The organism is Streptomyces sp. NBC_01635 (assembly GCF_045209715.1).
GTDB classification, from domain to species: Bacteria; Actinomycetota; Actinomycetes; order Streptomycetales; family Streptomycetaceae; genus Streptomyces; species Streptomyces hirsutus.
In genome coordinates, this window is the sequence record NZ_CP109277.1 from 3246924 (window position 1) to 3304232 (window position 57309).

Annotated in this window: 46 protein-coding genes and 2 pseudogenes (2 of these 48 running past the window's edge); 27 read left to right on the forward strand and 21 right to left on the reverse strand. The window is 72.3% G+C overall.

Features of this window, described 5'->3' with window-relative positions:
- Positions 1-2185, forward strand: the 3' portion of a protein-coding gene (locus OHB56_RS15220; protein ID WP_406353810.1) for a S8 family serine peptidase. The gene continues 1121 nt to the left of window position 1, outside the view; the window shows 2185 of its 3306 coding nt (coding positions 1122-3306); its start codon lies beyond the left edge, outside the window; its stop codon occupies positions 2183-2185.
- Positions 2186-2293: 108 nt separating this feature from the next.
- Here the strand turns inward: OHB56_RS15220 and OHB56_RS15225 are convergent, their stop codons facing one another.
- On the reverse strand, positions 2294-3226 hold the full coding sequence (locus tag OHB56_RS15225) for a hypothetical protein (RefSeq protein WP_406353812.1): 933 nt from the start codon (positions 3224-3226) through the stop codon (positions 2294-2296).
- A 1-nt stretch (position 3227) separates the two neighbouring features.
- Entirely contained in the window at positions 3228-3764 is a 537-nt protein-coding gene (locus OHB56_RS15230) for an RNA polymerase sigma factor (protein ID WP_055592466.1), read from the reverse strand.
- A gap of 366 nt (positions 3765-4130) precedes the next feature.
- On the opposite strand from OHB56_RS15230, the gene OHB56_RS15235 reads away from it, so the two are divergent.
- Positions 4131-5147 (forward strand): aspartate-semialdehyde dehydrogenase, encoded by a 1017-nt coding sequence (locus OHB56_RS15235; RefSeq protein WP_406353814.1) that lies wholly within the window; start codon positions 4131-4133, stop codon positions 5145-5147.
- 67 nt (positions 5148-5214) lie between these two features.
- Here OHB56_RS15235 and OHB56_RS15240 read toward each other — a convergent pair whose 3' ends face one another.
- Together OHB56_RS15240 and OHB56_RS15245 are read right to left on the reverse strand one after the other, a co-directional pair.
- Entirely contained in the window at positions 5215-5562 is a 348-nt protein-coding gene (locus tag OHB56_RS15240) for a type II toxin-antitoxin system PemK/MazF family toxin (RefSeq protein WP_386398239.1), read from the reverse strand.
- Positions 5549-5779: a ribbon-helix-helix domain-containing protein gene (locus OHB56_RS15245; RefSeq protein ID WP_055630451.1), complete on the reverse strand. Its 231-nt coding sequence runs from the start codon at positions 5777-5779 to the stop codon at positions 5549-5551. The genes OHB56_RS15240 and OHB56_RS15245 overlap by 14 nt, the downstream gene beginning before the upstream one ends.
- 302 nt (positions 5780-6081) lie before the next feature.
- On the opposite strand from OHB56_RS15245, the gene pepN reads away from it, so the two are divergent.
- Positions 6082-8688, forward strand: coding sequence for an aminopeptidase N (gene pepN, locus OHB56_RS15250; RefSeq protein ID WP_406353817.1), 2607 nt, complete (start codon positions 6082-6084; stop codon positions 8686-8688).
- Positions 8689-8990: 302 nt separating this feature from the next.
- Here the strand turns inward: pepN and OHB56_RS15255 are convergent, their stop codons facing one another.
- Together OHB56_RS15255 and OHB56_RS15260 are read right to left on the reverse strand one after the other, a co-directional pair.
- Positions 8991-9395, reverse strand: coding sequence for a (2Fe-2S) ferredoxin domain-containing protein (locus tag OHB56_RS15255; RefSeq protein WP_326752768.1), 405 nt, complete (start codon positions 9393-9395; stop codon positions 8991-8993).
- Positions 9392-11377 carry a heavy metal translocating P-type ATPase gene (locus tag OHB56_RS15260; protein WP_406353819.1) on the reverse strand — a complete coding sequence of 662 codons (1986 nt, stop codon included), beginning with the start codon at positions 11375-11377 and terminating at the stop codon, positions 9392-9394. Before OHB56_RS15260 ends, OHB56_RS15255 begins: the two co-directional genes overlap by 4 nt.
- 93 nt (positions 11378-11470) lie before the next feature.
- On the opposite strand from OHB56_RS15260, the gene OHB56_RS15265 reads away from it, so the two are divergent.
- Positions 11471-11860, forward strand: coding sequence for a metalloregulator ArsR/SmtB family transcription factor (locus OHB56_RS15265; RefSeq protein ID WP_326752770.1), 390 nt, complete (start codon positions 11471-11473; stop codon positions 11858-11860).
- A 278-nt stretch (positions 11861-12138) separates the two neighbouring features.
- On the opposite strand, the gene OHB56_RS15270 is transcribed toward OHB56_RS15265, so the two are convergent.
- The gene (locus tag OHB56_RS15270; protein ID WP_326752771.1) at positions 12139-12333 is read right to left on the reverse strand and encodes a DUF397 domain-containing protein; all 195 of its coding nucleotides are present in this window, start codon (positions 12331-12333) and stop codon (positions 12139-12141) included.
- A gap of 73 nt (positions 12334-12406) precedes the next feature.
- Complete coding sequence (locus OHB56_RS15275; RefSeq protein ID WP_406353822.1) at positions 12407-13261, reverse strand: transposase family protein; 855 nt, start codon at positions 13259-13261, stop codon at positions 12407-12409.
- A gap of 86 nt (positions 13262-13347) precedes the next feature.
- Between OHB56_RS15275 and OHB56_RS15280 the strand changes: the two genes are divergently transcribed.
- Positions 13348-14007, forward strand: a complete 660-nt coding sequence (locus OHB56_RS15280) for an MSMEG_1061 family FMN-dependent PPOX-type flavoprotein (protein WP_326752773.1) — start codon at positions 13348-13350, stop codon at positions 14005-14007.
- Between the two features lie 432 nt (positions 14008-14439).
- On the opposite strand, the gene OHB56_RS15285 is transcribed toward OHB56_RS15280, so the two are convergent.
- From OHB56_RS15285 to OHB56_RS15295, 3 genes are all read right to left on the reverse strand, one after another.
- Positions 14440-16482 (reverse strand): TerD family protein, encoded by a 2043-nt coding sequence (locus OHB56_RS15285; protein ID WP_406353824.1) that lies wholly within the window; start codon positions 16480-16482, stop codon positions 14440-14442.
- Between the two features lie 294 nt (positions 16483-16776).
- Positions 16777-16977 carry a DUF397 domain-containing protein gene (locus OHB56_RS15290; protein ID WP_406353826.1) on the reverse strand — a complete coding sequence of 67 codons (201 nt, stop codon included), beginning with the start codon at positions 16975-16977 and terminating at the stop codon, positions 16777-16779.
- 8 nt (positions 16978-16985) lie between these two features.
- Positions 16986-17837, reverse strand: coding sequence for a helix-turn-helix transcriptional regulator (locus tag OHB56_RS15295; RefSeq protein WP_326752776.1), 852 nt, complete (start codon positions 17835-17837; stop codon positions 16986-16988).
- A 235-nt stretch (positions 17838-18072) separates the two neighbouring features.
- Between OHB56_RS15295 and OHB56_RS15300 the strand changes: the two are divergent.
- Positions 18073-18486, forward strand: a pseudogene (locus OHB56_RS15300) (ATP-binding protein); the annotation flags it as partial.
- 48 nt (positions 18487-18534) lie between these two features.
- Here OHB56_RS15300 and OHB56_RS15305 read toward each other — a convergent pair.
- A complete protein-coding gene (locus OHB56_RS15305) occupies positions 18535-20097 on the reverse strand; it encodes a PQQ-dependent sugar dehydrogenase (RefSeq protein WP_406353828.1) in 1563 nt (520 codons plus the stop codon).
- 302 nt (positions 20098-20399) lie between these two features.
- Positions 20400-21377 carry an EamA family transporter gene (locus tag OHB56_RS15310; RefSeq protein WP_406353830.1) on the reverse strand — a complete coding sequence of 326 codons (978 nt, stop codon included), beginning with the start codon at positions 21375-21377 and terminating at the stop codon, positions 20400-20402.
- A gap of 123 nt (positions 21378-21500) precedes the next feature.
- Between OHB56_RS15310 and OHB56_RS15315 the strand changes: the two genes are divergently transcribed.
- Complete coding sequence (locus tag OHB56_RS15315) at positions 21501-22010, forward strand: MarR family winged helix-turn-helix transcriptional regulator (protein WP_406353831.1); 510 nt, start codon at positions 21501-21503, stop codon at positions 22008-22010.
- A gap of 169 nt (positions 22011-22179) precedes the next feature.
- On the opposite strand, the gene OHB56_RS15320 is transcribed toward OHB56_RS15315, so the two are convergent.
- The 5 genes from OHB56_RS15320 to OHB56_RS15340 form a co-directional block, all read right to left on the reverse strand.
- Positions 22180-22917 carry a nitroreductase family protein gene (locus OHB56_RS15320; RefSeq protein WP_406353833.1) on the reverse strand — a complete coding sequence of 246 codons (738 nt, stop codon included), beginning with the start codon at positions 22915-22917 and terminating at the stop codon, positions 22180-22182.
- A gap of 213 nt (positions 22918-23130) precedes the next feature.
- A complete protein-coding gene (locus tag OHB56_RS15325; protein WP_326752781.1) occupies positions 23131-23325 on the reverse strand; it encodes a hypothetical protein in 195 nt (64 codons plus the stop codon).
- A 366-nt stretch (positions 23326-23691) separates the two neighbouring features.
- Positions 23692-23979, reverse strand: coding sequence for a hypothetical protein (locus OHB56_RS15330; protein WP_326752782.1), 288 nt, complete (start codon positions 23977-23979; stop codon positions 23692-23694).
- A 98-nt stretch (positions 23980-24077) separates the two neighbouring features.
- On the reverse strand, positions 24078-26474 hold the full coding sequence (gene malQ, locus OHB56_RS15335) for a 4-alpha-glucanotransferase (RefSeq protein ID WP_406353836.1): 2397 nt from the start codon (positions 26472-26474) through the stop codon (positions 24078-24080).
- On the reverse strand, positions 26475-26774 hold the full coding sequence (locus tag OHB56_RS15340) for a hypothetical protein (RefSeq protein WP_350856526.1): 300 nt from the start codon (positions 26772-26774) through the stop codon (positions 26475-26477).
- 323 nt (positions 26775-27097) lie between these two features.
- Here OHB56_RS15340 and OHB56_RS15345 point away from each other — a divergent pair, with 323 nt between their 5' ends.
- From OHB56_RS15345 to OHB56_RS15380, 8 genes and pseudogenes are all read left to right on the forward strand, one after another.
- Positions 27098-29989: a beta-N-acetylglucosaminidase domain-containing protein gene (locus OHB56_RS15345; protein ID WP_406353838.1), complete on the forward strand. Its 2892-nt coding sequence runs from the start codon at positions 27098-27100 to the stop codon at positions 29987-29989.
- Positions 29990-30065: 76 nt separating this feature from the next.
- Positions 30066-30634 (forward strand): annotated as a pseudogene (locus tag OHB56_RS15350) (transposase); the annotation flags it as partial.
- Positions 30635-31290: 656 nt separating this feature from the next.
- A complete protein-coding gene (locus OHB56_RS15355; RefSeq protein WP_406353840.1) occupies positions 31291-32037 on the forward strand; it encodes an ABC transporter ATP-binding protein in 747 nt (248 codons plus the stop codon).
- Positions 32034-33278, forward strand: coding sequence for a hypothetical protein (locus tag OHB56_RS15360; protein ID WP_406353842.1), 1245 nt, complete (start codon positions 32034-32036; stop codon positions 33276-33278). Before OHB56_RS15355 ends, OHB56_RS15360 begins: the two co-directional genes overlap by 4 nt.
- Entirely contained in the window at positions 33275-33838 is a 564-nt protein-coding gene (locus OHB56_RS15365) for a hypothetical protein (protein WP_406353844.1), read from the forward strand. Before OHB56_RS15360 ends, OHB56_RS15365 begins: the two co-directional genes overlap by 4 nt.
- A gap of 496 nt (positions 33839-34334) precedes the next feature.
- Positions 34335-34868, forward strand: coding sequence for a PadR family transcriptional regulator (locus OHB56_RS15370; protein ID WP_326752786.1), 534 nt, complete (start codon positions 34335-34337; stop codon positions 34866-34868).
- Complete coding sequence (locus OHB56_RS15375) at positions 34865-35629, forward strand: ABC transporter ATP-binding protein (RefSeq protein ID WP_326752787.1); 765 nt, start codon at positions 34865-34867, stop codon at positions 35627-35629. The genes OHB56_RS15370 and OHB56_RS15375 overlap by 4 nt, the downstream gene beginning before the upstream one ends.
- On the forward strand, positions 35626-37026 hold the full coding sequence (locus OHB56_RS15380; protein WP_406353846.1) for an FtsX-like permease family protein: 1401 nt from the start codon (positions 35626-35628) through the stop codon (positions 37024-37026). The genes OHB56_RS15375 and OHB56_RS15380 overlap by 4 nt, the downstream gene beginning before the upstream one ends.
- A 141-nt stretch (positions 37027-37167) precedes the next feature.
- Here the strand turns inward: OHB56_RS15380 and OHB56_RS15385 are convergent, their stop codons facing one another.
- Positions 37168-37722, reverse strand: coding sequence for an HNH endonuclease (locus OHB56_RS15385; RefSeq protein ID WP_055594740.1), 555 nt, complete (start codon positions 37720-37722; stop codon positions 37168-37170).
- A gap of 386 nt (positions 37723-38108) precedes the next feature.
- Here OHB56_RS15385 and OHB56_RS15390 point away from each other — a divergent pair, with 386 nt between their 5' ends.
- The 11 genes from OHB56_RS15390 (at position 38109) to OHB56_RS15440 (ending at position 55183) form a co-directional block, all read left to right on the forward strand.
- A complete protein-coding gene (locus OHB56_RS15390; protein ID WP_406353848.1) occupies positions 38109-39197 on the forward strand; it encodes a mechanosensitive ion channel family protein in 1089 nt (362 codons plus the stop codon).
- A 282-nt stretch (positions 39198-39479) separates the two neighbouring features.
- Positions 39480-40697 carry an ROK family protein gene (locus OHB56_RS15395; protein ID WP_406353849.1) on the forward strand — a complete coding sequence of 406 codons (1218 nt, stop codon included), beginning with the start codon at positions 39480-39482 and terminating at the stop codon, positions 40695-40697.
- A 67-nt stretch (positions 40698-40764) separates the two neighbouring features.
- The gene (locus tag OHB56_RS15400) at positions 40765-42030 is read left to right on the forward strand and encodes a 6-phospho-beta-glucosidase (RefSeq protein ID WP_326752791.1); all 1266 of its coding nucleotides are present in this window, start codon (positions 40765-40767) and stop codon (positions 42028-42030) included.
- Complete coding sequence (locus OHB56_RS15405) at positions 42021-42995, forward strand: N-acetylglucosamine kinase (protein WP_406353851.1); 975 nt, start codon at positions 42021-42023, stop codon at positions 42993-42995. Before OHB56_RS15400 ends, OHB56_RS15405 begins: the two co-directional genes overlap by 10 nt.
- A 569-nt stretch (positions 42996-43564) precedes the next feature.
- Positions 43565-44980, forward strand: a complete 1416-nt coding sequence (locus OHB56_RS15410; protein WP_406359074.1) for a hypothetical protein — start codon at positions 43565-43567, stop codon at positions 44978-44980.
- A 38-nt stretch (positions 44981-45018) separates the two neighbouring features.
- Positions 45019-46071, forward strand: a complete 1053-nt coding sequence (locus OHB56_RS15415; RefSeq protein WP_326752794.1) for a glutamate ABC transporter substrate-binding protein — start codon at positions 45019-45021, stop codon at positions 46069-46071.
- A gap of 129 nt (positions 46072-46200) precedes the next feature.
- Positions 46201-47592, forward strand: coding sequence for a hypothetical protein (locus OHB56_RS15420; protein WP_406353853.1), 1392 nt, complete (start codon positions 46201-46203; stop codon positions 47590-47592).
- Between the two features lie 18 nt (positions 47593-47610).
- Entirely contained in the window at positions 47611-50526 is a 2916-nt protein-coding gene (locus OHB56_RS15425) for a tetratricopeptide repeat protein (protein ID WP_406353855.1), read from the forward strand.
- 3 nt (positions 50527-50529) lie between these two features.
- Positions 50530-52140, forward strand: a complete 1611-nt coding sequence (locus tag OHB56_RS15430; protein WP_406353857.1) for a PP2C family serine/threonine-protein phosphatase — start codon at positions 50530-50532, stop codon at positions 52138-52140.
- 154 nt (positions 52141-52294) lie between these two features.
- A complete protein-coding gene (locus OHB56_RS15435) occupies positions 52295-53665 on the forward strand; it encodes a vWA domain-containing protein (RefSeq protein ID WP_406353859.1) in 1371 nt (456 codons plus the stop codon).
- 81 nt (positions 53666-53746) lie between these two features.
- Complete coding sequence (locus OHB56_RS15440; RefSeq protein ID WP_406353861.1) at positions 53747-55183, forward strand: FHA domain-containing protein; 1437 nt, start codon at positions 53747-53749, stop codon at positions 55181-55183.
- 84 nt (positions 55184-55267) lie between these two features.
- Here the strand turns inward: OHB56_RS15440 and OHB56_RS15445 are convergent, their stop codons facing one another.
- Entirely contained in the window at positions 55268-56263 is a 996-nt protein-coding gene (locus tag OHB56_RS15445; RefSeq protein ID WP_406353863.1) for a methyltransferase domain-containing protein, read from the reverse strand.
- Positions 56264-56420: 157 nt separating this feature from the next.
- Here OHB56_RS15445 and OHB56_RS15450 point away from each other — a divergent pair, with 157 nt between their 5' ends.
- Complete coding sequence (locus OHB56_RS15450; RefSeq protein WP_326752801.1) at positions 56421-56825, forward strand: globin; 405 nt, start codon at positions 56421-56423, stop codon at positions 56823-56825.
- A 30-nt stretch (positions 56826-56855) separates the two neighbouring features.
- Here the strand turns inward: OHB56_RS15450 and OHB56_RS15455 are convergent, their stop codons facing one another.
- On the reverse strand, positions 56856-57309 hold the 3' portion of the coding sequence (locus OHB56_RS15455) for a hypothetical protein (protein WP_326752802.1). Its footprint extends 248 nt past the window's final position; only the last 454 of its 702 coding nucleotides appear in the window; its start codon lies off the right edge, out of view — the gene reads right to left on this strand; the stop codon is at positions 56856-56858.

Here is a 57309-nt window from a genome sequence, read left to right on the forward strand (position 1 = left end):
CGACAAGGCCGACTTCGTCAACATCGGTGTCATCGAGGGCTCGCACGGCTCGCACGTCGCCGGCATCACCGCCGCCCACGGCCTGTTCGGCGGGAAGATGAACGGCGCCGCGCCCGGCGCGAAGATCGTCTCCTCCCGTGCCTGCACCTGGTCCGGCGGCTGCACCAGCGTGGCGCTCACCGAGGGCATGATCGACCTCGTCACCGAGCGCGGTGTCGACATCGTCAACATGTCCATCGGCGGTCTGCCCGCGCTCAACGACGGCAACAACGCCCGCGCCGAGCTGTACACCCGCCTCATCGACACCTACGGTGTCCAGCTGGTGATCTCCGCGGGCAACTCCGGCCCCGGCGCCAACACCATCGGCGACCCGTCGCTGGCCGACAAGGTCATCTCGGTCGGCGCGTCCGTCTCCAAGGAGACCTGGGCCGCCAACTACGGCTCCGTCGTGAAGACGAAGTACGCCATGATGCCGTTCTCCTCGCGCGGTCCGCGTGAGGACGGCGGCTTCACACCGACGCTGATCGCGCCCGGCGCGTCGATCAACACCATCCAGACCTGGGCGGCGGGCCAGCCGGTCGCCGAGGCGGGCTACGGCCTCCCGGCCGGTTACGGCATGCTCCAGGGCACCTCGATGGCGTCCCCGCAGGCCACCGGCTCCGCCGCGCTGCTGCTGTCGGCCGCGAAGCAGAAGCGGATCGACCTGACGCCCGCGAAGCTGCGCACCGCCCTGACCTCCACCGCCCAGCACATCAAGGGCCTGCAGGCCTACGAGGAGGGCGCCGGTCTCATCGACCTCGAGGAGGCCTGGGACTCGATCCGGGACGGGGCCACCGCGCACGAGTACAACGTGAAGGCGCCGGTCGACACCGCGATCGAGCAGTTCCTGAAGACCCCCGGCTTCGGCACCGGCGTCTACGACCGCGAGGGCGGCCTGAAGGCCGGCCAGAAGAAGACGTACGACGTCACCATCACCCGTACGTCCGGTCCCGACCGCGCGATCCGGCACGAGCTCGACCTCGCGAACAACACCGACGGCGCCTTCCGCATCGTCGGCGAGGGCAAGGTCCAGCTGTCGCTGAACAAGCCGGCGACCGTCAAGATCCAGGCCGCGCCCCGGTCCGCGGGCCTCAAGAGCGCCATCCTGGAGGTCGACGACCCGCGCACCGAGGGCGTCGACCGGCAGATCCTGAGCACGGTGGTCGTCTCGGCTCCGCTGAAGCACACCTTCTCCGCCTCCGGCACGGCCCAGCGCAACGCCACCACCTCCTACTTCGTCACCGTGCCCGAGGGCGCGAAGACGCTGGAGGTCGCGCTGAGCGGTCTGAAGGCCACGAGCCAGACCCGGTTCATCGCCCTCCACCCCTACGGCGTCCCGGCCGACCCGACCTCGACGGTCAACTGCTACCCGAACTACAGCAACCCGGCCAACACCTGCCGCCCCGACCTGCGTTCGTACGTGAACCCGCAGCCGGGCGTCTGGGAGATCGAGGTCGAGTCGCGCCGCACCTCGCCGCTGCTCGACAACCCGTACAAGCTGGACGTCGCCGTGCTCGGCGCGGTCTTCGAGCCGGAGACCGTGACCGTGCCGGAGGCCGAGGTCGGTACTCCGGCCGACGTCTCCTGGAAGGTGACCAACCAGGCCGCCGCCCTGGACGGCAAGCTGGTCGGCGGCCCGCTGGGCTCCGCCAAGTCGGCCCGGCCCGCCATCTCCACGGGTGTCACGCACACCACCACCGTCACGGTGCCCGAGGGCGCCACGTCGCTCGACGTCGCCATCGGCAACGTCTCCGACACCGCCGCCGACCTGGACCTGGCGGTCCACAACGCGGCGGGCACCCTCGTCGCCCAGTCCGCCGACGGCGACTCGGAGGAGTCGGTGTCCATCGCCCGCCCGGCGGCCGGCACCTACACCGTCAAGGTCGTGGGCTACTCCGTCCCGGCCGGTTCCACCGACTACGCCTACCGGGACGTGTTCTTCTCCACCACGCTCGGCGAGGTCGCGGTCGACGGCGCCGCACCGGTGAGGATCGGCACGGGCGAGTCGGCCACCGTCTCCGGCACCGTCACGGCCGCCGCGGCGGCTCCCGAGGGACGTGAGTTCTTCGGCCGGGTGCAGCTGGTCAACGCGCGCGGCACGGTCGCGGGCACGGGCAGCGTGACGATTGAGAAGGTCGTGCCGTAGCCGACGGCGGCTGCCGGTACCGACTGTCTCCGACGACCGGGGGCGGGTGCCCGTACGGAGATCCGTACGGGCACCCGCCCCCTTCGTCGTCCGTGCGCCCGCCGACCGTCACTCGCAGGTCAGGGTGCGGGAGGCGGGCAGGGCGGCGGTGATCCGCGCCCGCTCGGGGGCGATGTCCTCCTCGCCGACGATCACCGCGTCCGGGACGGAGCCCTCGCGGGGCAGGCCGACCATGACCCGGTCTCCGGTGTGGAGCGGGGGCCGGTCGGTGGGCCCGGTCGGCTCGGTCGGCTCGGTCGGCTCGGTCGGCTCGGTCGGCTCGGTCGGCTCGGTCGGCTCGGTCGGCTCGGTCGGCTCGGTCAGGAAGGTGACCTCTCCGGCCTCGTCCTGTTCCCCCGCGGAGGCGTTCTCGTCCGGGCCGGTCCCCGGCGCCGGCTTGTAGCGGCGGGTCACCTCCAGCGTGACGCGCTCCTGTCCGGTGCCCGGCACCGGCTCCACCGCCGACACCGTGCCTTCGGCGACGAGCCGGGCACAGGCGAGGTAGTGAGGGGTGCCGAAGCCGGTACCGGCCGACCCCTTGGCGCCCGACGCCTCGTCGGCACCCGGCGCCTCGTCGGCGCCCACCGCCTTCCGGTCGGCCTCGGCCGACGACGACATGCCGTCGCCCTGCCCGGCCTGCGTCACGAGCCATCCCATGCCGAGGACCACCGAGGCGGCCGCCGCCGCGGCGAGCGCGCCGAAGGCGACCCTCAGCGGCCGGCGGGCACGGCGGGGCGGCCGGGCGACGGCGGGCAGGGGCCGCACCGGCACGGGGCCGGGCTCCGCTTCCCGGGCCAGCGTGTCCCCGATGAGCCCCAGCTGCTCCCGCAGCACGGCGACATCGGCGGCCGCCGCGTCCCGCGCGGCCGTGAACGCCGGGTCCTGCCGGGCCGCCGCGGGCAGCGGCTCGTCGAGGATCGCGGCCATGAGGGCGTCGACGCCGTCGTACTCGGTGCCGCGCTCGTCTCCGGTGTTGTTCCGGTCTTCGTCGTGGAGGCTCACGTCACACCACCTCGTCCTCGTGCAGGCGGGCGCGCAGGGCCCGGACCGCCGTGTGCAGCCTGCTCTTGACCGTGCCCTCCGGGACGCCGAGCTGCTCGGCGATCGAGCGCACCGGGAGGTCGGCGTAGAACCGCAGCACGACGACCTGGCGCTGGGCGTCGGGCAGCCCGTCCAGGCCGCGGGCGACGGCGAGGGAGAGCAGGCGGGTCTCCTCGTCGGCGGGGGGCTCGGCGGGGCGCAGCGCGGCGAGGCGTTCGCCGAGCCGCTCCTGGCGGCGTTTGGCCCGGTGCCAGTCCATGGCGAGGTTGGAGGCGACCACCGCCGCCCACGCCGAGACGTCCCGGGGCGCGTCCTGCCCGCTCGCGGCGCGTTCCAGCAGCCGCAGCCGGACTTGTTGCACCCCGTCCGGCAGGTCGGTCTGCGGCACCCCGCCGAGCGCGAGCACCGCCCGGACCCGGCGCTCCTGCGCCGCGTCCAGCGGGTCGTCCTCCGCGGCGCCGTACGCCTGCCGGCCACGCCGGATCCTTCCGCGCAGCACTGCCCACCCCCCCTCACGCCGTTTCTCCTACGACGCCGGTCGGGGCCGGAACGTTCGCCCCTCGCCCGGACCGGACAGAGGCGTACGTCACACCTTCGTGTGGAGGGAGTGGGCCGGGGCAGGGAACCTTGCGGCCGCCGACCTCCGAAGGGCGAATTCCTGCAGCTCAAAGGGGTGGCGACCGCAGGTCCGCGACCGGCGGCCCCGGGCCGCGCGTCCCACTGTGCGGGCAGGGGGCGCAAAGAATTGGACAGGCGGGCCGTGGTCGGCCGCATGATGGAAACGCCCGGCCGTCGGGCAAAGGGCACATGTAAGTCGTATACGCCGTATACGGCGCAGAGCGCAGCAGGCAGTGAGGGAGACGCCGTGAGGGTCGGAATCGTCGGAGCCACCGGTCAGGTGGGCACGGTCATGCGCAGCATCCTCAAGGAGCGGAACTTTCCGCTGACCGAGCTGCGCCTGTTCGCCTCGGCCCGCTCGGCGGGGACGGAGCTGGACGGCGTGACGGTGGAGGACGCGTCCACCGCCGACTACACCGGCCTGGACATCGTGCTGTTCTCCGCGGGCGGCGCGACCTCGAAGGCGCTGGCCGAGAAGGTCGCCTCGCAGGGCGCGGTCGTGATCGACAACTCGTCCGCATGGCGCAAGGACCCCGAGGTCCCGCTGGTCGTCTCCGAGGTGAACCCGGACGCGATCGCGAACCGCCCCAAGGGCATCATCGCCAACCCGAACTGCACCACGATGGCCGCGATGCCGGTGCTGCGTCCGCTGCACGACGAGGCGGGCCTGGACGCGCTGGTGGTCGCCACCTACCAGGCGGTGTCCGGCTCCGGCCTGGCGGGCGTGGCCGAGCTGCACGGCCAGACCCAGAAGGTCGTCGCCGACGCCGACCAGCTGACCCACGACGGCGGCGCGGTCGACTTCCCCGAGCCGGCCGTCTACCAGCGCCCCATCGCCTTCAACGTGCTGCCCCTCGCCGGCAGCATCGTGGACGACGGTCTGAACGAGACCGACGAGGAGCAGAAGCTGCGCAACGAGTCCCGCAAGATCCTGGACATCCCCGGGCTCAAGGTCTCCGGCACCTGCGTGCGCGTCCCGGTCTTCTCCGGGCACTCCCTGCAGATCAACGCCCGCTTCGCCCGCCCGATCAGCCCCGAGCGCGCGACCGAGCTGCTGGCCGACGCCCCCGGCGTCGTCCTCACCGACATCCCCACCCCGCTCCAGGCGGCGGGCCAGGACCCGTCCTACGTCGGCCGCATCCGCCGCGACGAGACGGTCGACAACGGCCTGGCCCTCTTCGTCTCCAACGACAACCTCCGCAAGGGCGCGGCCCTGAACACCGTCCAGATCGCGGAACTGGTGGCGGCCGAACTCAAGGGCTGACCACTGTCCGGCCCTGAAGGGGGCGTCCGCCGGTCAGCCGGCGGACGCCCCCTTTTTTTCGGCATGCTCACAACGCCAGATGCCGCCGCAGCGCCACGTCGATCTCGGCCATGCGCTGCCGTGGCACGGCGCCGACCCTGTGCAGCAGGCGGTCCGGCGCAACAGAACGGACCTGTTCGCACTGCACCTTGGAATCCTTCGGCAGACGGCTCTCGTCGGAGCGAAGGAAGACCTGGAACGTCAGGACGCGAGAGGTGTTGGACGTCAGCGGCGCCACCGTGACGACTCCCCTGTTGTGCCGTACGACGGACTCGTTGGCAGCGTTGTTGGAGACGATCACCGCGGGTCTGACCTTGTTGGCCTCACTGCCCCGCACCGGCTCCAAGTCCACCATGTAGATGTCACCACGCCTCATGGGCGATCCCGTCTCCACTCGCCCGGTCCCACAACCCGGCGTCCTCGCTCCCGTCCCATTCGGCGAAAGCCTCCGTGTACTCCCGCTCGAGCTGCGCCTGCCTGAGCAGCCCGATCGCGGCGTGTATCACAGCTGATCTGGACTCGGCCTCCGTACGGGCGGCGTACTCGTCGACGAAGGCCAGGTCCTCCTGGGGCAGACTCACACTGATCTTCATACCTTCAATGCTACCCGTAGTAGGAAGGATGCGGCTACCGCTCTCCACTCGAGAGTGCAGGCGGGTACGACCGTCTCGCACCGCAGACGTCCGCTCTCCCCCCGCCACCTTTCACCCGGGACCGGCGCAGGAGCGGGGGGGGGAGAGCGGATGGAGGGGAGAGGCGGGGCGGTGTACGGGTCGCCGCCATGGTTCCGGGCTCACGCCGGGCGGGGCACGCCACCCGCGGGGAATGGTCATCGCGTTTCGCGCCGGTGGCGTGGAAGGATGGCGAGACCGACCCATGACGAGGAGATGACCGCGTGCCTGGCACAAACCTGACTCGCGAAGAGGCGCAGCAGCGGGCGAAGCTGCTGACCGTTGACTCGTACGAGATCGATCTCGACCTCTCCGGCGCGCAGGAGGGCGGCACCTACCGGTCCGTGACCACGGTGCGCTTCGACGTCTCCGCGGACGCCTCCACCGGCGCGAACGGCGCGGAGTCGTTCATCGACCTGGTGGCTCCCACCGTGCACGAGGTGACGCTCAACGGAGACGCCCTCGACCCCGCCGAGGTCTTCGAGGACTCCCGGATCGCCCTGCCCGGACTGCTCCCGGGCCGCAACGTGCTGCGGGTGAGCGCCGACTGCGCGTACACCAACACCGGTGAGGGCCTGCACCGGTTCGTCGACCCGGTCGACGACCAAGCCTACCTGTACACCCAGTTCGAGGTGCCGGACGCCCGTCGCGTCTTCGCGAGCTTCGAGCAGCCCGACCTCAAGGCCACTTTCCAGTTCACCGTGAAGGCACCGGCCGGCTGGACCGTCATCTCCAACTCCCCCACGCCCGAACCCCGGGACAACGTCTGGGAGTTCGAGCCGACGCCGCGGATCTCGACGTACATCACCGCGCTGATCGTCGGCCCGTACCACTCCGTGCATAGCGTGTACGAGAAGGACGGCCAGTCGGTGCCGCTCGGCATCTACTGCCGGCCCTCGCTCGCCGAGTACCTCGACGCGGACGCCATCTTCGACGTCACGCGGCAGGGCTTCGAGTGGTTCCAGGAGAAGTTCGACTACGCGTACCCCTTCGGGAAGTACGACCAGCTGTTCGTGCCGGAGTTCAACGCGGGCGCGATGGAGAACGCCGGCGCGGTGACCATCCGCGACCAGTACGTCTTCCGGTCGAAGGTGACGGACGCCGCCTACGAGGTGCGCGCCTCGACGATCCTGCACGAGCTGGCCCACATGTGGTTCGGCGACCTGGTCACCATGGAGTGGTGGAACGACCTGTGGCTGAACGAGTCGTTCGCCACCTACGCCGAGGCCGCCTGCCAGGCGGACGCGCCGGGCTCGAAGTGGCCGCACTCGTGGACGACGTTCGCGAACTCCATGAAGACCTGGGCGTACCGGCAGGACCAGCTGCCGTCCACCCACCCGATCATGGCCGACATCCGTGACCTGGACGACGTCCTGGTCAACTTCGACGGCATCACCTACGCCAAGGGCGCCTCGGTCCTCAAGCAGCTGGTGGCCTACGTCGGCAAGGACGCCTTCTTCAGCGGCGTGCAGGCCTACTTCAAGCGCCACGCGTACGGCAACACGCGCCTGTCCGACCTGCTGGGCGCCCTGGAGGAGACCTCCGGCCGCGACCTGAGCACCTGGTCGAAGAAGTGGCTGGAGACCGCCGGCATCAACGTCCTGCGCCCGGAGATCGAGACCGACGGCGCGGACGGCACGGGGACCATCACCTCCTTCGCCATCCGCCAGGAGGCGCCCGCGCTGCCCGCCGGCGCCAAGGGCGAGTCGACCCTGCGCCCGCACCGGATCGCGGTCGGCCTGTACGACCTGGACGAGGCGAGCGGCAAGCTGGTGCGCGTCGACCGGGTCGAGCTGGACGTCGACGGCGAGCTGACCGCCGTACCGCAGCTCGTCGGCAAGGCCCGCCCGGCCGTCGTGCTGCTCAACGACGACGACCTGTCGTACGCCAAGGTGCGTCTGGACGAGCGGTCGCTGGCCTTCGTCACCGAGCACCTGGGCGACTTCGAGGCCTCCCTGCCGCGCGCCCTGTGCTGGGCGTCGGCCTGGGACATGACCCGGGACGCCGAACTGGCCACCCGCGACTACCTCTCGCTGGTGCTGTCGGGCATCGGCAAGGAGTCGGACATCGGCGTCGTGCAGTCGCTGCACCGCCAGGTGAAGCTGGCGATCGACCTGTACGCCGCCCCGAACACCCGCGAGGCGCTGCTCACCCGCTGGACGGAGGCCACGCTGGCCCACCTGCGGGCCGCCGAGGCGGGCAGCGACCACCAGCTGGCGTGGGCCCGCGCCTTCGCCGCGACGGCGAGGACGCCGGAGCAGCTGGACCTCCTGGACAGCCTGCTGGAGGGCACGCAGACGATCGAGGGCCTGGCCGTCGACACCGAGCTGCGCTGGGCGTTCGTGGAGCGGCTGGCGGCGGTGGGCCGGTACGACGAGACCGAGATCGCGGGCGAGTACGAGCGCGACAGGACCGCCGCGGGCGAGCGTCACGCGGCGACCGCGCGTGCCGCCCGGCCCACCGAGGAGGCCAAGGCGGAGGCGTGGGCGTCGGTCGTGGAGTCCGACAAGCTGCCGAACGCGCTCCAGGAAGCGGTCATCGCCGGCTTCGTCCAGACCGACCAGCGCGAGCTGCTGGCGCCGTACACGGACCGGTACTTCGAGGCGGTGGCCGAGGTGTGGGAGTCCCGCTCGCACGAGATGGCCCAGCAGATCGCGGTCGGCCTCTACCCGGCGATCCAGGTCTCCGAGGAGACCCTGGAGAAGACGGACGCCTGGCTGGCCTCCGCCGAGCCGAACGCGGCCCTGCGCCGCCTCGTCTCGGAGTCCCGCGCGGGCGTGGAACGCGCCCTGCGCGCCCAGGCGGCGGACGCGGCGGCCGAAGGGGCGTAGCCCGTACGCGTATGTATCAGGGGCGCCCGGCGTTGCTTACGCCGGGCGCCCCTGGCGTTCCTTGAGCCCGTCGGTGAAGGCGGGAGGGGGACGGAGAGTCGCCCGACCGCCAGGCCATCAGGGTCTGCTGTCGTCTGGGGCGAGCAGGCTGGGGAGCTCGGCGATCGCCTCCGGGCGGACCCGGTCGCCGCGGCGAACGCCGCTCTGATCGAGGGCCACGGACGTGTACCGATCGTGGCGCACTGGGGCGAGGGCCTGCTGGTGTGCAGTCGGATGCGACGGCGCCCGGCCCGGAAGGTCGGTCAGTCGTGGAGTTCGGCGCGGACGCGGCGTGAGGGCTGGAAGGTGTAGAGGTCGAGGATGCCGGGCGGGTCGGCGAGGCCGGGGCCGCCGTTGCCGACCCAGGTGGTGATGTCGGTGGTGGCGTCGGGGTCGTTGACCAGGCCGAGCCAGACGGGGGCACCGCCGTTCTTGCGGCCTTCGGCGGAGGGCTGGACGACGATGACGTTGGCGCGTTCGCACGCGCCGAGGCAGCCGGTGACCCGTACGGTCGCGGCGCCGTCCACAGCCTGGCGCAGGTCGCGCAGTTGGGCTGTGTGGTCGAGGCCGGGGATCTTGGGGGTGCCGCAGCAGCATCCGCGGCAGACGGTGATGGTGGGCCGTGTGGCCCCCGCGACGGGGGCGGCACGGCGGGTGCGTTTACTCACGCGGTGTCCTCGGTGTCTTTGGCAGGGTTGGTCCAGGCTGCCTCGCGCAGCAGGCGCAGGCCGTTGAGGCCGACGATGACGGTGGATCCCTCGTGCCCGGCGACGCCGAGGGGCAGCGGGAGGGTGCCGATCAGGTCCCAGGCGACCAGGACGGTGATGAACACCCCGGCGATGGCCAGGTTCTGGACGACCAGGCGGCGGGCGGTGCGCGAGAGGTTCACGACGGTGGGGAGGGTGGCCAGCTCGTCGCGGACCACAACGGCATCGGCTGTCTCCAGGGCTAGGTCGGAGCCGGCCTTGCCCATGGCGATCCCGGAATGGGCGGCGGCAAGCGCAGGTGCGTCGTTGACACCGTCGCCGACGACGAGCACCTTGCGGCCCTGCTCCTCCCCTTCCCGCACAGCGGCGACCTTGTCCTGCGGCAGCAGCCCGGCGCGGACGTCCGTGATGCCGACCTCGGCGGCCAGGTGCCGGGCGGCGCGCTCGTTGTCGCCGGTCAGCAGCACCGGGGTGCGGCCGGTCAGGCGGGTGAGGGCGGCGACGGTGGCGGCGGCGTCCGGCCGCAGCCGGTCGGCGATGCCCAGCACCCCCACCGGTGCGCCGTCGCACAGCACCGCCACCGCGGTACGCCCGGCGTCCTCCAGCTCCCGCACCACCTTCTGGTGGGCCGGGTCGGCGTCGGCGGGCAGCAGCCGGGCCGGGGAGCCGACCTGGACGGTGTGGCCGGCGATGACGGCGGTGACGCCCTGACCGGGGACGGAGGTGAAGTCGCCCGCGTCGGCCAGGACCAGAGCGCGTTCGCGGGCGGCGTCCACGACGGCGCGTGCCAGCGGGTGCTCGCTGGGGTGCTCGGCCGAGGCGGCGAGGGCGAGCACCTCGTCCTCGGCCAGGGCGCTGCCGGGAAGCGGGCGGATGTCGGTGACGCGGGGGGTGCCCTCGGTCAGGGTGCCGGTCTTGTCGAGCGCGACGGCGTCGATCTGCCCGAGGCGTTCCATCACGACGGCGGACTTGACGAGCACACCGTGGCGTCCGGCATTGGCGATCGCGGACAGCAGCGGCGGCATCGTGGAGAGCACCACCGCACAGGGCGAGGCGACGATCATGAACGTCATCGCCCGCAGCAGAGCCGACCGCAGCTCGTCGCCGAAGGCGAGCGGGACGGCGAAGACGGCCAGGGTCGCGATGACCATGCCGATCGAATAACGCTGCTCGATCTTCTCGATGAACAGCTGCGTGGGGGCCTTGGTCTCGGAGGCTTCCTCGACCATCTTCACGATCCGGGCGATCACCGAGTCCGCCGGGTCACGCTCGACCCGCACGCGCAGGGCGCCGGTGCCGTTGACGGTGCCGGCGAACACCTCGTCTCCGGAATGCTTCGCCACCGGCAGAGGCTCGCCGGTGATGCCGGCCTGGTCGACATCGCCGGCTCCGTCGAGGACCTGGCCGTCGGCGCCGATCCGCTCGCCGGGTCGGACCAGGATCGTGTCCCCGACCTTCAACTGTGAGGCGTCGACGCTCTCCTCGGTGCCGTCGGGCAGGAGCCTGGTCGCGGTGGAGGGGGTGAGGTCGAGCAGGCCGCGCACGGAGTCCGCGGTGCGGGCGGTCGCGATCGCCTCCAGGGCGCCGGAGGTGGCGAAGATGACGATCAGCAGCGCACCGTCCAGGACTTGGCCGATCGCAGCGGCGCCGAGCGCCGCGACGACCATCAGCAGGTCCACGTCCAGCGTCTTGTCCTTCAGGGCCTTCAAGCCCTCCCAACCCGGCTCCCAGCCGCCGGCGACGTAGGTGGCGGCGAACAGCGCCCCCCACAGCCACCCCGGGGCACCCAGCAGGTACAGCGGCAGGGCGAGCAGGAACAACACCAGCGCAGCCAGCGCCCACCGGGCCTCCGGCAGCGCCAGGACGCGCGTGCGGCGCCGCGGCAGGCCGGGAGGCGGCCCGGCTGCGGCCGGCGCGGGTCGCTGGTCCAGGACAGAGGGCATGGCAAAGAACCCTTCACGGGCGGGAGGGGAAACGACCTTCACCGTACAGGAATACCTGAACAGATTTTCATGTGTTGTCGTTAGGATGGACGCATGGGTCACGGAGCCGACGGCAGGAACCACGCCACCCCGCGCGAGCGACTGGACGCGGCGGGGGCGACCGACGTAGCCGCGACCCTCCAGGCTCTGGCCACCCCCTCACGCCTGTACATCCTGGCCCGGCTCCAGGAAGGCCCCTGCTCGGTCGGCGACCTCGCCGACTCCGTCGGCATGGAAGCCTCCGCCTGCTCCCACCAGCTGCGCCTGCTACGCAACCTGGGACTGGTCTCCGGCGAGCGCCACGGTCGTTCCATCGTCTACTCGCTGCACGACAACCACGTCGCCGAGCTCCTGGAGCAAGCCCTCTTTCACGTGGAGCATCTACGGCTCGGCCTGCGCGACGCCCCCGCCTCCGCGGCAGCGCCGGCCGCGAACCGGCGATAAGCAGCCGCGCAGGCCGGACGGCCATCGCGATGTCCTCCGTGAAGCACAAAGAGATCATCAGCAGGAACATGTCGCCGAACGGTGGACCGAGCGACTCGCCCCGAGACCATCCCCGCGGGTGCGGGGAGCAGAAGTACCTGGACTGGTGCAGCAACGTCCGCCCGGGACCATTCCCGCGGGCGCGGGGATGGTCCCGGGCGCGCGGCCACGACCTGCGCGTCCCTGCCCTGCTCCCCGCCCCCGTGGGGATCAAATTTCAAAGGGTGCCCCGCGTCACGTCAAGCCCCTCGGCGCTCCTTGAGCGCGCCGACGAAAGCAGCGAAGGTGGGGATGGGGACCGAGAAGGCGGCACGTGAGAGCCGCTTCGAGTCACGGATGGCTATGTGGCCGCCCAAGTCCGCGATCTCCACGCAGTCATTGCCCTCTCCGCCACCTGAGTAGGAAGACTTGCGCCATTGCGTGGGGGCGGTCATCGGATACCTCACAGCTCCTTGGCCAGCTGATGAATGAGGTCACGCGACGGCTCCGGTGCGAGTGACCCGGTCCTCACACTACGGAACAGGTCTTCGAAATACGCCAGTTGGGCTTCACCGTCAAGGAAGGCCGTACCGGGGAGCGTCGCGCACCACGGTCCAGGCGCGGGACCGGACCGCCCAGGTGCACCATGGCGCTTCCCGCACCCGCGAAGTCGTCCAGCGCGAAGGGGATACCCCTGACGGTGACATGGTCGGCGTCTGCCGTCTCCAGGATGCGAGTGAGTTGAGCTCGTATCACCGTGCGTCCGGCAACACTTACGGGCTGACCCGCGATTGATCTTGGGGCGTGTTGGCCTGCGGGTTCGGCAGGCAAGTGGTTCAGCAGGCCGTTGTGCGGACGTGCGCCGGCTCGGTGCTCGGGTTGTACCGGGTGGGTCGCTTGGCGGCGCGGTCGGGGACCGGGGCGGCCCGCGTGTGGGCGGCGGACCTGGGTCTCCATCCCGTCGATCCGCAAGGTGACGTCCTCGGCCGCGACATATACGAACACGTCCTCCAGGGTCCGTAGCCGGATGCCGGGCCGGTCGGGGACGGCGAACCCACGGTCCGCCGGCAGCGGGCGGACCTCCCGGATCGCCCGGCCGATCGTGGAGGACCCCACCTCGTAGAGCACGCTCAACGCCTCATGGGTGAGCCCGGTCCGCAGATGGATCAGTGGCACCAGGAGCCGGTCGGTGAAGACCGGTTCGTACTTCGGCCCGGCCCCCGCCTCCCGCCGGCGGTCGCCCTCACGTCGCTCATGGCGCCCGGACTCACAGCGCGCCACCCAACGCGGAGCGAGTTCTGCGACCAACTCGCCCAGACGGTGGCGCGACAGCCCGCAGAAGGCAGGATGGGACATGGCCGCGCGGGCCTGTTTGGTCTTCACACACCAGACAACTCGCGCGGGTGTCTCTATGTCCCCGCACTCACCGGCCAAGATCAATCGCAGGTCGGCCCGTTAGGGTCGGAGGCATGACGACACCCCTTGCCGGCAGCGCCTTCGACTCGCTCCGCCTCGACGCCGTGCCGGACCGGGAGGCGCTGCGCCGGGCCTACGAACTGCCCAGTGACGCGGCCGTGCGTAAGCAGATGACCGAACTCACCGAACAGACCCGGCGGTTGATCGGATGTTCATCGCTGGTCCTGGTCGCCAGCGCGGATGCCGAGGGCAACTGTGACGTTTCCCCTCGCGGAGGCCCTGCCGGGTTCGTCGCCGTCCTGGACGCACGGACGGTGGCGATACCGGACGCGACCGGCAACAAGCGTCTGGACACCCTGCAGAACGTTGTCGCCACTGGGCGGGCCGGGCTGCTGTTCGTCATCCCGGGGCGCACCACGACGCTCAGGGTGAACGGCCGGGCTGTCGTCTCCACCCGCCCGGAGCTGCTGTCGCAGCTGACCGCCGTGGGCAAGCCGCCGGCCAGTGCGCTGGTGCTGGGGATCGAGGAGGTCTACCCGCACTGCCCCAAGTCGCTGCTGCGCAGCGGGGCCTGGAAGCCGGAGCAGTGGCTGCCGGCGGACGCCCAGCCGACCTCGGCCGAGGTGACGCTGGCCCAGCTGCGGATGCCGGCGCTGACGATCGCTGACATCGAGCAGGCGGAGGCGGATTCGCTGAAGTACCGGTACGAGTAACGGGCCGACATGCGATTGCTGAACCACCAGCCCGCCGAACCCCTGGACCAGCACGCCCCAAGATCAATCGCGGGGCAGCCCGTTATACGTAGCGCCGCTTCGTGGATCACCGTCTCGTACGGGATCGGGTCGGGTCCTTCGATGATGGCCTTCGCCGCATCCTGTGGCCCACCCGGTACTCCACCTCGACATCCGGGAGCTCCGGATTCATGTAGGCGATCGGCATCCGCACAGGAGTAGTTGGAAGCAAGTTGACGTAGGCACTCCTTACTCACTCCCGCGAGAGCGGATTCGATGCGACTGATCCGGGCAGGCCTCACCCCAGGTAACGCTGCGGCTTCCCGAGCAGCGAGACCTGGGGGCGAGTGGACGGTGCAAGAGGACGGTCTCGCGGTGAGCCGGGAGGCCGTTGCCGTTGTCAGCGCCCGGGCGTCATCCGGTCGTCGCGCGTTCCTTGGACGACGTTCGGCGTGTTGTCGGGGCGTCCAGATGGATGACGACGGTGGTGTAGAAGCGGTGTACAGCGTCGTCGACGCTGCGGATGAAGCCGGACTCGGCGTTGCCGCGGCCGCTTCCCATGCTCTTGAGCAGGGACAGACGGAACCCGGTGATCTTGGTGCCGTTGTCCTTGGGGAGCAGGTCCGCCGGCTCGGGGCGGAGCCGCTCCAGCGTCCCGCGTGGACCTCCGGTTTCGCTGTCGACGAGGGTTTCGACGTGGAGGTCCGCCGGTGCCTCGGCCAGGCGGCGGACGAGTCGCTTGGCCCAGCTCAGGGGATAGCCCTGCTCGGGCGCCGGGATTTCGATGGAGGTGCGCAGTTTGCCGGTGCGCAGGTCGGCGCTGACGGCCAGGACGCCGGGGGTGCCCTCGATGCGCAGCTCCGCCTGGAGTCCTCCATCGAGACAGAGCTGGTCGGCGAGGCGGTTTCGGCGTTCCTTGGGATCCGCTCCGCGCTTGGCCCGCTGGACGGGCAGTACCTTCTGTCCGAGTTCGCCGCCCAGCCTGAGGCAGACCTGGCGGATGAGCCGTTCCCAGTTCTCGACCACCTCCAGTGCCCGTGCGTCGCCCTGGCAGAGGGTTTCGTCGTCGATCCCGTTGCGCACGGGGACCCAGGCGGGCCCCATGTTCTGGAAGCCGTGGCAGCCGGAGTTCTCGTGCTGCAGGTAGTGCAGCAGCTCCTGCAGAAGCCAGGCGTGCGCCGCGTCGCTCACTCCCTCATGCCTGATCAGCATCTGTGCCTGGTGAACGACTTCCGCCCAGGACAGGTGCCACAGGGCCACTTTGTGCTTGCGCCGCTTGTCGATCTTGACATCGACGAGCGGGCTGCCCTCCAGTGCGACGTCGTTCGTCAGCGTGATCACGGCTTCATAACCGCGGCGCGCGGCGATGTCCATGTACGCCTGCACCTGGTCGGCCTTGAGCCCGTTGCCGTTGGTCTTCGTCTCGACCAGCGCGGTCCACAACTTGCCGGCCCGCTCCACACGGATCACCCCGTCCGGGCGCCGCGGACTGTCACCATGAGGCAGGGAGACCTCCGTGAACGTCTCCATGCGACCCGCCGGAGCCCCGAACCCGGCGGTGAGTCTCCTGCTGAACTCCGGCACCTGCGCCATCACCGACAGCAGCACCGAGGTGGCGCGCATCTCACGGTCCCGGTCGTTCTTGAGCACCGAGACCGGGAAAAGTCTGGCCTGCCTCCAGGAGTCGTTCTCCGCCAGAGTCTTCTTGACCGTCTTGGGAAGGGTGACCTTCTTCTTCGCGGTGCGGGGACGAGCGGCAGGCTTCTTCGGCTCGACGACCTCGCCCTCAGGCCGACGAGGAGCAGGAATGTCCTCCCCCGTCACCTGCCGGTCCGGCTCCTCGATCGGCGCCGGACTCGTCACCTCCGCCTGCTCGTCGCCTTCGGCATCGTTGAGTGCCCCCTCCGCCTCCGCGGCAGCGTCGTCCTCGATATCGACGCCGAAGTCCGTCGCCAGCCCCGCAAGACCGGTTTCGTAGCCCTGGCCGACGGCACGGAACTTCCACTCCTCTCCGCGCCTGTACAGCTCGCCGAAGATGACCGCCGTCACGGAGCCGGCGTCATCGACGGCGAACCGGCAGAGGTTCTCACCGGCTGCGTCGGCCAGCGTGATCCGCACGTCTTCCAGCTCACCGAAGCGGGCTCCGCCGTACCGGCTCGCAGCGACGACGATCCGGTCGATCTCGGACGGTACCGCGGTGAGGTCGAAGCTGATCCGGTCCTCGCTGCCGTCCGCCGTCGGCGTCTTGCCCAGAAGCTGCACGCTTCCATCAGCGGCTACCGGATGGTTGTAGAAGTAGAAGTCGCTGTCGCTGCGCACCTTGCCGTTCGCGTCCAGCAGCAGGACCGACACATCCGCGTCGCCCTCACCGGTAGGGCTGGCCCAGCCCAGACCGACGATCACTGAACCGACGTCGTCGCTCAGGTCCGTCAGGGCCACGTTCGAGCCCTTGATCATTTCCTGCACAAAGCCCCCCAACGGCACACCCTGGGCAGACGGGGGATTCCACCCCTCTACCCCCTTGCGCGACACAAGATGACGAGTCGCACGAAGAAGACTGTAATACGCACGGAGCTTAGTCGTGGAGATTCCGTGAAGCCAGGTTCACGGCAGGACAGTCCGGCGCCCAGCAGGGCCTGCTTCCCCTTCAGCGTCACGCGTCGGCACGGCATACGCCCCCTGCGGCCCGAGCCTCGAACACTGCAGACGCGAAAGCGTAGGCCCGCACACACGGCACAAACCGTCCGGTAGCTACACCGGGCGCCCTTCGTGCCCCTTCAGAGCATCGACGAAGGCGGTGAACACGCCGGTACGCACGGTCAGGGTGCCGCGGGCAAGACTTTTCGAGTCACGGATGGCTATGCATGGTTGGCACAGGGCGACCTCGACACAGGCGTTGCCGTCACCGCTGCCCGAGTAGGACGACTTCTTCCAGAGGCCAGGGGTCGTCATCGCGGACCTCACAGCTCCTTCACCAGCCGGTGGATGAGATCACGGGAACGCCGAGGTTCGAGCGCCACCGCCTTCACTCTACGGAAAAGCGTTCGGAAGACGCCGAGTTGCGCTTCACTCTCCACGAAGAGCGCCCCTTGAGGACCGTCTCGGACCACCGTGTCCAACCTCGGAACAGCGCCACCGACGTAGACCATGGCGGCGCTGATGTCCGCGAATTCCTCCAGGTCGAAAGGGATGACACGTACGGTCACGCAGTCGCTCTCCATCAGCTCCAGGAGGGTGGAAAGCTGCGTCCGTGACGTCTCCCGCCCACCTACCCTGATACGCAGGGCCGCCTCATGGATCAGCGCCTCGTACGGCACCGGCTGCGCGCCGTCGATGACGACTCGCCTCTGCATCCGGTGGCGTACACGCAATTCGAGGTCTTCTTCAGGTAGTTCGGGCACCCTTCTCGAGAAGAGCGCCCGCGCGTAATCCGCAGTCTGCAGCAGACCGGGGACATGGAGGAAGTCCACGTCCCACCGGAAGGTGGCGTGATGCTCCAGCTCGGACAGGTCGAGGAATGAGGTGGGCAGGAGGCCCCTGTATTCCTCCCACCAGCCACGGACCCGGTCGGCTGCCATCACAGCCAACGCGTCGACCAATTTCTCGTCCGTGCAGGCGTAGTGGGCAGCCATGCGACGCAATCGCTGCTCGCTCACACCGGTGGTGCCGGCCTCGATCTGGCTGATCTGCACAGAATTCACGCCGAGCAGTGCCGCCGCCTCGCGGGCACTGAGGTCTGCGGCCTCCCGAAGTCTGCGCAGTTCAGCGGCTAGACGTAGCTGCCGCGCTGTCGGCTCACGCCTACTGCCCATCGATCGCCCTTCCTCAGCACGCCTGTCAGCAGCACGACTCGTTCGGGCGTCAGGCTACGCGATCCGCTTGCCTCAGGTTAAATCTAAGGTCTACTTTCGGTGACGCAACGAACGCTTTGAGTAGCCATCTGCGCCGGAAGCGCACCGCTCCGCCATGCCACAACGCGAGCGGCAACGACACCGTCGACCACGACTGCTGCTCCCTCCAACCAACCTTCACTCAACAGGAGTTCGCATGCCCGAAACCGACCCGCGCCCGTGGGAGTACTCCCTCTCCATCCCGAACGACCCCCGAGCCGTCACCGTCTGCCGTCGCACCCTGCGCCTGATCCTCACGGTGCACGGTCTGATCGGGCAGGTCGACGTCGCGGAGTTGCTCGCGGCGGAGTTGATCGGCAACGCCGTGCGGCACACCAAGGGGCCCGCCGCGCTGCGGGTGCGCTGCTCGGCCTCGGGTGTCCTGCGGATCGGGGCGTGGGACGCGGATCCGTCCCCGCCCCAGCCGCCGCAGCCCTTCGCGCCGGCGCTGGACCGGGAGGACGGGCGGGGGCTCGCCCTGGTGCGGGCCTGTGCCGATGTCTGGGGCTGGCAGCCGCTCTCGCGTGAGGGCAGCCGGGGCAAGTACGTGTGGTGCGAGCTGGGTGCCGCTCAGGCCGTCGGAGGCGTGGCCGTGGAACCGCCGGGCCACGCCGGTGGTTCAGCGGCCGACCGCACAGGCATCCCCGTTGAGCATGAACCGTGGCGGCGGTGACGCGTCGCCGGTGTGGCCGGCGAGGTAGCCGAGGGTGATGCTCGCGCCCGGAGCGATCATGGCGTTGTGGGAGGCGTCGGTCGCCGTGATCACGTTGCTTCCCTGGGTCAGGTTCGTGTTCCAGTCGGAGACGACGGTCTGCCCGAGGGCCAGCGGGAACTCCAGCGTCCAGCCGTTCACCGGGGTGCTGCCGGTGTTGGTGACGGTGAGGTCGACCGTCAGGCCGGTCCCCCAGGTCGTCACCGTACGGTCCACCCGGCAGGTGGGCTCCTCCCGCGCGAACGACACCCGGTGCAGGCCGCCGGGCAGGTCGTTGACGACGTAGAACTCCCCTTCGGCGGTCGTGCCGATCGACGTCACCTGGGTGGGCATCTCCCCGATCTCGGCCTGCTCGTAGCCGCCGCTGCCGTCGGGGCGCAGCGCCCAGACCGTGGACGAGCAGTAGTCGGTGGCGATGTACGTGCCGCCGACCAGGTCGGCGTACTTCTGGCCGCGGTAGACACGGCCGCCGATGACCGAACAGCCGCCGGTGTACGGGGAGTACGTGAAGACCGGCTCGGTGTACGTCTCACCGGGCACGCAGTCGCCGCCCTTGAATTTCTCCAGCCCTTCGTAGCAGGACCAGCCGAGGTTCAGCCCGCCCTGTCCGGGGGCGAGGTGGTCGACCTCCTCCCATCGGCCTTGGCCGACGTCGCCGATCCACATCGATCCGTCGGCGTCGTCGAAGGAGAACCGCCACGGGTTGCGCAGCCCGTACAGCCAGATCTCCTCGCGGGCTCCGTCCGTGCCCACGAAGGGGTTGTCGGCGGGGACGCAGTAAGGAAGCGGGCCGCAACCGCGGCTCACGTCGATCCGCATGATCTTGCCCAGCAGGGTGTCCAGCCGTTGGCCGGAACGGAAGGGGTCCCCGGAGCCGCCGCCGTCGCCGATGCTCCAGTACAGGTTGCCGTCGGGGCCGAATGCGAGCTGGCCGCCGTTGTGGTTGTTGTACTCGGCGTGTTTCTGGGAGAGCAGGACCTCCAGGCGGGACTCGTCGAGCCGGTAGCGGGCGAGAGTGACCGCGCCGTCCGGCAGTGCCGTGTACGCCAGGTACAGGTTCTGGCTGGCGGCGAAGTCGGGCGGGAGGGCGATGCCGAGCAGGCCGCGCTCGTTGCCCGATTCGTCCACGGCCGACGTGATGTCGATGAGCGGGGACGCGGCCAGGCCGGTGTCCGGGTGGTAGACGCGGACGGTGCCGGACTTCTCGGTGATGAACAGCCTGTCCGTGCCGTCGTCGGCACCGACCACAGTGGTGGGCCGTCTCAGCCCGCGGGCGACCTGGGTGGTGGTCGCGCTGAGCGACGGCAGGGGCACGGTCGAGGCGCCTTTCGCCGTTGCCGTCCCGGGCGACACGGTGTCCGCCGCCGCGGGAGGAGCCGCCGCGACGGGCCGGGCCGCGGCCGGCAGGGGAGCGAGGGCGGTCAGCAGGAGGGCCAGCAGAAGGGGCCCGCTCCAGCGGCGTCGTAGCATGTCGGCTCCAGAAACGAGGACGTTTGCACGGCGGTGGTGCTTCTGGTGCTTCTGGTGCTTCTGGCGCTCCCCCGGGCAGCAGGCGTGATCGTTCCCCTGCGGGGCTCGATGGCATGGGAGCGCTCCCGCGGACTCCCAGGCTGCGCGTCGTGAAACAGGGCGGCAATATCCGTTCGCGCCACTTTCGCCCCGCGTGGCGCGAACCGTGCGTCACTTCTCGCGGCCGAGGGGCCCGAGCCGCCGCGGCCCTTCACACCGCCGCCCGTCCGTCGGCGCCTTCCCTGCCGGTCCGGCGTGCGGGTTCAGCGTGGGTTCGACGAATGGCGGGGCCGCGCGTCACGGTCCGCCGTTCCGCTACGTGCAGGGGGCCCCACCGACGGGCGGCGGTCCGTCGTCTCGCAGTGCCGTGAAGCCTTCCGCCGGGGTGCGGGTGCGAGCTGGCCCGCCATCGTCGCCCCGAACGCCAGTGCCATGCCGGCCATTTGCCACGGCGTCAGCGCCTCGCCGAGTGCCGCCCAGCCGATGACGGCCGCGGTGAGCGGGGAGAGCGGGCCGAGGAAGGTGACCTGGGTGGCGGTGAGGCGACCGATGCCGCGGAACCAGAGCCAGTACGCGACCGCCGTGTTCACCAGGGCGAGGTAGAGGTAGCCGCCGATCGCCGGGGCGTCCAGGGCCGGCGGGGCGCCCTCGATCAGCAGGGCGAGCGGGGCGATCAGCAGGCCGCCCGCGGTCAGCTGCCAGCCGGTGAGCGCGAGCGGACCGACGCCCTCGGGGCGGCCCCACCGCTGGGTGAGCACGGTGCCGGTGGACATCGAGGCGATGGAGGCGAGCGCCGCGAGCACGCCGAGCGGGTCCAGCGCCCCGGCCGCCTTCAGGACGACCAGGCTCACGCCGCACGCGGCCGCGACCCCGGCGAGCAGGGTGCGCGCCGTCGGCCGCTGCCCCAGCAGCAGTACCGAAAGGCCGACCACGCACAACGGTGCGATCGAGCCGACGGCCGCCGCCAGACCGCCGGGCAGGCGGTACGCGGAGAGGAACAGCAGCGGGAAGAACGCCCCGATGTTCAGCGCGCCGAGCACGGCCGCCTTCCACCACCAGGCGCCGCGCGGCAGCACCCGGGCGAGCGCGAGCAGCAGCAGTCCGGCGGGCAGGGCGCGCATCAGGCCGGTGAACAGGGGGCGGTCGGCCGGGAGGAACTCGGTGGTGACGGCGTAGGTGGTGCCCCAGGAGACGGGGGCGAGGGCGGTGAGCGCGATCAGGGCGGCGCGGTTCGGGGCCATGGGGGCGCACCTCTTCGTTTTCCCGGGACAATTTCAGGTCGGAAGTAAGTAGCTTAGCGCTAAGCAACTTTTCGGCAAGCTACTTACTTGCAGGTGACCGAGAGGGGACGGATACTCCTGCCCATGAGTGCACGTCCCGAGCAGCGCAAGGACCCCGTCGACGCGATCATCGAGCAGTGGGGCCGGGAGCGGCCGGACCTCGACACGGCCGCCATGGAGGTCTTCGGCCGCGTCCAGCGGCTCTCGCGCGCCATGGGCGACCGGTTGGAGAGGGCGTACGGCGAGTACGGCGTCTCCCGCGGGGAGTTCGACGTCCTCGCGGCCCTGCGCCGCTCCGGCGAGCCCTACACCCTCTCCCCGCGCCGGCTCTCGGCCACGCTGATGCTCACCACCGGCGGGATGACGGGCCGCCTCGACAAGCTGGAGCGGGCGGGGCTGCTGCGCCGCTCCCCCGACCCGCACGATCGCCGGGGGCTCCAGGTGACGCTCACCGAGCAGGGCCTGCGTCTGGCCGACGAGGCGGTCGGCGCGGGCCTCGCCCTCCAGACGGAGGCCCTGTCCGCCCTGGACGGGGACCGGGTGGAACAACTGGCTGATCTGCTGAGGGAATTGCTGCTCGCCACCGAGAGGTAGGGGTGGCGGACCGGTCGACGTCCGGGAGCGTGAACGCCGAACGCCGGGCCGCCACCGTGTTCCGGGCGGGGCATCCTCCCCCGCCCGGTGCCCGGCGGCGGCCCGGCGGCTCAACGGTCCGGCGGCTCAACGGCGCAGCGCCCTGCGCCTGCGGCCCGGCGTCCGTGACCTACCAGCGGTTGCGGTGCACGACCTCCGCGACCGGGCGGCGGCTCACCGGGCCGAAGTTGCCGCGCGGCCACCCCACCGGGATGACGGCGAAGGTGTTCATGTCCTCGGGGATGCCGAGGGCCGCCTTCCACTCCTCCTCCAGCATCAGGTGCCAGATGGTGATGTTGGCGGCCAGCCCCAGGGCCCGCGCGGCGAGCAGCAGGTTCTGCACGCCCGGGTAGACGCAGGAGCCCTCCGCGAGCGCGGAGAAGCGCTCCTGGATCCGCCCCATGCGGGCCGTCGCCTCGGGGCCGAGCTCCTCGGCGTACTTCCGTACGCCCTCCTCCTCCATCCTCGGCTCCGGGAACCGGTAACAGGGGATGATCAGCGCCGGGGTCTCGGCGAAGTGGTCGCGCTGGTACTCGATGGCGGCGACCATGCGCCCGTACGCGGCCTCGTCCATGCCGGCGGGGGCGTACTTGCCGGTGGTGGCGAGGTACGCGTCCACGCACCGCTTCCACAGCGGCGCGAGCTCGGCCATGACCTCGGGGTCGGTGACGACGACGTACTCGTAGCGCTGCATGTTGCCGCCGCTGGGGCCCCAGACGGCGGCCTGGATCAGCCGGTCCAGGAGCTCGTCGGGCACCGGGTCGGGCTGGATGCGCCGCATGGCCCGCATGGTGGACATGGTCGCGAAGAGGGCGGGTTCGGCGGCGTCGCCGGCCGGCGCCTCGGGCAGGGTGGCTTGAGTATCCATGGACGGAGTCTAGAAACAGCGTTCTCCACCCTGAACACCCGGTCGTGTCCGCGTCGTTGTGACGACAGGGATCGACCCGACCCGCCACTGCGGCAGCCGAACGGGCTTGGCCCGTCAGCGCGTCGGGGACACTCGGTGTCAATACTGCTCGGGGAGACCCTTTTTGACGGTGGTTCCGACGGCGTCGTGGCCGTCGGCCCCTCTCTCAGTGCCCTAGTCACCGTCGTCGGCGCTCTGGCCCAGCCCCTGGTCCCGGTTCTTCCCGAAGCTGCGCAGCAACTCCCCCGCACCGAGCGTCACGGCCGCCACGGCGCGGGCCCAGCGGGGCCCGCCGCGCTCCGCCCACACCACACACACGCACCCGCCGACGACGAGCGCCAAGATGCCGAGCAGCACCAGAGCAATCATGTTCCCCACCCCTGCATTCGTTCCTACGGTCCCGGTGATCGTCTCAGGCTGGAAAGAAAAGAAACGTCGTCCGGGCAGCATGCCGTACGCGCCACCGACGGGACGAGGCAAAAGCGCCGACTACAGGGACAGGCCGTCGGTGGTGACCGTGTCGCCGCCAGGCGTTCGCCCTCGGCTCGGACTGCTGCCCCTCGTCGTGAGCATCGCCCCCGGCCGGCTGCTCCGGACATGATTCATCGATGTGGAGCGGTGGCCAGCACGAAGGGCGCCGACCCTGCCACCCCTACGGCGATTCGCGCGTACGGGTGGCGGGGTCGGCGCCCTCGGAAAGCTGCGGGGACGACCGGCCGGAGTTCGGGACCGGGGTCAGGCCTTGACGTCGGCCTTGGCGTCCGGCTTGATCGCGATGTTGGAGCTGGTCGTGTCCTTCTTCTTGTGCGACTTGTCGCCGACCATCACCAGCCCGGCGATGACCAGGAAGAGCGCGATCGGGGCCACGACGTACAGGCCCAGCGTCTCGATCACGCTCAGGCCCGTGCCGGGGTCGTCGCCGTCGTCGCGGGTGAGCGCGAGCGCGGGGGACGTCATGAGCAGCATCATCAGCGTCGTACCGGCTGCCAGGGCGCCGGCGCGCAGGGCGTTCGTCTTGTCCACGGTGCCAACGTAGCGAACCGCCGTGGGGCCCGCGCGTCCGGGGGTGCGTACGGGACCCCGGTCGCACCGGGTATGTCCCGGTGCGACCAGGTTTGCCCTCAGGTCTCGCCCGGGGCGTCCGCGCTGTCCGTACGGTCCGCTCCGCCCGGCCGGTCGGAGCATGCGCGCACCACGTCGAGCAGGGCGCGCAGTCTCGGGGACGCCGTCAGTTCCTCCAGGGTGATCGGGCGGCCCTGCGCGTCGGCGATGGGCAGTCGCCAGTTCGGGTACTGGTCCCAGGTGCCGGGGAGGTTCTGCGGGCGCCGGTCGCCGACGCCGTCGGGGAGCCAGACGCCGATCATCCGGGCGGGGGTGCGCAGCAGGTAGCGGTGGACGGCCTGGATGCGTGCCTCCTCCTCCGTGGTGGCGGTGCCGCTCGTGCCGTGGCCGTGCAGGAGATCTAACCCGGTCAGCAGGTCCAGCCACTCCGCGGTGTCCGCGACGGCCTCCGCGTACTCCTCGGCGAGGGGGCGGGTGAGCAGGCCGAGGCCGTCGCGGAGCTCGACGTGTTCGCCGGTGAGGCGGGACGCGGTGGGCGGCAGGTCGTGGGTGGTGACGGTGGCCAGGCAGTCGGCGCGCCAGGCCTCCGGCGGCAGTGGCCGGCGGTCGCCCTCCCAGTCCCGTTCGAACCAGAGCACCGACGTCCCGTACACCCCGCGTTCGCGCAGCGTCTCGCGCACGCCGGGCTCGACCGTGCCCAGGTCCTCGCCGATCACCACAGCCCCGGCGCGGGATGCCTCCAGGACGAGGACGGCGAGCATCGCCTCGGCGTCGTAGCGGACGTACGTGCCCTCGGTGGGCGGCTGTCCCTGGGGCACCCACCAGAGCCGGAACAGGCCCATGACGTGGTCGATGCGCAGGGCGCCCGCGTACCGGAGCAGGGCCTGGAGCAGGGCGCGGAACGGCGCGTAGCCACAGGCGGCGAGCCGGTCGGGGCGCCAGGGCGGCAGGCCCCAGTCCTGGCCGCGGGCGTTGAAGGCGTCCGGGGGTGCGCCGACCGACATGCCGGCGGCGAGGACGTCCTGCTGCGCCCAGGCGTCGGAGCCGCCGGGGTGCACGCCGACCGCGAGGTCGTGGATGATCCCGAGCGGCATCCCGGCCTCGCGCGCGGCCCGCTGGGCGGCGGTGAGCTGGGTGTCGGTGAGCCAGGCCAGCCGGGAGTGGAAGTCGACCCGGGCCGCCAGTTCGTGGCGGGCCCGCGCGGTCCCGGGCGAGCGCGGGTCGCGCAGTGGGGCGGGCCAGGTGTGCCAGTCGGGGCCGTGCACCTCGGTGAGCGCGCACCAGGTGGCGTGGTCCTCCAGGGCCTGCCCCTGATCGGCGAGGAAGTCGCGGTAGGCGGCGAGGCGGCCGGGGCCGAGCGGCACCTCGTCCACCACTGCTTCGAGTGCGGCCTTCTTGACCGCCCAGACGGCGTCCCGGTCGATCAGGGCGCCCTTGTCCAGCACCGCCTCGCGCAGCTCCGCGGCCCGCCGGAGCAGGTCCCCCAGCCGATCCCGTCGCGGGTCCAGTCGCGTGTCCCGCCGCGGGTCCCGCTGCCGGGCGCGGTCGTCCTCGACTCCCGCGAGGTCCTCGGCTCCCGCAACGCCCTCACCCTCCACGTCGCCCTCGCCCTCCACGTCGCCCTCGCCCTCCACTCCACGCTCGCCCTCCCCCACGTACGCGAACTCCGGAATGTCCTCGATCCGCAGGTGGACCGGGTCCGGGAAACGGCGGGAGGACGGCCGGTAGGGCGAGGGGTCGGTCGGAGGGCCGGGGACGGCCGCGTGCAGCGGGTTGATCTGGACGAATCCGGCGCCGAGGGTGCGGCCGGCCCAGGTGGCGAGTTCACCGAGGTCGCCGAGGTCGCCCATGCCCCAGGAGCGGCGGGAGAGGAGCGAGTAGAGCTGGACGAGGAGTCCGTAGGAGCGGGCCGGGGGCGCGGGCAGCCGGGGCGGGGCGACGATCAGGTGGGCCTCGCCGGTGCGGCCGTCGGGCGCGGTGGCGGTCACCCGGTGCACGCCGGGCGGGAGGTTCTCGGCCGAGGCGCGGGGCTCGCCCTGCTCGGTGCGGACGAGCAGCCGGGTGCCTTCGGGGAGCGCGGCCAAGGCGGGCGGCGTGCCGGTGCCCCAGCCGACCACGGTGGGCGGCAGCAGCCGCTCGGCCTGCTCACGCTCGCGGGCGGCGAGCGCGGCACGGACGGCCTCGGGGGTCCGCGCGTCCACGCCGAGGGCGGCCAGAGCGCGGGTGACGGCGGTGGCCGAGGCGGCGACCGTACGGTCCGGGGAGGGGTTGTAGGAGGTGGCGACGCCGTGGAGGGCGGCGAGCCGGGACAGGTCCGCGGAAGGCGCGGAAGGCTCCGGCGCCGGCCCGGAGGGCGGCGTGGAAGGCCCGGACGGTGGCTCGGAAGGGTCGGAGGGCGACGCGGAAGGGTCGGAGGACGACTCTGAAGGCGGCTCGGCCGGTCCGGCACCGGCCATCTAGGGCTCCGGGACGTACTGCGCCGGGAAGGAGTCGAGTCCGGTGGCGTCCATGGAGGCGTCGGACTCGCTGGTCAGGGGGGCGGCGTCGGAGAGCGGGGGCTCACTGGTGAGGGGTTCGGCGTCGGGCAGCGGGGGCTCGCTGGTGAGCGGGACTCCCGCACAGGGGCCCTCCGCGCTGAAGACGCAGGCGTGCATGCCTTCGGCTTCGGCGCTGTGCAGGCCGTCGAGGTCGGCGGACGGATCCGCCTCGGGTTTGGACAGGGGCGGGGACAGAACGAACGCCGGTGCAGCAGCCACTGTGGGCCTCCTCGTCGGAATCAATCGGAATCGCTTGGAATCTCTGGGAATCAATCGGAGTCGATCGGAGTCAATCGGACGGAATCTCATGGGGCTTCGCGCACGGATGCGCCGGTCGGCGGGGTTCCTCGCAGCCCCTACCCAGCGGGCGCGAAGGCAGGCATCCCCGTCCGCGGAACGTGCTTCTGCTCACATTGTGTTCCCGTTCCCGCATTCCACATGCGGGCAAACCCGCCACAACGGCCACTCTGATTGACACGTCCGGAGCACAATGATGGGCTCCTGATCTGTCACGTAACGGTTCTGTCTCCTCGGGAGGGGCCTTGCAGCTACGACGTGGGAAGAGGGCGGCCGCCCTCGCGTTCGTCGTCGTCGCCGGGACGCTGGGCGCCGCGCCCGCTTCCATGGCGGCCCCCTCCGTTCCCGGGACGACCACGTCCCCCGTTCCCGACCGGGTCGGGGCGGACCTGGCCGTCTGGCCCCGCCCCCAGTCCCTGCGGGCGAACGGCGCCCCGGTCGCGGTGACCGAAGAGGTCGTCCTGAGCACCGACGCGTCGGTCGACCCCCATGCCGTCGAGGCCCTGCGCACGCTGCTGCGGGAAGCCGGCGCGCGCCGGTTCACCGCCCCCGGCGACAAGGCGCCCGAGGGGGCGCTCGTGGTGCGGATGGGCGCGGACCGGCCTGTGGGCTCCTCCCAGCCGGACCTTCACGCCCTCCCCGCGGGCGGCTACACCCTGACCGTCGGAGGGGAGGCCGTCGCGCTCACCGGGGCGGGCGAGGACGGCCTGTTCCACGCCGTCCAGACGCTGCGTCAGCTCCTGCGTCCCGACGGCGCCTTCACGGCCGCCGTCGTCCGCGACTGGCCGGGCACCGCCGTGCGCGGGATCACCGAGGGCTTCTACGGCACCCCGTGGACGCACCGGCAGCGGCTGGGCCAGCTGGACTTCATGGGCCGCACCAAGCAGAACCGGTTCCTGTACGCGCCCGGCGACGACCTCCACCGTCAGGCCCGCTGGCGCGAGCCGTACCCGGACCGGCAGCGCGCGGAGTTCCGGGAACTGGCGGAGCGGGCCCGGAGCAACCACGTCACGCTCGGCTGGGCGGTGGCGCCGGGCCAGGCGATGTGCTTCGCCTCGGGCGAGGACCTGCGCGCGCTGACCCGCAAGCTGGACGCGATGCGGGCGCTGGGCTTCCGGGCCTTCCAGCTGCAGTTCCAGGACGTCAGCTACAGCGAGTGGCACTGCGGGGAGGACGCGAAACGCTTCGGTTCCGGCCCCGACGCCGCCGCCCGCGCCCAGGCGTACGTGGCGAACGCGGTGGCCCGCCACCTGGCGGACCGTCACCCCGATTCCGCCGCACTCTCGTTGATGCCGACCGAGTACTACGAGGACGGGTCGACCGCGTACCGGCGGGCCCTCTCGGACGCCCTGGACTCCGGGGTGGAGGTGGCGTGGACCGGGGTCGGCGTGGTGCCGAGCACCATTACGGGCGGCGACCTGGCCGAGGCGCGGAAGGTGTTCGCGCGCCCGCTGGTGACCATGGACAACTACCCGGTCAACGACTTCGCCCCCGGCCGGATCTTCCTCGGCCCCTACCAGGGCCGCGAGCCCGCCGTGGCCGCCGGTTCGGCCGCCCTGCTCGCGAACGCGATGGAGCAGCCCGAGGCGTCCCGCATCCCCCTGTTCACGGCCGCCGACTTCGCCTGGAACCCGCGCGCCTACGACCCCCAGGAATCCTGGCGGGCCGCGATCAAGGACCTCGCGGAGGGTGACCCCGTGCTGGGCGAGGCGCTGTCCGCGCTGGCGGGCAACGACGCTTCCTCGGTCCTCGGCGCCGAGGAGTCGGCGTACCTGCGGCCGCTGCTGAAGGAGTTCTGGCGGACCCGCGCGGACGCCGGCGGCAATGAGGGCCGCGCGGCGGAGAAGCGGCTGCGCGCCGCCTTCACGGTGCTGCGCGAGCTGCCCAAAACCCTGGCCGGCAACCCGCGCACCGCCTCGCTCGCCGACGAGGTCGCCCCCTGGACCGGGCAGCTGGCCCGCTACGGCGAGGCCGGCCTCACCGCGCTGGACATGCTGCGCGCACAGGAGTCCGACGACGCGGGCGCCTCCTGGACCGCGTACCGGGAGCTGGCCGAGCGGCGGACGCTGCTGAAGCCCGCCCGGGTGACGGTCGGCAAGGGCGTCCTGGACCCGTTCCTGAACCGGGCCCGGGACGCGTACGAGACCTGGGCGGGCATCGGCCGCGAGACGACCGCCGGCTCCGGCGGCCGGTCGGACGACGGCGTGCTCCAGCTGCCGCGGGTCCGGGACCTGAGCACGGTGACGGTCCTGGCCGAGCCCGGCACCCCGGGGACGGTCGAGATCCACGCGCCGGGCGCGGGCTGGCGCCGCCTGGGCACGCTGGCCGCCTCCGGCGCCACCGAGCTGCGGGTGGACGGCCCGGCCGGCGCCGTCCGCGTCACCGGCGCGGACGCCTCCCGGGTACGGCACGTCGTGCCGTGGTTCACGGACGAGCCCGGCGTCTCGATGACGCTGCCGGACGGCCCCGCGGACACCGACATCGGCGGCACCCGGCGGCTCACGGCCACACTCGAGTCGCTGCGGCCCGAGCAGGTGCGCGGCAAGGTGACCGTCGAGGCACCGAAGGGCGTGAAGGTACGGGTCCCGGAGGGCGCCCTGACCGTCCCGCGCGGCACCTCCGTGGAGGTGCCCGTCGAGGTGACGGTGGAGCCCGGGGCGACGGCCCGGTCGTACGAGGTGCGGCTCGGCTTCGGCGGAGTGACGCACACGCTGACGGTCAACGCCGTCCCGCGCACCGCCGGACCCGACCTGGCCCGCACCGGCACGGCGAGCTCCTCGGCCGACGAGACGCCCGACTTCCCCGCCTCGGCGGCGAACGACGGTGTCCCGGAGACGCGTTGGTCGTCCCCGGTCGAGGACGACGCCTGGTGGCAGGTCGAGCTGGAGCGCCCGGTGCGGCTCGGGAAGGTCGCCCTGCACTGGCAGGACGCGCACCCGTCGGCGTACCGCGTCGAGGTCTCGGCGGACGGCCGCAGCTGGCGTACGGCGGCGTCGGTGACGGACAGCGCCGGCGGGCGGGAGACGCTCCGCATGGACGAACCCGACGTCCGTCACGTCCGCGTCCAGGGCGAGGCCCGCGCCACCGAGTGGGGCTACTCCCTGTGGTCGGTGGAGGCGTACGCGGTCGCGGAGTGACAGCCGGAGCGTTGCGTGCCGCACCCCGACCGGACCTTCGCGTTCCACTCGGCGTGGTTCATCGCGGTTCCTCCCTGATGTCGCGGCAGTGGACGGCGTGCTCGTCGGCTCGCATGTCAGGGCCCTCAAAGGGGTCGCACCGGACCTTCGCCGGTCGACCTAGCCCGGCACGGCACGGCACGGCACGGCACGGCACGGCACGGCACGGCACGGCACGGCACGGCAGCAAGTACCACTTGATCGCCGACCGGCACGGCACCCTCTTGACCGTCTCGCTGACCAGAGGAAATCGTCACGACGTCACGCAGCTGATGCCCTTGTTGGACGCGATACCCCGCATCCGTGGGGTCCGCGGGCGGCTACATCACCGGCCGGGCCGATCGTTCGCCGACCGCGACTACCATCACGACGAGTGCAGCCGCATTCTCAGAGCCCGCGGCATCACACCAAAGATCGCCCGCAAGGGCACAACCCACGGCTCCGGTTTGGGCAAGACCAGCTGGATCATCCAGCGGACCTTCCACCTGACTCCACAGGTTCAAGCGGCTTCGGACCCGCTACGAGACACTTGCCGACCTCCACCTCACTCTGGTCCAACTCGCCTGCAGAATAACCAACTTGAGACGAGTCCGAACCTCTTCCTGAGGCTGCCGGCTGGAGATCAACGAAGCCGGAAGCTTCAACTCTGCTTGTTGAAACACCAGTTGGCGACATGTGACGGCTACCAGGAAGCAGCGATCCCTTGATCATCTTCGATCCATCCACTTAGATGATCAATGTCTCTGCACAACCAACTCAAGGAAAAAAACAAGTGCATTCCGCACGCTTCAACACCCCGCGTGAGCCCGCTCGCCGCATAGGCATCGTCATCCTCGGCGTCGCCGCCACCCTCGGCGTCACCACCGCTCCGACTCAGGCCGCCTCCTAGAGCAGCTCGCTGACGAACGCCAGCCCCGGCTTCGAGCCCCGCCGCTGGTACGACACGGGCGGCTCGACCAACATCAAGTTCACCGGATGCTCCGACAACGGCAGTGACAGACTTGTCGACGCCACCCTTCGCAAGGACGTCACCGGACCCGCCCCGGAGCATACGACCGCCGCATTCACCAACCGCTTCACGAGCAGCACGGCGACCCCCTCCGGCAACCGGTCGGACCACGGCTCGGGCGACTGCTACTTCGCCTTCGACTACGGCGCACCCGGACTCGACGTAACCGTTCGAACACTTACGGTCACGCACTGGTCGCAATAGAGTTCCTCGCCCCCGGGTGCTCCCCTTCCCCGTGAACAAGGTACGACCCATGCCCCTGCACTATCAGACCTGCACCTTCCGATACAGGTCACGCTCTCGCCCGGTCCTGGACCGTCTCACGCTGCACTTCTCGCCCGGCCACACAGTCCTCCTCGGCCCCAACGGCGCCGGGAAGAGCACTCTCCTCTCCCTCGGTGCGAGCGCCCAGAAACCCCAGTCAGGAACCGTCGGCTACGCGGACTTCGACACCACCACCCGCAGACATCTGCGCGCTTACCGCGAAAAGGTCTCCTGGCTGCCGCAGCACCCCGGCTTCATCCCCGGACTCTCCTGCCGCGAACACGTCGCCTACGTCGGTTGGCTCAAGGGCATGCGTGAGCGCGACGCCTGGCATGCCGCGCCCTCGGCCATCGAACGCGTGGGCCTCGGAAACAAACTCGATGACAAGATCAAGACGTTGTCCGGCGGTCAGCAGCAGCGCATCGCCATCGCGCAGGCCCTCGTCCACGACGCGGAACTGCTCCTCCTCGACGAACCTACCGTCGGCCTCGATCCCCACCAGCGGCGCCGGTTCCTCGACCTGCTGGCCTCCTTGCGCGGAACCGTCCACGTCATCGTCTCCACACATGACATCGGCGACCTGGACGAATCCTTCGACGAAGTCGTGGTCCTCGAATCCGGAAAGGCGCGCTTCCGGGGCACCGTGCAGGAGTTCACCGAGCACGCGGATCCCGCCTGCGCCCCCGCCCGACGTCTGGAGAGCGCTTACGCCTCCCTCCTGGAGGCGGCCGAATGATCACCTGGGCCAACCTCCGCGCATCCGCCGCCCTTTGGCTGATGCTCCCCGCCCTCGCCTACGTCTCCCTCTACATCGGCGACGCCGCCTCCCCGGTCCCCTCCCACTACGGGGTCGAAGCCGGCGAGCTGGCCGCGTACGCAGTGGCGGTCGTCGTCCCGGCCACAGCGGGGGCCGCCGCCTGGGAGGCGGGACGCCACCGCATGTTGGGAGCACTGCGCGCCACCGCCCATCGCAGCGTGATACGGCAACTCCTGCGCGCCGCCACCCCCCTTCTCCTCCTCCTGGGCGTGCTCGTCATCGGTGCTGTCGTCATGGCGTACGACGCCGCCCGGGTGCTGCCGCAGGGTGCCGGGCTGCTCGCTGTCGCCCACCTGATCGTGCTGTCCTGCGGCTGGCTCGTCATCGGCTGGTGCGTCGGGCTCGTCATGCCCAAATCCATCGCCTCGCCCGTGGCGGCGATCGGCTGCTGGGTGTGGCTGTCATGGCCCCACGCGACACCCAATCCATGGGTCCGGCACCTGGGCGGCTTCATCGACGGACTCTCCAGCGTCACCGACACACGCTCACCGTCCGTCTACTTCGTCCCCTGGGGTGTCACCGCCGCGCTCGCGCTCGCGTTCTGGGCACTCGCCGGCATCCCCCGGCGCGCGTGGGGAGCGGCCGTGGCCCTGACGACGATCACGCTCACGCTGCTCACCGGGCGCGCCCTTGTCTCCGACTGGGGTTTCCGCCATCCGACAAACCCTCGCATCACCACCATGACGTGCGCCGGCGACGCGCCCCGTGTGTGCGTACCGCCGGAGTACGCCCCCTACGCCACCCATCTGCGGAAAGACGCCCTCGCCCCGATCGGCAAGCTCCGAGAAGCCGGTGTCCCCGCGCCCCGGGAGCTGCGGATCAGCTCCACCGAGGTTCCGCTCGAGCCGGGAATCTGGCCCCTGTACTGGTTCCCTGCCGGCCGCAGCACAGACCCCGCCCAGTACGCGGCGGACATGGCCGAATCAGCGGTCACAGGGACCGCCGCGCTGCACGGAGTGAAGGACTGCCGTCAGCCGGGTTCCGCCGCGGCCGCCTGGGCGGCACTTGCAGCCGGCGTCCCCCGACAAGACGTCCAGGCGGCGCTCGCACCAGCGGACTGGGACACGGTTCAGAAGGTCCGCAACCGCCCAGTCGAGGAGCAGGCCGACTGGTTCACCAAAACCGTCACCGCTCAGGAACACTGCAGGGCTCTGTCGTGACCCTGTACGCGACACAGGTGCGTCAGTGGCTGGCAGTACCAGCGGCTCTCGGCCTGCTCATCGCCGTGTGTCTCCTCGCAGGCAAGAGCGAGGTCCCCGTCCCGAGCATTACCAGCGGGATGGGAAACCCGCAGCTGGCCTTCTTCACCCCTGTCCTGGCCATCGTTGCCGTCATGTACTGCCTGGACCGCAGACTCGGCCAGGCGGAGACCACAGCGGTACAGCCCGTCAGCACGCTCGACCGGGGAATGGTCACGGCCACAGCAGTCCTTGCTCATCTGGCCGGGCTGCTGGTCGGAATGGACATCGCCCGCAACACCGTCCTGCTGCTGGCCGTCGCTCTCCTCATCCGGCGGCTGATCAACGAAGCAGCGGCGACCGCAGCGGGGCTCATGCTCCTCGTCCTCAACCTCGTCGCAGGCCGCGCCTACAACCCCGACGGCCTTGTGAGTCACGCCTGGTGGGCCATTGCCCTCTACCCCGCCGACAACTTCAGCGCGTGGCTGGCCACCGCCGCCGTGCTCGCTCTCGCGCTGCCTCTTGGAATCCCCCGCCGCTAGCAGGGCGATCACGGGAGGACTTCCGGACGACAGCGCACCGGTAACGGATTGGTGCGCGATGGCGGGGGAAGCGTGGCGAGGTGCCGGCGGGGATCGTTCAGGTGATGGCGGGGCGGTCGACAGCGGGCAGCGGCACCGGGTGCGGGAGGTCGCGCCGTGGAGGGGTCGGTGTGACACCAGCCGGTCGGCGAAGACAAGCCGATGCCGGGCATCGGCCCCTACGGCTCGCTCTCCCGTGCCACCCCGAGCAGTACGGCGGCGCCCCTCGAAGCATGCCCACTACGGCCGGGCCAACTCCTCTTACCGGGCAGGCCAGATGACGCCGGGAGATTCCCGTGAACGGTCGCGACCCCGAGCCCTTCCCGGCACCACGACCTCTGCCCCCTTGCCCCTCGCGACCTTCTTGCCCCTCGTGACCTTCCGGGTTCCGGACTCGATTGATCTTTTCTCGAGCAGCTATTCACTCAATACATGTACTCAGTGCATAATGAGATCCATGAGCACCCGTCACGTCCTGCTGGGCCTGCTCGCCTCGGGGCCGAGCCACGGCTACGACCTCAAGCGACGCCACGACGAACAATTCCCCGAAGCCCGCCCCCTGGCCTACGGGCAGGTCTACACGACCCTGCAACGCCTGGTCCGCGACGGCCTCGCCGAGGTCGACGGCACCGAGTCGGACGGCGGCCCGGAGCGGACCGCGTACCGCATGACGGAAGCGGGGACACGTGAACTGGCCCGCTGGGCCGGGGAGATCGCCCCGCCCGCCCCCTTCGTGACGAACGAGATCTTCGCCAAGGTCGTGGTGTCGATCCTGTCCGGCGGTGACCCGGCCGCGTATCTGCGCGCCCAGCGCGCCGCCCACATGGGGCGGATGCGGGAACTCACCGCGGTGAAGTCCGCGGCCGGAGCCGGACTGGCGACCGTGCTCTCGGCGGACTACGCCCTCAACCACCTGGATGCCGACCTTCGTTGGATCACCACCACGGCGGACCGGCTCACCACTCTGACCGCGGAGGTCGATGCAGCATGAGCAACCGGAGCAAGGTGAGCGGCGGGAGCCCCACGGGCGACGGCACCGACACCGGCAGCGGTGCCGACACCGGCAGCGGCCCCGCACAACCGCTGCTCGCGGCCCACGGCCTGGTCAAGGCGCGCGGCAAGACGCTCGCCCTGCGTGACGCCTCCGTGGAGCTGCGCGCCGGGGAGATCCTGGCGGTGACCGGCCCCAGCGGCAGCGGCAAGTCGACGCTGCTGCACTGCCTGGCCGGGATCGTCCGCCCCGACGCCGGTACGGTGACGTACGACGGACAGCGGCTGGAGGAACTGCCGGAGAAGCGGCTGAGCGAGCTGCGCCGTACCGACTTCGGGGTGGTGTTCCAGTTCGGGCAGCTCGTTCCGGAGCTGACCGCGCTCGACAACGTGGCGCTGCCGCTGATGCTGGCCGGCACCGGGCGGGCCCGGGCACGGGAACGGGCCGGGGAGTGGCTGGAGCGGTTCGGGGTGCGCGGGCAGGCGGAGTCGCGGCCGGGCGAGATGAGCGGCGGGCAGGCGCAGCGGGCCGCGCTGGCGCGGGCCCTGGTCACCGGCCCGAGGGTGGTCTTCGCGGACGAGCCGACCGGCGCGCTGGACTCGCTGGCCGGCGAGCAGGTGATGACGGCGCTGGCGCACACGGCCCGGGAGGCGGGCACGGCGGTGCTGCTGATCACGCACGACGCCCAGGTGGCCGCGTACGCCGACCGCGAGGCGCAGCTGCGCGACGGGGCACTGACACCGCTGGAGGTGACCGCGTGAACGCCGCCGGCTCCTCAAACACCCGAGCCTCCTCGGACAACTGGCGTTCCGATCTGCGGCTGGCCTGGCTGCTCACGCACGGTTCGGACCGGCGGGAGTGGTGGCGGGTCGCACTCACCGCGACCGGCGCCGCCCTGGCCACCGGGTTCGCGCTCGCTGCCGGAGTCCTGCTCTCACTGGGGGACCGCAGCATCGGCACGTCCCTCGCCGAGGGGCTGATCGACCAGCCGGGGACGCGCGTCGGCGTGATCCTCGGTCTGCTGCTCCTGCTGGTCCCGGTGCTCGGGTTCCTCGGGCAGTGCGCCCGCGTCGGCGCCGTGCACCGGGACCGGCGGCTGGCCGGACTGCGGCTGGCCGGGGCGACGCCCTGGCAGGTGCGGCGGATCGCCGCGCTGGAGACCGGTCTTGCCTGCCTGCTCGGCTCGGCGGTCGCGACCGTCTTCTCGGTACTGCTCCTGCTGCGTCTATGGGGGCGACCAACCGCCCTCGCCTGGGTGACGGTCGTACTGGTCGCCCTGGCGGTGCCGGTGCTGGGCGCGGCGGCGGGCGCGCTGGCGCTGCGCCGGGTGGTGGCCTCACCGCTCGGCCCGGTCCGCCGGGTGACGGAGATCCGTTCGGCACGCGGGCCCGGCCGGCTGTTCCTGGGCGGAGCGGCGCTGGTGGTGGCGGTGGGCGTGGCGACCGCGATGACCGACCGCACAGCGACCCGCGGGGCGAACTGGCAGTTCCCGGTGATGATGTTCGCCGCGCTGCTCGCGGTCGGCGCGGGCGCGGTGTGGCTGGCCGGAGCCTCCTCCCGGCTGATGGGGCGGGTGCTCGCGGGCCGGGCCCGGTCGGCGGCGGTGCTGATCGCGGCGGAGCGGCTGCGCGCCGACCCGTGGGCGGCGGCCCGTACGCATGCGGCCATGCTGCTGGTGACGGTCGTCGGCACCGGGTTCATGGGCGTGCGCCACGCGTTCCTCGCGGCACTGCACCGCAACCAGGGGTCCCTGGGCGGGTCCATGTCGTACTACACGACGGGCCTGAACCTGACCGCCACGGCGATCTCGGTGGCGGTACTGATCACTCTGACCGCTCTCGCCGTCGGTACCGCCGAGTCGCTGGCCACGCGTCGGCGGGGACTGGCCGCGCAGACCGCCACCGGGGTGCCGCGCTCGGTGCTGAACCGGGCGCTGCTCCTGGAGACCGCGCTGCCCCTGGCCCCGGCCCTGCTGCTCGCGGGCGTCGGCGGCATGGTGGTCGGCGCCGGCTACGGCACGCTGACGAACGCACCGTCCCTGCCCTGGGCGGCCCTGCTGGTGCCCCCGGCGGCTTACGCCGCCTGCCTCCTGGCCTCGGCAACGGCGCTCCCCCTGCTGCGCCGCTCGGCCGACCCGGCCCAGCTGCGGTACGCCTGACCGGCCGGCGCGACGGCCATGCCCCGGCACCCGGGGGAACGGGGGTCCACCGGGGCCGGGGCATGGCCGTCGGGCCGTCGTGCTCGATGCGGGCCGGGTGCTCGATACGGGCCGGGGCCGTACGGCCTCGGCCCGGACCGCTCAGGCGGATATCCCGTCCACCCGGGACAGGCCGTCGATGCGGGCCATTGCGTCGTCCGCGCCGTAGGGCTGGAGGTACGGGAGCCAGCACGGGTCGCGGTGGCCGGTGCCGATGATGCGCCAGGCCAGGCCGGTGGGCGGGGCCGGTTTGTGGCGCAGCCGCCAGCCCAGCTCGAACAGGTGGCGGTCGGCCTTCACGTGGTTGCAGCGGCGGCAGGACGCCACCACGTTGTCCCAGACGTGCTTGCCCCCGCGGCTGCGCGGGATGACGTGGTCGACGCTGGTTGCGACACCACCGCAGTACATGCACCGGCCCCCGTCGCGGGCGAAGAGCGCGCGGCGGGTGAGTGGAACGGGCCCCCGGTAGGGGACCCGCACGAATCGCTTGAGCCGGACCACGCTGGGTGCGGGGACTGTGACGGTCGCGCTGTGCAGGTAGGCGCCGGACTCCTCGAGGCACACGGCCTTGCTCTCGAGGACGAGGACGAGCGCGCGGCGGAGCGGTACGACGCCGAGCGGCTCGTACGACGCGTTGAGAACCAGGACATGCGGCACGGATGCCTCCTTGTACGCCGGCGGCGCGTGGCTCGCGCCGGGACGATCCGTAGTCAGTCTCCCCTCATGCCTGGTCGTCGCGCCACCATGTACCGGTAACGGGCTGAGAGTGTTTTCGACCACACGCGATCCGGCCTCCGGGATCACGGCCGGTCCGGGCCGGGTGGCGGCCGGGGCGGGCCGGGTGGCGGCCGGGGCGGGCCGGGTGGCGGCCGGGGCGGGCCCGGGTGAGGGCCGTCTCTTCTTCACTCATCGTGCGGGTCCACCCGCAATGCCCCGTTAGTGTGGTGGTTCTGTCCGCACCGGTGACCTTTTCGTGACCTTGAACGCCTTGAAGACCTTGACCGCGCACCGGGGGCAGACCGTGCCACCTGGAGGTACCCGCCGTGTCCCTGTCCGCCGTCCCCCTGGCCGAGGAGCCGTCCCCGACCCCCTCGGATTCCGGGACCCCGATGGTGCCCACGTTCAAGGACGCCCACGAGAGCGCCACCAACGCCGCCGGCTGGGTCGAGGAGAACTGGTCCACCTGGCTCGCGATCGGGCTCAGGGTCCTGCTCATCGTGGTGATAGCCGCCGTGTTGAGAGTGTTCGTGCGGCGGGCGATCACCAAGCTCATCGACCGGATGTCCCGGACCGGCCAGGCCGTGGACGGCGCCGGGATCGGCGGGCTCCTGGTCAACTCCGAGCGGCGGCGCCAGCGCTCGCAGGCGATCGGCTCGGTGCTGCGCTCGGTCGCGTCGTTCCTGATCCTGGGCACGGCCGCGCTGATGGTCCTGGGCACCTTCCAGATCAACCTGGCCCCGCTGCTCGCCTCGGCCGGTGTCGCCGGTGTGGCGATCGGTTTCGGCGCCCGCAACCTGGTGACGGACTTCCTCTCCGGCGTGTTCATGATCCTCGAGGACCAGTACGGCGTGGGCGACACCGTCGACGCGGGCGTCGCCACCGGCGAGGTCATCGAGGTCGGCCTGCGGGTGACCAAGCTGCGCGGCGCCAACGGCGAGATCTGGTACGTGCGCAACGGCGAGGTCAAGCGCATCGGGAACCTCTCCCAGGGCTGGGCGACCGCCAACGTCGACGTCACCGTCCGCGCGGACGAGGACCTGGACCACGTCAAGGCCACCCTCGTCGCCGTCGCCGAGAGGATGAGCAAGGAGGACCCCTGGAACGAACTCCTGTGGAGCCCCATCGAGATCCTCGGCCTCGACTCCGTCCTGCTGGACTCGATGGTGGTCCGCGTCTCGGCGAAGACCATGCCCGGCAAGTCCCTGACCGTGGAGCGCGAACTGCGCTGGCGCATCAAGCGCGCCTTCGACGCGGCCGGCATCCGCATCGTCGGGGGCGCCACCGCCCCGGTGGAGATGGAGGGCCCCGACCCGGCGGCGGCCGTCGCGCCCCCGTCCGCGTACGCGAGCAGCGTTTCGCCGCAGTCCCTCGCGGCGTCCCCGCTGACCCCGCCGCCGAACACGAAGAAGTAGCCGGCGGCACGGCGGAGGGCCGGGGCGGAGGACGCGGCGCGAGGAAGGGCGGTACCCGGGAATCCCGGGTACCGCCCTTTCCCGTATCCCTGCCGCTCCCTTCCCCGTATCCCTGCCGCGCCCCCTCTTGACGCTCCCTCCGCCCCGGGCCTACCTTCCTCTCCAACCAACAGGAAACCTTCCTAATAAAGGCTTCCCGTGCGGTGGGCAGGGTCCGGATGGACGTCCCGCGCCGACCGCTGAGAAGCTGGGCGGCCGACAGAGGGGCAGGTGCCGCACTCCATGGCAGGAACCGCCGGTACCCCGGGCACGCCGCGCGTCCTGCGCGCCATGAACGACCGCGCCGCCCTGGACCTGCTGCTGGAGCACGGCCCCCTGTCCCGCACTCGGATCGGCAAACTCACCGGCCTGTCCAAGCCGACCGCGTCCCAGCTCCTGGCCCGGCTGGAGGCGGCCGGGCTGGTACTCGCCACCGGTACCACCGAGGGCCGTCCGGGACCGGGCGCCCAGCTCTACGAGGTCGACCCGGCCGCCGCGTACGCCGCCGGGCTCGACGTCGCTCCCGGCCTGATCCGGGCCGCCGTCGCCGACATCACGGGCCGCACCGTCGGCCGGTACGAACTGGCCACCCCCGGCCGCCGCGCGGGCACCGGCGCCGTGGTCCAGCAGGTCACCGACGCCTTGGACGGCGCGGTGAAGGCGGCGGGCCTGGCCCGCGCCGACGTCCACCGCCTGGTCATAGGAACCCCGGGCGCCTTCGACCCGGGCACCGGCCGCCTGCGCTACGCCTCCCACCTGCCCGGCTGGCACTCCCCCACGGTGCTCGACGAACTCGCCGCCGCGCTGCCGATGCCGTTCGCGTACGAGAACGACGTCAACCTGGTCGCCCTCGCCGAGCAGCGCCTGGGCGCGGCCCGGGGGCACACCGACTTCGTCCTGCTGTGGAACCAGGAGGGCCTGGGCGCCGCCCTGGTGCTCGGCGGGCGGCTGCACCGGGGCTGGACCGGCGGCGCGGGCGAGGTCGGCTTCCTGCCGGTGCCGGGCGCCCCCCTGGTCCGCCAGGTCACCCGGGCCAACAGCGGCGGCTACCAGGAGCTGGCCGGCGCCCAGGCCGTACCGGGGCTGGCCCGCGAGCTGGGCATCACCGGCATCCCGCAGGGCCCGTACCCCGAGGTGGCCGCCGCCCTGGTGGAACGTGCCGCCGCCGCGCCGGACGACGGGGCGCACCGCCGGCTCCTGGAGACCTACGCCACCCGGCTGGCCACCGGTCTCGCCTCGCTCGTCTCCGTCCTCGACCCCGAACTCGTCGTCCTGAGCGGCGCCGCCCTCACGTCCGGCGGCGAGGTGCTGCGCGCCCTCGTCCAGGCCGAGCTGGAGGAGCTGGCCGCGCCCCGCCCGCGCCTGGTCGTGGGCGACGTCCGTGAACACCCCGTGGTGTGCGGCGCGTTGGAAAGCGCGCTGGCGGCCACCCGCGACGAGGTCTTCGACACCGCCCGCTGATCCGCGACCGTTCCACACGCCCCCCGAAAGGGTTGAGAGAGCTGAGAGGGTTGAAAGGGTTGATGTCATGAAACTCACCGTGGTCGGCGGGGGTTCGACCTACACGCCCGAACTCGTCGACGGTTTCGCCCGGTTGCGGGACACCCTGCCGGTCGAGGAACTGGTGCTGGTCGATCCGGCGGCGGACCGGCTGGAGTTGGTGGGCGGTCTGGCCCGCCGGATCTTCGCCCGTCAGGGGCACGGCGGGCGGATCGTCACCACGTCGGACCTGGACGCGGCCGTGGACGGCGCCGACGCGGTGCTGCTCCAGCTGCGGGTGGGCGGGCAGGCGGCCAGGCAGCAGGACGAGACCTGGCCGCTGGAGTGCGGCTGCGTCGGCCAGGAGACCACCGGTGCCGGTGGCCTGGCCAAGGCGCTGCGCACCGTCCCGGTGGTGCTCGACATCGCCGAGCGGGTCCGGCGCACCAACCCCGACGCCTGGATCATCGACTTCACCAACCCCGTCGGCATCGTCACCCGGGCCCTGCTGGAGGCCGGGCACCGGGCGGTGGGGCTGTGCAACGTCGCCATCGGGCTCCAGCGCAAGTTCGCCGCCCGTCTCGGCGTCGACCCCGCCGGACTGCACCTCGACCACGTGGGCCTGAACCACCTCACCTGGGAGACCGCGGTGCGCCGGGGCGGCCCCGGCGGCGAGGACGTGCTGCCCGCGCTGCTGCGGGACCACGGCGACGCGATCGCCGCCGACCTCCGGCTGCCCCGCGCCGTCCTGGACCGGCTTGGCGTGGTCCCCTCGTACTACTTGCGGTACTACTACGCGCACGACGAGGTCGTCCGGGAACTGCGCACCAAGCCGTCCCGGGCCGCCGAGGTGGCCGACATGGAGCGCCGGCTGCTCGCCCTCTATGCCGACCCCGCCCTCGACGAGAAACCGGCGCTGCTGGCCCGGCGCGGCGGCGCCTACTACTCCGAGGCGGCCGTGGACCTGGCGGCGGCCCTGCTGCGCGGGGCCGGCAGCCCGTACCAGGTGGTGAACACGCGCAACGGCTCCACGCTGCCGTTCCTCCCCGAGGACGCGGTGATCGAGGTGCAGGCGGCCGTGGGCCCCAAGGGGGCGAGCCCGCTGCCCGTCCCGCGTGTGGACCCCCTCTTCGCGGGCCTGATGGCGAACGTCACCGCCTACGAGGACCTGGCGCTCGACGCGGCCCTGCGCGGCGGCCGCGAGCGGGTCTTCCGCGCCCTGCTCGCCCACCCCCTGATCGGCCAGTACGAGTACGCCGAGAAGCTCACCGACCAGCTCGTCGCACACAACCGGGAGCACCTCACGTGGGCCTGACCGCGGGCGTCCTCGCCGTCGACGCCGGCAACAGCAAGACGGACGTCGCCGTGGTCGCCCACGACGGCGAGGTCCTGGCCACCGCCCGGGGCGGGGGGTTCCAGCCGCCCGCCGTCGGCGTGGCGGCGGCGGTGGACGCCCTCGCCGGGACCGTCGCCGCCGCGCTCACCGCCGCCGGCGCCTCCGGCGTCGCGCACGTCTCGGCCTGCCTGGCCAACGCGGACCTCCCCGTCGAGGAGGAACGGCTGACGGCGGCTCTGGCGGCACGCGGCTGGGGCGACACCGTGGAGGTCCGCAACGACACCTTCGCCCTCCTGCGCGCCGGGGTCACCGAGCCCCGCGGGGTGGCCGTCGTGTGCGGGGCGGGCATCAACTGCGTCGGCATGCGCCCGGACGGCCGTACCGCGCGCTTCCCGGCGCTCGGCCGCATCTCCGGTGACTGGGGCGGCGGTTGGGGCCTGGCGGAGGAGGCCCTGTGGCACGCGGCCCGTGCCGAGGACGGCCGCGGTCCCGCGACCGCCCTCGCCGGCACCCTTCCGGCGCACTTCGGCCTCCCGGACATGCCGGCCCTCATCGAGGCCCTGCACCTGGAGCGCCTCGCGCCCCGGCGCCGTCACGAACTGGCGCCGGTGCTCTTCGCCACGGCGGCCGGCGGCGACCCGGTCGCGGGGGCGATCGTCGACCGCCAGGCCGACGAGGTGGCGTCGATGGCCGTCGTGGCGCTGACCCGACTGGACCTGCTCACCGAGGAGACACCCGTCCTGCTGGGCGGCAGCGTCCTGGCCGCCCGGCACCCCCGGCTGGACGACCGCGTCCGCGCCCTGCTCGCCGAGCACGCGCCCAAGGCCGTCCCCCGGGTCGTCACCGCCGCCCCGGTCCTGGGCGCGGCCCTCCTGGGTCTGGACCACCTGACGGCCCCGCCGAGCGCCCGGGCCCGGCTGCGGGCCCACTACGAACGGGGGTAGGGAAGCCTCCGAGGGCGGGGCGGGCGGGGCACGGGCGTTCCCTCCTCCGAGGAGCACGTGCTGCCGGTCGCTCCCGCCTCATCCGCCGAACAGGCCCGGCACAACCGGGCGGGTGGGCCGGGCAGGCCGGGCGGATGGTCGAGAAGTGGGCGGCCGAAGGGGGTGGACGGCCAAGGGAGTGGACGGCCAAGGGAGTGGACGGTCGGACAGGTGATCGGGCGGGTGACGGGGCGGATGGCCGGGGGCGGGTCCGGGACTCCGGTGGTCCCGCCGGACGATCCTCGGCTCCGGCCTCCGGACACCCGTGAACTCCGCCCGGAACCAACCGGATTCCCCCGGCGTGTTCGTGGGCAGGGGGTGGTGCGGGAAGGGCGTTCCGGGGCCGTCCGGGGTTCGCTCGCGGGCCGGAATTCCCGGTGACCGCACGGCCGTCGAATCAAGATCGTGCCAAGGCCGGTGCATATGTCGGTTCCTGCGGCGATACTGGCGGGACGAATGACCACGGGGGAGGTCAAGTGACCCACACGCCGAGCGGCGGCGCGGCACCGCCGGGCGCGGCCACGCCCGCCATGCCCGCCGTGCCGCCGCAGTCCGGGCCGGGCGGCACCCCGGCCCCCCGGCAGGCGCCCGGCGGCTCCCGGCCTCCCGCGTTCCCGCAGCCGGAGGCGCCCCGGCGCACGGCGTTCGTCGAGGGGGCCGTCCGGCTGCGCGAGGCCGCCGCCACCGAACCCGGCCGCCTCAGGATCATCGGCGCGGTCCTCGCCGCCCTCGTCGTCGCCTTCGGCACGGTCGCCGCCTGGCAGATGGCCGAGCGGGCCGCGGCGGCGGACGACGTCCTCACCAGCAGTCAGCCGCTCGCCTCGGACGCCGCCGACATCTACCGTTCCCTCGCGGACGCCAACACCGCGGCCTCCAGCGGCTTCCTGGCCGGAGGCCAGGAGACCGCCGCCTCCCGGGACCGGTACGAGAAGGGCATCCGCACCGCCGCCGGCAAGCTCGTCAACGCCGCGGCCAACTCCCGGCCGGGCTCCTCGTCGGCGGCGACGATCACCAAGCTCAACCGGCTGCTGCCCGTGTACAAGGGCCTGGTGGAGCGCGCCCGTACCTACAACCGCCAGGGCTACCCGGTGGGCGGCGCCTACCTGCGGTACGCGAACGAGAAGATGCAGGAGGAGATGCTTCCTGCGGCGGAGGACCTCTACACGAAGGAGACCGAGCGCCTCGACGCCGACTACGCGGACGCGACCCCCTACCCGTGGGCCGCGATCGCGCTCGGGGTGATCGCCCTCGCCGTGCTCGCCTGGGCCCAGCGCCGTACGTACCTGCGGACCCACCGGGTGCTCAACCACGGCCTGGTCGCGGCCACCGCCGCGGCGGCGGTCGTGCTGCTCTGGCTGGTCGCCGGCCACAACCTCGCCCGCTCGGGACTGAACGGCTCCTACGACCACGGCGTCCGCTCGCTCGGCGTGCTGCACGAGGCCCGCATCGCCTCCCTGAAGGCGCGCGGCAACGAGAACCTGACGCTGGTGGCCCGCGGCGCCGAGACGAAGAAGGTCGGCGAGAAGGCGTACGACGCCTATGACTACGACTTCCAGCACGACATGGAAGCCCTCGGCAAGGGCCTCGCCCGGGCCGGCGAACTCGCGGACGACAGCAGCGGCGAGAAGCCGGTGGCCGCCGCCGTGAGCAACATGACGGAGTGGAAGAAGCGCCACGCGGCCGCCCGCGAGCAGGACGAGAACGGCAACTACCAGGAGGCGCTGGACCTGGTGATCGGCGGCGAGGGCGCGACCGGCGAGTGCTTCGACGGCGTCGACGAGAGCCTGGCCTCGGCGCTGACGCACGAGAGGCGCGAGTTCCAGGAGGCGGCCACCGGCGGCCGGGACGCGCTGACGGGTCTCCCGCAGGGCGCCGCGGGCCTCGCCGTACTGGGCGCGGCGGGCGCGGTGCTGGGCATCGGCCGCAGGCTGTCGGAGTACCGGTGAGCGGAGTACCGGTGAAGGGTGGAAGGGGAGGGGGCGTGATGAGGAACGTACGACGCCTGCGGGCCGGCCTGCGGGGCTGGGGCGGGGTGGGCGCGATGGCCGCCCTCTGCGCGCTCGCGCTGGTCTTCGCGCTGGTGCTGACCCGCGCCGGGTCCTCCGCCGGGCCCGGCAAGGAGCCGAGGACCGCCGGACCGGGCGTGACGGACGCCCTGGGCGCGAAGGCGGCCGAGGAGTGCGACGATCCCGAGAAGCAGACCCTGACCCCCTCCGACGCCGACGGCCCGGTCATCGACGCGATCAAGGCCCGCCCGGGCGAGCGGCGGAAGCTGGTCGTCGGCATCGACCAGAACAGCTACGGCTGGGGCTACCGCGATCCCAACAGCGGGGACAGCGCCCGGCTCGAGGGCTTCGACATCGACCTGGCGCACCGCATCGCCGAGGACGTACTCGGCGACCGGGACGCGGTCCAGTTCAAGGCGATCCCCACCGACCAGCGCATCCCGGCGATCCAGGACGGCCGGGTCGACATGATCGTCCGCACCATGACGATCAACTGCGAGCGCCTGGAGGACGTGGCGTTCTCCGCCCCGTACTTCACCACGGGACAGCAGGTCCTGGCCCCGAAGACCTCCCCGGTCAAGGGGTACGGCCCCACACTCGCGGACCGGGAGATCTGCACGGCGGCGGGCTCCACCGCGTACGCGAACCTGGAGGCGGACAAGGCGAGGGGAGCCCTCCCCCGGTCGGTCGACATCCGCACCACCGTCCCCAACCAGCTCGACTGCCTGGTGCGGCTGCAGCTCGGCGAGGTCGACGCGGTCGTCACCGACGCCGCGCTCGCCGCCGGCCAGGCCGCACAGGACCCGACGGTCGAACTCAAGGGCGACTCCTTCACGACCGAGTACTACGGCGTGGCCATGAAGAAGGACGCGGACGACCTGCTGCGCCGGGTCAACCAGGTCCTGGTGGACTTCGGCGAGGACACCGAGGACGGATGGCAGGCCTCGTACGAGCGTTGGCTGGCGAAGACAATGGGCAGTGATCCAGGAAGTTCCGAACCACCGGCACCGGAGTACCTGCGCGTGAGCTGACCACCCGTCTGCTCACCGCACAGGAAAAGAGACGCGCACAGGACAACGCACGAACGTCAACGCACGAACGTCGACGCACGGACGTCAGCGACCGGACGTCGACGACCGACCCGCAGCGAGAGGTGATCGATGGGCGACACGGATCCCGCCGGGCCGGTGATGGACCGGGACGAGGTGGACCGTGCGCTCGCGCGGCTCGGCGCGGAGCACGAGGCGGTCGAGACCTCGCTCCTCGCCCTGCAGGACCACGCGGGCCGCAGACTCCTGGAGGGCGCCCGTCTCACCGGCCGTACCGAGGAGCGCTGGCAGGCCACCGAGGCCTCGATCACGCTGCTGTGGACGTACTTCGACGCATACTCCGGCGCGTTGCGCACCGCCCGCGAGATCCGCGCCCGGCGCCGCTGGTCCAGCCGCGAGGACCTGGCGGAGCTGACGGAGCTGCTGCGCGGCGAGTGCGTCACGGTCGCGGGCTCGGCCACCACCACGGCGAACGCGCCGACGCTCCAAGGCCGCGCGGGCCGCCTCAGCGAGCGCTACTCGCTGGCCGCGCTGGTCGAGCTGATGAACGAGCTGTACGCGTCCTCGCTGGACATGGTCGTCGCCGCGGACGCGGTGTGGTCGGCGCTGCCCGCGCGGATAGACCTCCTGGCCGCCGAGCTCCAGCGCACCCGCAGGCTCGCCCACCCCGTAGGGGTCCGCCCCGGCGAGCACCCGGCGGGCGACGACCTGGAGCGGATCACCCGCACCCTGACGCAGCTGCGCGAGCAGGTGATCTCCGACCCGCTGGCCTTCTGGAAGCCCCTGGAGGGCAGTTCGGCGCCGGGCGGCGGCCGGCCGGACACGACGGTGTACGACCGCGAGGCGCGCGCCCTGGAGGAGGTGCGCCGCGAGATCGACGCGGTGCTCGCGGTCCGCCAGGACTCCGAGAAGCGGATCGTGCGGCTGCGGGACGTCCTCTCGCGCGCCGACCGCACCCTCGCCGAGGCGCGCACGGCGCGCGGCGAGGTGCTCGCGAAGATCGCCGCCACGGAGGTGCCGGTGGTCAGCGGCCCGCCGACCGTGCTGCAGGAGCAGCTGGCGACGGCCGCCGAGTACCGCAGGCACGCCCAGTGGCACCGGCTGTCCCCGCTCCTGGAGTCCCTGGAGCAGAAGGCCGAGGACGAACTGGTGCGCGCCCGCGAGTCGTTGACTGCGGTCACCGCGCCGCTGGCGATCCGCGCCGAACTGCGCGGCCGGCTCGACGCCTACAAGGCGAAGGTCGCCCGGCACGGCCTCGCGGAGGACACCGTGCTGGCCGAGCGGTACGAGAAGGCGCGCCGCATGCTGTGGAGCGCGCCCTGCGATCTGCGGGTCGCCGAGGAGGCGGTGCTGCGCTACCAGCACGCCGCCGCCGAACTCCTCGGCACGGCGCAGCAACGGGTGCCCCGCCAGTCCGGCCCGCACGGGCAGTCCGGTCGCGGCCCGTACGGGCAGCCCGGCCGGGGCACGCCCGAGGAGCGTGGGGGGCCGGCGCATGAGTGACGAGGGGGAGGCAGCCGCATGAGTCAGGCGGAGAACCGGACGCACCACCAGGGCCGGCCCCAGGGGCAGCCCGGCGGTGGTTCCGGGGAACGGAACGGGACCCAGGAGCAGAGCGGGAACGGGGAGCAGAGCGGGAGCAGGGAGCAGCAGGAGCAGCCGGCGCAGGCCGCCGCCGCGGCGCCCCGCGCCTGCCAGCGTCCCGGCTGCGAGGGGGCCTACGAGGACGTCGGCGGCGGCGAACTGTACTGCGGCACCTGCGGACTCGCCCCGGTCGTGTCGCCGACCGGAGAGGTCGGCTCGTCCCCCACCGGCGTCACCGTCGGCGGCCGGGAGTCGCGCGGTTCACGCAGCTCACGGGGTTCTCGCGGCTCCGACGGTTCCGGCGGTTCCGACGGTTCCGGCGGTTCCGGCGGTTCCGGCGGTTCCGGCGGTTCCGGCGGCAGTGCCCGTACCGGCAGCCGCAGTTCGCGTACGTCGTCGCAGTCGGCGAGGTCACGGCGCTCGGTGTCCGGGCGGCTCTCCCGCTCGCTCCCGGGCGGCGGCGCCGACCGCTCGGTGTCGGTGCGCAGCTCCGGGTCCGTCGGCAGCTCCTCCGGCCGGGGCCGGCTGGGTGCGGGGCTGGTCCAGGTCCCGCCGATCCCGCGGCCCGATCCGCGCGCGATGGTGCTGGACAACCCCGAGGTCCCGGAGCGGAAGCGATTCTGCTCCCGCTCGGACTGCGGCGCCCAGGTGGGCCGCGCGCGGGCCGGCCGGCCGGGCCGCACCGAGGGCTTCTGCACCAAGTGCGGCCACCCGTACTCGTTCGTCCCGAAGCTGCGGGCCGGTGACGTGGTGCACGGCCAGTACGAAGTGGTCGGCTGTCTGGCGCACGGGGGCCTGGGCTGGATCTACCTCGCCGTGGACCGGGCGGTCTCGGACCGCTGGGTGGTCCTCAAGGGCCTGCTGGACACGGGCGACCAGGACGCGATGGAGGCGGCGATCTCCGAGCGGCGCTTCCTCGCGGAGATCGAGCACGCCAACATCGTGCGGATCTACAACTTCGTGGAGCACCTCGACCAGCGCACCGGTTCGCTGGACGGCTACATCGTCATGGAGTACGTCGGCGGCAAGGCCCTCAAGGAGATCGCCAACGGCCGCCGCACACCGGACGGCAGACGGGACCCGCTGCCGGTGGAGCAGGCGTGCGCGTACGGCATCGAGGCGCTCGAGGCGCTGGGGCACCTGCACTCCCGCAACCTGCTGTACTGCGACTTCAAGGTCGACAACGCGATCCAGACCGAGGACGAGCTCAAACTGATCGACATGGGCGCGGTACGCCGGGCGGACGACAACGAGTCGGCCATCTACGGCACGGTCGGCTACCAGGCCCCGGAGGTCGCCGAGGTCGGCCCGTCGGTCGCCTCCGACCTGTACACGGTCGCCCGGACCCTCGCCGTCCTCACCTTCGACTTCCAGGGCTACACGAACGTCTACGCGGACTCGCTGCCCGACCCGGACCACATCGACGTCTTCCGGCAGTACGAGTCGTTCTACCGGCTGCTGGTCCGCGCCACCGATCCCGACCCGGACCGCAGGTTCGCCTCCGCTCAGGAGATGGCCGAGCAGCTCACCGGCGTCCTGCGCGAGGTCGTCTCGCTCCAGTCGGGCCGCGCCCGCCCCGCCCTGTCGACCCTGTTCGGTCCGGAGCTGCGGGTGACGGACACCGAGCTGTTCCCGGCGTCGTACGGCGACGTGTCGCGGCTGGGAGCGCGGACGGTGTCCCGCAGAGGGCCGGGACGCGGACGGCTCACGCGGGCCGCACAGGTCACCCCGCTCACGCGGCCCGAGCAGCTCCCCGAAGGCGGGGGCGGCGCGGCGGCGGGCGGCGGGGGCGCGGCGGGCGGGCAGCCCGGCGCCCTCGTGCCCTCCGGCGCCCCCGTGTCCCCGGGCGCCCCCTCGGGCGCCGCCCCGGGCCTCGTCAAGTCCGTCGACACCGCCGCGGCGGCGCTCGCGCTGCCCGTCCCGCGCATCGACCCGGCCGACCCCAACGCCGGTTTCCTCGCGGGACTGCTGGCCTCCGCGCCCGCGGAGCTGGTCAACGCCTTGGCCGCGGCGCCCGCGCCGTCGACCGAAACCCGGCTGCGGCAGGTCCGCGCCTGGCTGGAGACCGGCGAGCCGGAGCCCGCGCTGGCCGCGCTGCGGACCCTGGAGGAGCAGGAACCCGACGCCTGGCGGGTGGTCTGGTACCGCGGGGTCGCCGCCCTGGTCACCGGTGACCACGAGGGCGCCGCGCTCGCCTTCGACGCGATCTACGACGCCTTCCCCGGCGAGATCGCGCCGAAGCTGGCGCTCGGCCTGTGCGCCGAGGTGCTGGGCCAGCTCGACAACGCCGCCGAGTACTACCGCCTGGTGTGGTCGACCGACCCGAGCCATGTGAGCGCGGCGTTCGGCCTGGCCCGGGTACGGCTGGCCACCGGCGACCGGCGCGGCGCCGTACGGACGCTGGAGTCGGTGCCGGAGTCGTCGATCCACTACACGGCCGCGCGGGTGGCGGCCGTACGCGCCCGGCTGCGGGGGCGGACCGCGACCGCGGGTGACCTACCGTTCCTCGACGACCTGAGTGCCGCGTCGGGCCAGGTCGAGGCCTTGGAGTCGTACGGTCTGGATCCGGCGCGCCGGGAGCAGTTGGCGGCCGAGGTCCTCGGCTGCGCGCTCGACTGGGTACTCTCCGGGGGCCAGGGTTCCGTTCCGCTTCCGCTTCCGGCTCCGCCGGGACGGGGGCGGCGGAACGCCGCCGGGGGAAGGACACTGCTCGGCAGCGGGCTGGACGAGCGGGACCTGCGCTTCGGACTCGAGCGCTCGTACCGCACGTTGGCCCGGCTGGCGCGGAGCGGTGAGGAGAGGATCGACCTGGTGGAACGTGCCAACCGTTACCGCCCCCGGACGTGGGTGTAGTTGATGTCGCAGATGCCCCAGCAGGCCGCTCTGTCGAAATGCCCGAGCTGCGAGGAACCCCTCGAATCGGGTGATCGATTCTGCGGTGCGTGCGGATACGACCTGTCGGCCGTCCCGGCTCCGCCGACAGACCATCCGACGATCACCATGAACACCGGGAACACCGGGAACGGCGCGGTGCCGTCGCCGAGTCCGGCGGAACGCGGGGCACCCCGGCCCCCGGTCACTCCCCCGGCTCCCCCGGCTCCCCCGGCGGCTCGTCGGGCGCCGGTACCGACACCGACCGAGCCGGACTGGCCCACCGTCCGCCCGGACGGTTCCGGTGTGTCCGCCCCGACGCACCGGCCCGCGGACCTGGCGGGCACCGACTCGGCCGGTCTGCCGCTGACCGGCCACCACCCCCACCCCCATTCCCCTTACTCCGCGCCCGCACCGCCGCCCCCGCCTTCGCCCGCGCCCCCGGAGCCGCCCGCCTCGCCCCCGGCCGCCGGGGCGCCCCGGTCCTCGGGCGTGCGCTTCGACCGTCCGGCCCAGCCGGTGGCCGACCCGGTCCCGCAGCCGGGTGTCCAGCAGATCCCTCAGCCGGGCGCCCAGCCCGTCGCCGGCCCGGGTGCGCAGCCCGAGGAGTACCCGCTGCAGGCCCCGGACCCGCGCGTGGCCGCCGAACGGGAGGCCGAACAGGGTTCTGCCGCCCCGGGTGGCTCCGTGTGCGTGGCCTGTCGTGCGGGCAGGGTGGACGACGACGGCTACTGCGAGAACTGCGGCCACGCCCAGCCACGCGAACGGGACCACATGGAACAGGAATGCGGCCCGCTGGCCGCGGTCAGCGACCGCGGCCTGCGCCACCACCGCAACGAGGACGCCTTCGGCATCGGCACCACCACGCTGCCCGACGGCTCCCCCGTCTCCGTCGCGATCGTCTGCGACGGCGTCTCCTCCGCGACCCGGCCCGACGAGGCCTCGCTGGCCGCGTCCCGGGCGGCGAGCGCGTCGCTGCTCGCGGCCCTGCCGCGCGGCACGCACCCGCAGCAGGCGATGCACGAGGCGATCATCGCCGCGTCGGACGCGGTCAACGCGCTGGCCGACGAGCCCGAGACGGAGCGGGAGCGCGCCCCGCACCAGAACTCCCCGGCCTGCACCTTCGTCGGCGCCGTGGTGACGGACGGCCTGCTGGTCGTCGGCTGGGTCGGCGACAGCCGCGTGTACTGGGTCCCGGTGGACCGCGCCGCTCCCCCGGCCCGGCTCACCGAGGACGACTCGTGGGCCGCGCAGATGGTCGCCGCGGGCCTGATGGGCGAGGCCGAGGCGTACGCCGACCAGCGTGCCCACGCGATCACCGGCTGGCTCGGCGCCGACGCGTACGAACTCGATCCGCACACCGCGTCGTTCAAGCCGGACCGGCCGGGAGTGGTCGTGGTCTGCACGGACGGGCTGTGGAACTACGCGGAGTCGGCCGAGGAGATGGCCCGGACCCTCCCCGCCGACGCCGCCGTCCGTCCGCTGCACGGTGCGCGGGTCCTGGTCGGACACGCTCTCGACGGCGGGGGCCACGACAACGTAACAGTGGCCCTCGTCCCGTTCCCGGCCGTGCCCCAGGGGGCAGGATCGGCCTGAGGCCGCGTACGGCAAGCCCTTGACGGGGAAAGTACAGGGAAGCCGCAGGGAACCGCAGGAGAGCTGCGGACAAGCACCGGCGAACCGGAGGGGACCGGTCCGCCTTTTGTCGTCGCCCCGTTCGTCGGGGTTCTCCAGGGGGAGAGAAGCAGGCATGGCCAATTTCGCGAAGTCGAACGTGCCGCAGTTCTCGGTGGACGTGTACCAGAACGAGTACCTGCCGGAGGGCGGCCGCGAGGTCAACGCCATCGTCACGGTGACCGCGACCGGCGGCGGCACCATCGGCAGCGCGGTGGCGGCCCCTCACCTCTACGCGCCCGGTGAGGGTCCGTCGGCGGCCGTGGTGCTCATGGTCGACTGCTCCGGCTCGATGGACTATCCGCCGACGAAGATGCGCAACGCCCGCGACGCCACGGCCGCCGCGATCGACGCCCTGCGCGACGGCGTGCACTTCGCGGTGGTCGGCGGCACGCACGTCGCCAAGGAGGTCTACCCCGGCGCCGGGCGGCTCGCGGTCGCCGTCGCCGCCACCCGCGAGCAGGCCAAGCGGTCGCTGCGCACGCTGAGCGCGGGCGGGGGCACCGCCATCGGCACCTGGCTCAAGCTGGCCGACCGGCTGCTGGCGTCGGCGGACGTGGCGATCCGGCACGGCATCCTGCTCACCGACGGGCGCAACGAGCACGAGTCGCCCGAGGACCTGAAGGCGGCCCTGGAGGCGTGTGCCGGACGGTTCACCTGTGACGCCCGCGGTGTGGGCACCGATTGGGAAGTGAAAGAAGTCACAGCGATCGCCTCCGACCTCCTCGGCAGCGCCGACATCGTCGCCGATCCGGCCGGACTCGCCGACGACTTCACGCGGATGATGGAGACGGCGATGGGCAAGGAGGTCGCGGACGTCGCCCTGCGGCTGTGGACCCCGCTGGGCGCGCGTGTGAAATTCGTCAAACAGGTCGCGCCGACGGTCGAGGAGCTGACCGAGCGGCGCACCGAGGCCGGCCCCCGCGCGGGCGACTATCCGCTGGGTTCCTGGGGCGACGAGTCCCGTGACTACCACGTCTGCGTCGAGGTCCCGGCCGCGGACGTGGGGCGGGAGATGCTCGCCGCCCGGCTCTCGCTGATCATCCCGCAGCCCGCGGGCGCCTCCGCCGGAAGCGGTCCGGAGGGGGTCCAGAAGCTCGGCGCGCAGGGTCTGGTGCGAGCCGTGTGGACGGACGACATGGCCGCTTCGACGTCCATCAACCCCCAAGTCGCCCATTACACCGGGCAGGCCGAACTGGCCCAAGTCATCCAACAGGGCCTTGATTTGCGCAAAGCAGGCGATTTCGACGGAGCAACGTCCAAACTGGGCCGGGCCGTCCAGCTCGCGAGTGTCTCCGGCAACGCCGATACTGCGAAACTGCTTGCGAAGGTGGTGGACGTGGTCGACGCCGCGACCGGTACTGTGCGACTGAAAGCGAGGGTCGAGGAGGCCGACGAGATGACACTCGAAACCCGGTCCACCAAGACTGTTCGTGTAAAGAAGTGAACGCGAGTTGAACGAGCCCGGCCCACGGGCCGGAGAACTTCGGTCGGAAGCGACCGGACAAGGAGAGGAGGAAGCGCCGACATGCCGACCTGCCCGAACGGACACCAGTCGGGTTCCGACGACTGGTGCGAGGTGTGCGGCCACCGCATGGCGGGGTCCGTGCCGCCGCCTCCTCCTCCCCCGCCGCCCGGCGGTTACGGATTCCCGCCCCCGGGCGGCCAGGGCGGTCCCGGCGGCCCGGGCGGATACGGGGGACCCGGCGGTCCCGGTGGGCCCGGTGGACCCGGTGGCAGAGCGGAGCTGTGCCCGCAGTGCCGCACGCCCCGTGAGGGTGCCGCGCCGTTCTGCGAGGAGTGCCGGTGGAACTTCCTGACGAACACGGCGACCTCGTACACCCCGGCAGCCCCGCGCCCCGCCGGCCCCGGCCCGGGCGGACCCGGCCCCGGACCCGGTGGCCAGGGTGGTCACGGCGGGTACCAGCAGCAGCCCCCGCCCGGCCCGACGTACGGCGGTGGCAACGGCGGTGACTCCTACGACTACCAGGGCTCCCGTCCGTCCCAGGTGAACCGGCCGGCCGAGCCGATCCCGCCGGGCCCGCCCGGCTTCGGCGGCGACCCCTCACGCCCGGTACCGCCGCCGCCCGGCCCGGGCGGATACAGAGGTCCCGGTGGCCCCGGTGGGCCGAACGGTCCCGGTGGACCCGGTCCGCAGGGCGGTCCGGGTGGCCAGGGCGGCTACGGAGGCCCCGCCGGTCCGAACGGCCCCGGTGGCCCCGGAGGCCCGAACGGTCCTGGTGGTCCGAACGGTCCCGGTGGCCCGCAGGCGTACCGTTCCGGCCCGCCGGCCCCGCCCGGATTCCCGCAGGAGACCGGCCGGCCCCCGCAGCAGGGCGGTCCCGCCTTCGGCGGCGAGGACGACTGGGTCATCCCCCCGCCGGCCAACGGCCCCGGTGCCGGCCAGGGCGGCCCGAACGGCCCCGGTCAGCACGGACAGGGCCAGCACGGACAGGGCCAGCACGGACAGGGCCGGCACGGTGGTTACGGCTACCCGCAGCCCGGTGCGACCCAGGCGCCGTCCGGTCCCGGCGGCTTCCCGCAGCAGGCCCAGGGCCCGGTGACCTGGACCGCCACGATCGGTCCGGACCGCGATTACTTCATGGCGATGATGCACCGCTCCGGCCCCGAGGCCACGGGCCTGAACCTGCCCGCGTACTCGCCCGAGCAGCAGCGCACCCTGACCGGCAACCAGCTCACGATCGGCCGTCGGCGCCACTCCACCGGTGACACCCCCGACATCGACCTGTCGACGCCGCCGGAGGACCCGGGTGTCTCGCACCAGCACGCGGTGCTGGTGCAGCAGCCGGACGGCAGCTGGGCGGTCGTCGACCAGAACTCGACGAACGGCACGACGGTCAACGGTTCGGAGGAACCGATTCAGCCGTTCGTCCCGGTCCCGCTCCAGGACGGCGACCGCGTCCACGTGGGCGCCTGGACGACGATCACCATCCACCGCGGCTGAGCCGGGGACGCCCCGGCCGGAGACCCGTCCAGGGCTCGAGGTCCAGGGTTCAGGGTTCAGGGTTCAGGGTTCAGGGTTCAGGGTTCAGGAGGGCAGCACCCAGCGGTGCGGCCCTCCTGGGTCGTCCAGCCACGCCCAGCACCGGTCCTCGCCGACCGTGAGGCCGTAACGCTCACGCTGCGGCCGTCCCTCCCGCCGCCACACCTCGTACGCCTCCCCGGCCCCGACACTGCCCGCGGTCAGCGCCATCAGGAACCGGAACAGGTCGCTGTCCCTGGCCCGGCGCGGCACGTCGGCCAGGCCGGTCTCGTCGGCCGGCACCGCCCGCGACCGGTTCGCGCCGCGCAGGGGCACGAAGTAGGCGGGCGTGTGCAGGAACCGCCCCTCGGCGTGTCCCGGACCGTGCACGGTGAGGACGATCAGGCCGGTGGCGAACGGGGCGAGGATGCGGGCGCCGGGCCGGCACTGGGCGAGCCAGGCCCCGGGCACGGACGGCAGGGTGCAGGTCACGATGATCCGGTCGTAGGGGGCGCGTGCGGGCACCCCGCGCGCGCCGTCGCCGGTGACGACCACCGGGTGGTATCCGGCGGCGTCCAGGTGCCGGCGGGCCGACTCGGTGATCTCCGGTTCGAGGTCGACGGTGGTGACCAGGTCGTCGTCACCGAGCCGGTGGACGAGCAGGGCGGCGTTGTAGCCGCTGCCGGTGCCGATCTCCAGGACCCGGTCGCCGTCGCGGACGCCCAGTGCGACGAGCATCAGCGCCATCAGGGACGGCTGGCTGCTGGAGGAGAGCAGCTCGCCGTCGCGCATCCGGATGGCCAGCGGAATGTCCTCGTACGCGCCGCGCACCCAGGCCTCGCCCGCCCGGGGGTCGGGGCCCTCACCCCACCGCCGCTCGTAGCCGCCGACGGCGCCCACGTAGTAGTACGGCACGAACAGATGGCGCGGCACGGCCTCGAAGGCCTCCCGCCACACGGGGTCGGTCTCGAACGTCCCGCGCGCGGCGATCTCACGCACCAGCGCCGCCCGCGCCGAGCCGGCGAGGTCGTCCAAATCCCGCTGAGCAGCATGCCCGCCCATGCCTCCACAGTACGAGCACCGGTACGGGGACGAGACCCTGAGCCGGGACGGGGTCCCGGTCCTCCCCGGGCCGGTCCTCCCGGGACCGGGACCAAGGGGCAGAACGGCGGGACCTAGGCCTTGAGGCCTATGCCGTCCTGTCTGAGACCATGTACGGGTGACAGAGATTCGGCGCGGCACGCTTCAGGAGCAGACGTTCTACGAGCAGGTCGGCGGGGAGGAGACCTTCCGCCGGCTCGTCCACCGTTTCTACGAGGGCGTGGCCGGGGACCCGCTGCTGCGTCCCATGTACCCGGAGGAGGACCTCGGCCCGGCCGAGGAGCGGTTCGCGCTGTTCCTGATCCAGTACTGGGGCGGCCCGACCACGTACAGCCAGAACCGGGGCCACCCGCGGCTGCGGATGCGGCACGTGCCGTTCAAGGTCGACCGGGCCGCGCACGACGCCTGGCTGGGACACATGCGCGTCGCCCTCGACGAACTCGGCCTGTCCGAGGAGCACGAGCAGACGCTGTGGAAGTACCTGACGTACGCGGCGGCCTCGATGATCAACTCTCCGGACTGAGACACCCTCCGGACCGGAGCACCCGGGGGTTCAGCGCACGCTGAGCCCCAGCGCCCCGGCCGCTCCCGCCCGCCGCAGGGCGATCGACCCGTACGGCGTCCGCAGCCGGAGCCACGGGCCCGAGGCCAGCAGCACCGGTTCTCCGGACTCGCCGTCCGCACCGGCGGACGTGGCCGCCGTCCGCAAGAACCCCAGCGACTGGGCCGCGTGCACGGCCCGCACCGGAAGGTCGGTCGGGGCGACCGTGCGGGACCAGATCTCCCGCCCGATCCGGTCGAGTTCGGCCCGGGTACGCGACTCGGGCGCCAACTCACCCGTACGCGCCTTGAATTCGGCGACCGCGGCGGCAACGAGCGCCCGCAGGGAATCCGATGCGGGCAGCCCGGGTTCGGCCTGCCAGCCCTTTCGCGGAGGCAGCATCCCGGCCCACGGCGGCCCGGTCACCGCGCCCGGCACGGCGGCGGTGGCAGCGGTCTCGTCCACC

What these genes read in the sequence shown, in the direction of transcription:
- OHB56_RS15245 (WP_055630451.1), bottom strand. Translation starts at nt 5,779, where the DNA reads ATGAAGATCAGTGTGAGTCTGCCCCAGGAGGACCTGGCCTTCGTCGAC.
- OHB56_RS15440 (WP_406353861.1), top strand. Translation starts at nt 53,747, where the DNA reads ATGCCGACCTGCCCGAACGGACACCAGTCGGGTTCCGACGACTGGTGC.
- OHB56_RS15400 (WP_326752791.1), top strand. Translation starts at nt 40,765, where the DNA reads ATGAAACTCACCGTGGTCGGCGGGGGTTCGACCTACACGCCCGAACTC.
- malQ (WP_406353836.1), bottom strand. Translation starts at nt 26,474, where the DNA reads ATGGCCGGTGCCGGACCGGCCGAGCCGCCTTCAGAGTCGTCCTCCGAC.
- OHB56_RS15320 (WP_406353833.1), bottom strand. Translation starts at nt 22,917, where the DNA reads ATGGATACTCAAGCCACCCTGCCCGAGGCGCCGGCCGGCGACGCCGCC.
- OHB56_RS15280 (WP_326752773.1), top strand. Translation starts at nt 13,348, where the DNA reads ATGACGACACCCCTTGCCGGCAGCGCCTTCGACTCGCTCCGCCTCGAC.
- OHB56_RS15425 (WP_406353855.1), top strand. Translation starts at nt 47,611, where the DNA reads ATGAGTCAGGCGGAGAACCGGACGCACCACCAGGGCCGGCCCCAGGGG.
- OHB56_RS15290 (WP_406353826.1), bottom strand. Translation starts at nt 16,977, where the DNA reads ATGACGACCCCTGGCCTCTGGAAGAAGTCGTCCTACTCGGGCAGCGGT.
- OHB56_RS15260 (WP_406353819.1), bottom strand. Translation starts at nt 11,377, where the DNA reads ATGCCCTCTGTCCTGGACCAGCGACCCGCGCCGGCCGCAGCCGGGCCG.
- OHB56_RS15410 (WP_406359074.1), top strand. Translation starts at nt 43,565, where the DNA reads ATGCCCGCCGTGCCGCCGCAGTCCGGGCCGGGCGGCACCCCGGCCCCC.
- OHB56_RS15285 (WP_406353824.1), bottom strand. Translation starts at nt 16,482, where the DNA reads ATGATCAAGGGCTCGAACGTGGCCCTGACGGACCTGAGCGACGACGTC.
- OHB56_RS15325 (WP_326752781.1), bottom strand. Translation starts at nt 23,325, where the DNA reads ATGATTGCTCTGGTGCTGCTCGGCATCTTGGCGCTCGTCGTCGGCGGG.
- OHB56_RS15310 (WP_406353830.1), bottom strand. Translation starts at nt 21,377, where the DNA reads ATGGCCCCGAACCGCGCCGCCCTGATCGCGCTCACCGCCCTCGCCCCC.
- OHB56_RS15435 (WP_406353859.1), top strand. Translation starts at nt 52,295, where the DNA reads ATGGCCAATTTCGCGAAGTCGAACGTGCCGCAGTTCTCGGTGGACGTG.
- OHB56_RS15315 (WP_406353831.1), top strand. Translation starts at nt 21,501, where the DNA reads ATGAGTGCACGTCCCGAGCAGCGCAAGGACCCCGTCGACGCGATCATC.
- OHB56_RS15395 (WP_406353849.1), top strand. Translation starts at nt 39,480, where the DNA reads ATGGCAGGAACCGCCGGTACCCCGGGCACGCCGCGCGTCCTGCGCGCC.
- OHB56_RS15265 (WP_326752770.1), top strand. Translation starts at nt 11,471, where the DNA reads ATGGGTCACGGAGCCGACGGCAGGAACCACGCCACCCCGCGCGAGCGA.
- OHB56_RS15415 (WP_326752794.1), top strand. Translation starts at nt 45,019, where the DNA reads ATGAGGAACGTACGACGCCTGCGGGCCGGCCTGCGGGGCTGGGGCGGG.
- OHB56_RS15420 (WP_406353853.1), top strand. Translation starts at nt 46,201, where the DNA reads ATGGGCGACACGGATCCCGCCGGGCCGGTGATGGACCGGGACGAGGTG.
- OHB56_RS15270 (WP_326752771.1), bottom strand. Translation starts at nt 12,333, where the DNA reads ATGACCGCCCCCACGCAATGGCGCAAGTCTTCCTACTCAGGTGGCGGA.
- OHB56_RS15305 (WP_406353828.1), bottom strand. Translation starts at nt 20,097, where the DNA reads ATGCTACGACGCCGCTGGAGCGGGCCCCTTCTGCTGGCCCTCCTGCTG.
- OHB56_RS15370 (WP_326752786.1), top strand. Translation starts at nt 34,335, where the DNA reads ATGAGCACCCGTCACGTCCTGCTGGGCCTGCTCGCCTCGGGGCCGAGC.
- OHB56_RS15375 (WP_326752787.1), top strand. Translation starts at nt 34,865, where the DNA reads ATGAGCAACCGGAGCAAGGTGAGCGGCGGGAGCCCCACGGGCGACGGC.
- OHB56_RS15430 (WP_406353857.1), top strand. Translation starts at nt 50,530, where the DNA reads ATGTCGCAGATGCCCCAGCAGGCCGCTCTGTCGAAATGCCCGAGCTGC.
- OHB56_RS15360 (WP_406353842.1), top strand. Translation starts at nt 32,034, where the DNA reads ATGATCACCTGGGCCAACCTCCGCGCATCCGCCGCCCTTTGGCTGATG.
- OHB56_RS15445 (WP_406353863.1), bottom strand. Translation starts at nt 56,263, where the DNA reads ATGGGCGGGCATGCTGCTCAGCGGGATTTGGACGACCTCGCCGGCTCG.
- OHB56_RS15295 (WP_326752776.1), bottom strand. Translation starts at nt 17,837, where the DNA reads ATGGGCAGTAGGCGTGAGCCGACAGCGCGGCAGCTACGTCTAGCCGCT.
- OHB56_RS15355 (WP_406353840.1), top strand. Translation starts at nt 31,291, where the DNA reads ATGCCCCTGCACTATCAGACCTGCACCTTCCGATACAGGTCACGCTCT.
- OHB56_RS15240 (WP_386398239.1), bottom strand. Translation starts at nt 5,562, where the DNA reads ATGAGGCGTGGTGACATCTACATGGTGGACTTGGAGCCGGTGCGGGGC.